44 protein-coding genes and 2 tRNA genes are annotated in these 50,626 nt (G+C 68.7%); 23 read left to right on the forward strand and 23 right to left on the reverse strand.

Features of this window, described 5'->3' with window-relative positions; translation table 11 throughout:
* Positions 1 to 586: 586 nt before the first annotated feature.
* Positions 587 to 1,165 (forward strand): sterol desaturase family protein, encoded by a 579-nt coding sequence (locus tag CJZ98_RS09840; protein ID WP_232756375.1) that lies wholly within the window; start codon positions 587 to 589, stop codon positions 1,163 to 1,165.
* A gap of 145 nt (positions 1,166 to 1,310) precedes the next feature.
* On the opposite strand, the gene CJZ98_RS09845 is transcribed toward CJZ98_RS09840, so the two are convergent.
* The 3 genes from CJZ98_RS09845 to CJZ98_RS09855 all read right to left on the reverse strand — a co-directional run bounded on the left by CJZ98_RS09845 (position 1,311) and on the right by CJZ98_RS09855 (position 3,825).
* Complete coding sequence (locus CJZ98_RS09845; protein ID WP_094590868.1) at positions 1,311 to 2,171, reverse strand: CPBP family intramembrane glutamic endopeptidase; 861 nt, start codon at positions 2,169 to 2,171, stop codon at positions 1,311 to 1,313.
* Positions 2,171 to 2,440, reverse strand: coding sequence for an ATP-dependent Clp protease adapter ClpS (gene clpS, locus CJZ98_RS09850; protein ID WP_108723293.1), 270 nt, complete (start codon positions 2,438 to 2,440; stop codon positions 2,171 to 2,173). The genes CJZ98_RS09845 and clpS overlap by 1 nt, the downstream gene beginning before the upstream one ends.
* Positions 2,441 to 2,574: 134 nt before the next feature.
* Complete coding sequence (locus CJZ98_RS09855) at positions 2,575 to 3,825, reverse strand: LL-diaminopimelate aminotransferase (RefSeq protein WP_094590870.1); 1,251 nt, start codon at positions 3,823 to 3,825, stop codon at positions 2,575 to 2,577.
* A gap of 198 nt (positions 3,826 to 4,023) precedes the next feature.
* Here CJZ98_RS09855 and CJZ98_RS09860 point away from each other — a divergent pair, with 198 nt between their 5' ends.
* The 3 genes from CJZ98_RS09860 to CJZ98_RS09870 all read left to right on the forward strand — a co-directional run bounded on the left by CJZ98_RS09860 (position 4,024) and on the right by CJZ98_RS09870 (position 9,861).
* Positions 4,024 to 6,717, forward strand: a complete 2,694-nt coding sequence (locus CJZ98_RS09860) for a TIGR03960 family B12-binding radical SAM protein (protein ID WP_232756377.1) — start codon at positions 4,024 to 4,026, stop codon at positions 6,715 to 6,717.
* Between the two features lie 463 nt (positions 6,718 to 7,180).
* Entirely contained in the window at positions 7,181 to 9,286 is a 2,106-nt protein-coding gene (locus CJZ98_RS09865; protein WP_094590874.1) for an Rne/Rng family ribonuclease, read from the forward strand.
* A gap of 2 nt (positions 9,287 to 9,288) precedes the next feature.
* Positions 9,289 to 9,861, forward strand: coding sequence for a ribonuclease HII (locus tag CJZ98_RS09870; RefSeq protein WP_390625514.1), 573 nt, complete (start codon positions 9,289 to 9,291; stop codon positions 9,859 to 9,861).
* A gap of 22 nt (positions 9,862 to 9,883) precedes the next feature.
* On the opposite strand, the gene CJZ98_RS09875 is transcribed toward CJZ98_RS09870, so the two are convergent.
* Complete coding sequence (locus tag CJZ98_RS09875; protein ID WP_094590878.1) at positions 9,884 to 10,405, reverse strand: DUF1997 domain-containing protein; 522 nt, start codon at positions 10,403 to 10,405, stop codon at positions 9,884 to 9,886.
* A 56-nt stretch (positions 10,406 to 10,461) separates the two neighbouring features.
* On the opposite strand from CJZ98_RS09875, the gene pheA reads away from it, so the two are divergent.
* Positions 10,462 to 11,310: a prephenate dehydratase gene (pheA, locus tag CJZ98_RS09880; protein WP_094590880.1), complete on the forward strand. Its 849-nt coding sequence runs from the start codon at positions 10,462 to 10,464 to the stop codon at positions 11,308 to 11,310.
* On the opposite strand, the gene CJZ98_RS09885 is transcribed toward pheA, so the two are convergent.
* From CJZ98_RS09885 to CJZ98_RS19355, 9 genes are all read right to left on the reverse strand, one after another.
* Complete coding sequence (locus CJZ98_RS09885) at positions 11,265 to 12,287, reverse strand: methyltransferase domain-containing protein (RefSeq protein WP_094590882.1); 1,023 nt, start codon at positions 12,285 to 12,287, stop codon at positions 11,265 to 11,267. The genes pheA and CJZ98_RS09885 overlap by 46 nt on opposite strands.
* 48 nt (positions 12,288 to 12,335) lie before the next feature.
* The gene (locus CJZ98_RS09890; protein WP_094590946.1) at positions 12,336 to 13,082 is read right to left on the reverse strand and encodes an LON peptidase substrate-binding domain-containing protein; all 747 of its coding nucleotides are present in this window, start codon (positions 13,080 to 13,082) and stop codon (positions 12,336 to 12,338) included.
* Positions 13,083 to 13,293: 211 nt separating this feature from the next.
* Positions 13,294 to 13,614, reverse strand: coding sequence for a 30S ribosomal protein S10 (rpsJ, locus tag CJZ98_RS09895; protein ID WP_094590884.1), 321 nt, complete (start codon positions 13,612 to 13,614; stop codon positions 13,294 to 13,296).
* Positions 13,615 to 13,745: 131 nt separating this feature from the next.
* The gene (gene tuf / locus CJZ98_RS09900; RefSeq protein WP_094590886.1) at positions 13,746 to 14,975 is read right to left on the reverse strand and encodes an elongation factor Tu; all 1,230 of its coding nucleotides are present in this window, start codon (positions 14,973 to 14,975) and stop codon (positions 13,746 to 13,748) included.
* 39 nt (positions 14,976 to 15,014) lie between these two features.
* Positions 15,015 to 17,090, reverse strand: coding sequence for an elongation factor G (gene fusA / locus CJZ98_RS09905; RefSeq protein ID WP_094590888.1), 2,076 nt, complete (start codon positions 17,088 to 17,090; stop codon positions 15,015 to 15,017).
* Between the two features lie 111 nt (positions 17,091 to 17,201).
* Positions 17,202 to 17,672: a 30S ribosomal protein S7 gene (gene rpsG / locus CJZ98_RS09910; protein WP_094590890.1), complete on the reverse strand. Its 471-nt coding sequence runs from the start codon at positions 17,670 to 17,672 to the stop codon at positions 17,202 to 17,204.
* Between the two features lie 42 nt (positions 17,673 to 17,714).
* Positions 17,715 to 18,089 (reverse strand): 30S ribosomal protein S12, encoded by a 375-nt coding sequence (rpsL, locus tag CJZ98_RS09915; RefSeq protein WP_094590892.1) that lies wholly within the window; start codon positions 18,087 to 18,089, stop codon positions 17,715 to 17,717.
* A 69-nt stretch (positions 18,090 to 18,158) separates the two neighbouring features.
* Positions 18,159 to 18,536 (reverse strand): AIR synthase, encoded by a 378-nt coding sequence (locus tag CJZ98_RS09920; protein ID WP_094590894.1) that lies wholly within the window; start codon positions 18,534 to 18,536, stop codon positions 18,159 to 18,161.
* A gap of 36 nt (positions 18,537 to 18,572) precedes the next feature.
* Positions 18,573 to 20,438 (reverse strand): phosphodiester glycosidase family protein, encoded by a 1,866-nt coding sequence (locus CJZ98_RS19355; RefSeq protein WP_094590896.1) that lies wholly within the window; start codon positions 20,436 to 20,438, stop codon positions 18,573 to 18,575.
* 184 nt (positions 20,439 to 20,622) lie between these two features.
* Between CJZ98_RS19355 and gltB the strand changes: the two genes are divergently transcribed.
* The gene (gene gltB, locus CJZ98_RS09930; protein WP_094590898.1) at positions 20,623 to 25,245 is read left to right on the forward strand and encodes a glutamate synthase large subunit; all 4,623 of its coding nucleotides are present in this window, start codon (positions 20,623 to 20,625) and stop codon (positions 25,243 to 25,245) included.
* Here the strand turns inward: gltB and lipA are convergent.
* Entirely contained in the window at positions 25,242 to 26,111 is an 870-nt protein-coding gene (gene lipA / locus CJZ98_RS09935) for a lipoyl synthase (RefSeq protein WP_094590900.1), read from the reverse strand. The two genes, gltB and lipA, sit on opposite strands and share 4 nt — an antisense overlap.
* Positions 26,112 to 26,253: 142 nt before the next feature.
* Here lipA and CJZ98_RS09940 point away from each other — a divergent pair.
* Positions 26,254 to 26,327 (forward strand) — tRNA-Pro (locus tag CJZ98_RS09940).
* Between the two features lie 39 nt (positions 26,328 to 26,366).
* Here CJZ98_RS09940 and cobJ read toward each other — a convergent pair.
* A complete protein-coding gene (gene cobJ, locus CJZ98_RS09945; protein WP_094590902.1) occupies positions 26,367 to 28,262 on the reverse strand; it encodes a precorrin-3B C(17)-methyltransferase in 1,896 nt (631 codons plus the stop codon).
* Complete coding sequence (locus tag CJZ98_RS09950; protein WP_094590904.1) at positions 28,259 to 29,974, reverse strand: hypothetical protein; 1,716 nt, start codon at positions 29,972 to 29,974, stop codon at positions 28,259 to 28,261. The genes cobJ and CJZ98_RS09950 overlap by 4 nt, the downstream gene beginning before the upstream one ends.
* A gap of 452 nt (positions 29,975 to 30,426) precedes the next feature.
* Here CJZ98_RS09950 and psaA point away from each other — a divergent pair, with 452 nt between their 5' ends.
* Together psaA and psaB are read left to right on the forward strand one after the other, a co-directional pair.
* On the forward strand, positions 30,427 to 32,730 hold the full coding sequence (gene psaA / locus CJZ98_RS09955) for a photosystem I core protein PsaA (protein ID WP_094590906.1): 2,304 nt from the start codon (positions 30,427 to 30,429) through the stop codon (positions 32,728 to 32,730).
* A 19-nt stretch (positions 32,731 to 32,749) separates the two neighbouring features.
* Complete coding sequence (gene psaB / locus CJZ98_RS09960; protein WP_094590908.1) at positions 32,750 to 34,963, forward strand: photosystem I core protein PsaB; 2,214 nt, start codon at positions 32,750 to 32,752, stop codon at positions 34,961 to 34,963.
* Between the two features lie 104 nt (positions 34,964 to 35,067).
* On the opposite strand, the gene CJZ98_RS18310 is transcribed toward psaB, so the two are convergent.
* The 5 genes from CJZ98_RS18310 to CJZ98_RS09980 form a co-directional block, all read right to left on the reverse strand.
* The gene (locus CJZ98_RS18310) at positions 35,068 to 35,235 is read right to left on the reverse strand and encodes a hypothetical protein (RefSeq protein ID WP_157910950.1); all 168 of its coding nucleotides are present in this window, start codon (positions 35,233 to 35,235) and stop codon (positions 35,068 to 35,070) included.
* A 6-nt stretch (positions 35,236 to 35,241) separates the two neighbouring features.
* Complete coding sequence (locus CJZ98_RS09965) at positions 35,242 to 35,841, reverse strand: L-threonylcarbamoyladenylate synthase (protein ID WP_094590948.1); 600 nt, start codon at positions 35,839 to 35,841, stop codon at positions 35,242 to 35,244.
* 99 nt (positions 35,842 to 35,940) lie between these two features.
* Positions 35,941 to 36,897 carry a peptide chain release factor N(5)-glutamine methyltransferase gene (gene prmC, locus CJZ98_RS09970; protein ID WP_094590910.1) on the reverse strand — a complete coding sequence of 319 codons (957 nt, stop codon included), beginning with the start codon at positions 36,895 to 36,897 and terminating at the stop codon, positions 35,941 to 35,943.
* A gap of 31 nt (positions 36,898 to 36,928) precedes the next feature.
* On the reverse strand, positions 36,929 to 38,170 hold the full coding sequence (locus CJZ98_RS09975) for a DNA-processing protein DprA (protein ID WP_094590912.1): 1,242 nt from the start codon (positions 38,168 to 38,170) through the stop codon (positions 36,929 to 36,931).
* A gap of 27 nt (positions 38,171 to 38,197) precedes the next feature.
* Positions 38,198 to 38,665, reverse strand: coding sequence for an acyl-CoA thioesterase (locus CJZ98_RS09980; RefSeq protein WP_094590914.1), 468 nt, complete (start codon positions 38,663 to 38,665; stop codon positions 38,198 to 38,200).
* Between the two features lie 70 nt (positions 38,666 to 38,735).
* Here CJZ98_RS09980 and CJZ98_RS09985 point away from each other — a divergent pair, with 70 nt between their 5' ends.
* A complete protein-coding gene (locus tag CJZ98_RS09985) occupies positions 38,736 to 39,584 on the forward strand; it encodes a universal stress protein (protein WP_094590916.1) in 849 nt (282 codons plus the stop codon).
* Between the two features lie 157 nt (positions 39,585 to 39,741).
* Here the strand turns inward: CJZ98_RS09985 and psbM are convergent, their stop codons facing one another.
* Positions 39,742 to 39,849: a photosystem II reaction center protein PsbM gene (gene psbM / locus CJZ98_RS09990; protein WP_094590918.1), complete on the reverse strand. Its 108-nt coding sequence runs from the start codon at positions 39,847 to 39,849 to the stop codon at positions 39,742 to 39,744.
* A 48-nt stretch (positions 39,850 to 39,897) separates the two neighbouring features.
* Complete coding sequence (locus CJZ98_RS09995; protein ID WP_094590920.1) at positions 39,898 to 40,398, reverse strand: 2Fe-2S iron-sulfur cluster-binding protein; 501 nt, start codon at positions 40,396 to 40,398, stop codon at positions 39,898 to 39,900.
* 318 nt (positions 40,399 to 40,716) lie between these two features.
* Between CJZ98_RS09995 and psbB the strand changes: the two genes are divergently transcribed.
* The 13 genes from psbB to CJZ98_RS10060 all read left to right on the forward strand — a co-directional run bounded on the left by psbB (position 40,717) and on the right by CJZ98_RS10060 (position 50,536).
* Complete coding sequence (psbB, locus tag CJZ98_RS10000) at positions 40,717 to 42,276, forward strand: photosystem II chlorophyll-binding protein CP47 (protein ID WP_094590922.1); 1,560 nt, start codon at positions 40,717 to 40,719, stop codon at positions 42,274 to 42,276.
* Positions 42,277 to 42,300: 24 nt separating this feature from the next.
* The gene (locus CJZ98_RS10005) at positions 42,301 to 42,396 is read left to right on the forward strand and encodes a photosystem II reaction center protein T (RefSeq protein ID WP_006042122.1); all 96 of its coding nucleotides are present in this window, start codon (positions 42,301 to 42,303) and stop codon (positions 42,394 to 42,396) included.
* A gap of 191 nt (positions 42,397 to 42,587) precedes the next feature.
* A complete protein-coding gene (gene nrdR / locus CJZ98_RS10010; RefSeq protein ID WP_094590924.1) occupies positions 42,588 to 43,085 on the forward strand; it encodes a transcriptional regulator NrdR in 498 nt (165 codons plus the stop codon).
* 141 nt (positions 43,086 to 43,226) lie between these two features.
* Positions 43,227 to 44,291, forward strand: a complete 1,065-nt coding sequence (locus CJZ98_RS10015; protein WP_094590926.1) for a 30S ribosomal protein S1 — start codon at positions 43,227 to 43,229, stop codon at positions 44,289 to 44,291.
* Between the two features lie 14 nt (positions 44,292 to 44,305).
* A complete protein-coding gene (locus CJZ98_RS10020; RefSeq protein WP_094590928.1) occupies positions 44,306 to 45,097 on the forward strand; it encodes an HAD family hydrolase in 792 nt (263 codons plus the stop codon).
* A 79-nt stretch (positions 45,098 to 45,176) separates the two neighbouring features.
* Positions 45,177 to 46,439, forward strand: coding sequence for a methionine adenosyltransferase (metK, locus tag CJZ98_RS10025; protein WP_094590930.1), 1,263 nt, complete (start codon positions 45,177 to 45,179; stop codon positions 46,437 to 46,439).
* Between the two features lie 95 nt (positions 46,440 to 46,534).
* Positions 46,535 to 47,839: an FGGY-family carbohydrate kinase gene (locus CJZ98_RS10030; protein ID WP_232756376.1), complete on the forward strand. Its 1,305-nt coding sequence runs from the start codon at positions 46,535 to 46,537 to the stop codon at positions 47,837 to 47,839.
* A gap of 217 nt (positions 47,840 to 48,056) precedes the next feature.
* Positions 48,057 to 48,338 carry a DUF2470 domain-containing protein gene (locus CJZ98_RS10035; protein WP_094590934.1) on the forward strand — a complete coding sequence of 94 codons (282 nt, stop codon included), beginning with the start codon at positions 48,057 to 48,059 and terminating at the stop codon, positions 48,336 to 48,338.
* A gap of 59 nt (positions 48,339 to 48,397) precedes the next feature.
* Positions 48,398 to 49,186 (forward strand): ComF family protein, encoded by a 789-nt coding sequence (locus CJZ98_RS10040; protein ID WP_094590936.1) that lies wholly within the window; start codon positions 48,398 to 48,400, stop codon positions 49,184 to 49,186.
* Positions 49,152 to 49,224 (forward strand) — tRNA-Phe (locus CJZ98_RS10045). Before CJZ98_RS10040 ends, CJZ98_RS10045 begins: the two co-directional genes overlap by 35 nt.
* Positions 49,225 to 49,331: 107 nt before the next feature.
* Positions 49,332 to 49,568 (forward strand): hypothetical protein, encoded by a 237-nt coding sequence (locus CJZ98_RS10050; protein WP_094590938.1) that lies wholly within the window; start codon positions 49,332 to 49,334, stop codon positions 49,566 to 49,568.
* A 35-nt stretch (positions 49,569 to 49,603) separates the two neighbouring features.
* A complete protein-coding gene (locus CJZ98_RS10055; RefSeq protein ID WP_094590940.1) occupies positions 49,604 to 50,197 on the forward strand; it encodes a chromophore lyase CpcT/CpeT in 594 nt (197 codons plus the stop codon).
* A 135-nt stretch (positions 50,198 to 50,332) separates the two neighbouring features.
* Positions 50,333 to 50,536, forward strand: a complete 204-nt coding sequence (locus CJZ98_RS10060; RefSeq protein WP_198537660.1) for a hypothetical protein — start codon at positions 50,333 to 50,335, stop codon at positions 50,534 to 50,536.
* Positions 50,537 to 50,626 lie beyond the last annotated feature (90 nt).

The raw sequence follows: 50,626 nt of genomic DNA on the forward strand, positions 1-50,626 counted from the left end.
GCCGCCAGGTGAACCAGCCCGATGATCGAGGCCACTGGTTCACGGAGGCTCAGTCACGGCCCCCTGCTGCTGACTCAAACGTGCGACATGCTCCTAGGGAGCCCCCTGAATGTGAGAGGCCGGGTGCTACTGCGGGATCAGCACCTCGCTCTCCAGCGTCAGGCTGTTGGCACGCCCAGCAACACTGGTCATGGCTACCGGGTTGATTTCCGCATCCCGGTGCCATCGCCGCGTCATCGATGGTGCGGTGGCGGATATCCGGCAATGCTGCATCGTTGCAGCCGCTCCCGTGGGCTGGTTTTACCTCTAGCCTGAATTGCCAGACCCAACGGACATCGGCATCGATTTCATCCAGCTAACAGCCCAACCTTGTCCTGACCTTGATGGAATCGGGCAGATCTGGGCATGGCACTCCTTCGGAGCCGACAGCCTTGCATGGTTTCTGATCATCCTGGCCCGCTATTTCCTCGTCGCTGGAGGGTGCTGGTGCCTCATTCGGCTCTGCCGTCCCCAGGCCACTGCACCGGCGTCGGAGCTACAGAGCCGGGGGATCCGCGACGGGATTCGCCATGACATCCGTCTGTCCGTGCTCTCGGCGGCGGTGTTCGCCCCGGCCGCCGCGGCGGTGCCGTGGCTGCAGGCCCATGGCATCACCAAGCTGTACGTCGGAGCTGACACCAACACCTGGTGGTATCTGGGTGTCAGTTATCTCGCGGTGCTGATCCTGCAGGATGCGGTGTTCTACGCCACCCATCGCCTGTTCCATCACCCGGCGCTCTACGCTGCGTTCCACCGGGGTCACCACCACTCTCACCGGCCCACCCCCTGGACCTCCTTCGCCTTTGATTCGCCAGAAGCCCTGGTGCAGGCTCTGTTTCTGGTGGGGGTTGTGATGCTGATCCCCCTGCACCTGATCACCCTGCTGGCCGTGCTCAGCACCATGACCGTGTGGGCGATCGTGAACCACCTCGATCTCGAATGGCTGCCGCGCCGCTTCCCCCACCACCTCCTGGGCCACTGGGTGATCGGGCCGGCACACCACTCCCTGCACCACCACCGACCGTCGGTACACTTCGGCCTCTACTTCACCTTCTGGGACCGTGTCTTTGGCACCCAACATGCCGGCTATTCCAGAGACTTGAGAGCGTCGGCCGCTTCGTCCTGATGGGTAGAAACCCTGCAGGTCTGAGCTGATTCCATTCGGAAACCGATCAGATGCTCGATGGCATCGGACAACTGACGATCAGCGGAAAGGCAAGGACCAGTGACCTGAGCCTCGACATCCTCAGTTCTCCGCCAGCGTCTGAGGATCAGGGTTGCGCATCCAGGGCCCGCCCCGCCGGTCCTGCTCCGGGACTCCACCAGCGCCGCCGCACCCACAGCAGCGCTCCAAGCCCCAGCCAGCCCAGCAGTCCACCGATCGGGTTTGGGCTGGTACTGCCGGCTCCAACCAGCCAGGCAGGTGTCCCTGGCGCGATCTGCAGCGGTCCGGCCAGCAGGGCGAACCAGCCGCCCACCAGGCCGCCGTGCAGGCCCACCGCCCCCCACAGCGCACCGCCATCGGCGCGGCGCTGCAGCGCCAGGACCAATCCCAGCAGCACCAGACCGCCAAGCAGGGCCAGGGCCTCCGGCCCGGGCAGCCGGGTCCAGGGGTGTACCAGGGCAAAGATCGCCGCCTGCAGGCCGATGGCCCGGCGCCGACCGGCCAGGAGTTCCAGTTCCCCCCAGAGCCAGCCGCGGAACAGCAGCTCCTCGGCGAAACCCACCCCCAGCAGCAGGGCCAGGGCATTCAGACCCTCGGCAGCGGTGAGCGTGCCGCCCCAGCGGGCCTGGCCCGTGGCCACCAGCACGCCACTCACCCCCACCAGCAACAGCACCGCCTTGAGCAGGCCGCGCCCGAAGGCCCGCACGCCGGCGGCGGGCGCCACCACGACCCCGAGGGAGCGCCAGGGGGTCGGGCTGTCCCAGGCCCGCCGCAGCCTCCAGGGCAACGTGGCCAGCAGCAGCACCAGGGCGATCGCCGCCCCCGCCAGATCCAGCTGGTCGGGCCGCCAGCTGGGGAACAGCAGGCCGAAGGGCCGCGCGCTCAGCCAGCCCAGCCCGTAGAGCAGGGGTACGTAGAGCAGGGTGCCGATCCAGTGGGGTCGGGGGCTGTCGGGGCCTGCGCCCATCAGCTCTCGGGCTCGATCGTGCTGCTGAGGCCCTTGGCCTTGAGGCTCTCGCTGTAGAACTCCGCTGGCTCGATGTCGCACACGATCACCAGACCCACGCCAGTGTTGTGGGTTTCCAGCATCACGGCGATGGCGTCCTGTTCGCTCAGGCTCGGCACCACCTGGCGCAGGGTCGTCACCACGTATTCCATGGTGTTGACCGGGTCGTTGTGCAGCAGCACCTTGTAGCGGGGCGAGGGCTTGCGCACCCGCTCCGGTGCCTTCTCCATCACGGCGGCGCCGCCGGGGTTGCCGGCGGGCGACTGGGAGGCGGCGGGCGGCGTGCCCGTGGGCAGTGTGGTCTTGGGCAGTGTGGTCATCATGGCCAGCTCAGACATGACGAAGGTCAACTGTAGGCAGCTGTTCAAGCGACGGCCGCAGCAGCGGCCAGGGCGCGTTGAATCCGCCCCATTGCCTCCAGCACGTTCTCGCGGCTGTTGAAGGCCGAGAGCCGGAAGTAGCCCTCGCCGGCGGCGCCGAAGCCGCTGCCGGGGGTGCCCACCACGTTCGCCTGGCTGAGCAGCAGGTCGAAGAAGCCCCAGGAATCCACGCTGGCTGGCGTCTTCACCCACACGTAGGGGGCCTGCTCACCGCCGTACACCGCCAGACCGGCGGCGCTGAGCTCGCGGCGGATGATTGCGGCGTTTTCCATGTAGAAGGCGACCAGGGCCTTCACCTGGGCCTGGCCCTCGGGCGAATACACGGCTTCGGCGCCGCGCTGCACGATGTAGCTCACGCCGTTGAATTTGGTGCACTGGCGGCGGTTCCACAGGCCCCACAGCTCCACCTGCTCACCATGGGCGGCGGTGCCCTTCAGGCCCCGGGGCACCACGGTGAGGGCACAGCGGGTGCCGGTGAAGCCGGCGTTCTTGGAGAACGAGCGGAACTCAATGGCGCACTCGCGGGCACCTTCGATCTCATAGATGGAGTGGGGCAGCGTGGGGTCCTGGATGAAGGCCTCGTAGGCGGCGTCGAACAGGATCAGGGCCCCATTGGCGCGGGCGTAGTCCACCCAGGCCTTGAGCTGCTCCTTGGTGGCGACGGCGCCCGTGGGGTTGTTGGGGAAGCAGAGGTAGATCAGATCCACCTTCTCCGTGGGGATCTGGGCGGTGAAGCCGTTCTCGGCGTTGATCGGCAGGTAGGTGAGGCCGCCGTACTGGCCGGCGTCATCGGCCTGGCCGGTGCGGCCCGCCATCACGTTGCTGTCCACATACACCGGGTACACCGGGTCGGTCACGGCGATGCGGTTGCCCTCGCCGAGGATGTCGAGGATGTTGGCGCTGTCGCACTTGGAGCCGTCAGATACGAAGATCTCCTCGGCGGAGATGTCGCAGCCGCGGGCCTGGAAGTCGTTCTGGGCGATCGCCTCGCGCAGCCAGAGGTAGCCCTGCTCGGGGCCGTAGCCGTGGAAGCCCTCCCGCGTGCCCATCTCATCGATGGCGGCCTTCATGGCGTTGCGGCAGGCCTCGGGCAGCGGCTCGGTCACATCACCGATGCCCAGGCGAATGATCGGAGCCGAGGGGTTGGCCTCGCTGAAGGCCTTCACCCGCCGGGCGATTTCGGGGAACAGATAGCCCGCCTTGAGCTTGAGGTAGTTGCCGTTGACCTGGGCCATGGGAAGGGGGGCTCCGCGCGCGGTTGCTGATGGCGGGATTGTCCTATGGCGGCGGGCCCGAGCCGTGGCGGCTGGCCTGCATACGATCAAGCCAACGCCTGCCCGCGTGCCGCCGTGACCGTTGCCCCGTCCGCCGATGCCGCTGCGTCGGGTGTCACCACGTCGGCCGTTGCCCCTCCCCTCCCGGCTGATGCCCCGGTGGACTTCGCGGCCCTGGTGGACCGCAGCATCGCCAAGCCGGGCCGCTACCTGGGCAATGAGCTGGGGGTGCAGCCCCGCGACTGGTCGCAGGCCTGGGGGGGCGCCGGTGTGCGCTGGGCCCTCACCTACCCCGAGATCTACGAGGTGGGCTCCAGCAACACCGGCCACATCATTCTCTATTCGATCCTCAATGCCGTTCCGGGGCAGCTGTGCGATCGCAGCTACCTGCCTGGGCCCGATCTGGCGGCGCGGCTGCGCGAGCGCGGTGATCCCCTGTTTGCGGTGGAGAGCCGCCGGCCGCTGCCAGCCTTCGACATCCTGGGCTTCTCGTTGAGCTACGAGCTGGGCGCCACCAACATCCTCGCGATGCTGGAGCTGGCGCAGATCCCGATCCGTGCCGCCGACCGCGGAGATCTCTCCCTTGGCGATCCCCTGGCGCCGCCGCTGATCTTTGCCGGTGGCCCCACCGCCACCAGCAATCCGGAGCCCTTTGCGGCCTTCTTCGATTTCGTGGTGCTGGGCGATGGCGAGGAGGTGCTGCCCGAGATCGGCCTGGTGGTGGCCGAGGCCAAGGCGGCGGGGCTCACCCGGCGCCAGCTGCTGATCGATCTGGCCCAGGTGCCGGGGGTGTACGTGCCGGCCCTCTATGGCCCCGGGCCCGATGGCGTGACCCAGGTGCCGCAATGGCCTGGGATCCCGGCCCGGGTGCTGCGCCGCACCGCCACGCCCATGCCCCACTACGCCATGGGCCTGGTGCCCCACATCGAAACGGTGCACGACCGGCTCACCGTGGAGATCCGCCGCGGTTGCACCCGCGGCTGTCGCTTCTGTCAGCCGGGGATGCTCACCCGCCCGGCCCGCGATGTGGAGCCGGAGGCGGTGATCGAGGCGATCGAAACCGGCATGGAACGCACGGGCTACTCCGATTTCTCGCTGCTCTCGCTCAGCTGCTCCGATTACCTGGCCCTGCCGGCGGTGGGGGTGGAGCTGCGCAACCGCCTGGCCGACAAGAACGTGACCCTCACCCTGCCCAGCCAGCGGGTGGACCGCTTCGACGAGAACATCGCCCACATCCTGGGGGGCACGCGCAAGGCGGGCCTCACCTTCGCGCCCGAGGCCGGCACCCAGCGCCTGCGCGACATCGTGAACAAGGGGCTCACCGATGCCGAACTGCTGCGGGGCATCCGCACCGCCATGGAGAGCGGCTACCGCAAGATCAAGCTCTATTTCATGATCGGCTTGCCGGGGGAAACCGATGCCGATGTGCTCGGCATCGCCGAGACCTGCCGCCAGCTGCAGCGTCAGTGCACCGATCTGGGCCGGCTGGAGCTGAACCTCACGATCAGCAACTTCACGCCCAAACCCCACACGCCTTTCCAGTGGCACAGCGTGAGCACGGCGGAATTCCAGCGGCGCCAGCAGTTGCTGCGCGACGCCCTGCGGCCCCTGCGCGGCATCAAGACGAACTACACCGATGTGCGCCTCTCGGCCATGGAGGACTTCGTGGGTCGCGGTGATCGGCGCCTGGCACCGGTGATCGAGGCCGCTTGGCGCTCCGGTGCCGGCCTCGATGCCTGGTTCGAGGCTGCCGACCGTACCTACGCCGCCTGGACCGATGCCATTGAGGCCGCGGGCCTGGGCGGCCGCTATCGCGCCTTGGAGCTGGGGGAGTGGAGTGCCGCCGAGGGCATGGCCCCCGATGATCTGGCGACGTTCTGTGCCCAGCCCCTGCCCTGGGATCACATTGATCCCGGCCTCGACAAGCGTTGGCTGGCCGACGATCTGCGGCGGGCCCTGGCCGCAGCCGTGGTGCCCGACTGCTCCTTTGAGGGCTGCAGCAGCTGCGGCGTGTGCGGCCCGGAGCTGGGCCACAACGTGGTGATTGCGCCGCCGCCGATCCCCGTGCAGTTGCCCCAGCGGGCGCCGGCCAGCGAGCGGGTGCAGCGCCTGCGCTTCCGCTTCGCCAAAACCGGCTCCCTGGCGCTGCTCAGCCACCTCGATCTGGTGCGGCTGCTCGAGCGGGCCGTGCGCCGCAGCGGCCTGCCGGTGAGCTTCACCGGCGGCTTCCATCCCCTGCCGCGGGTGCAGTTCGCCCTGGCCCTGCCCCTGGGGGCCGAGGCGGATGGCGAGTGGATGGATCTGGAGCTGGCGGAATGGCAGAGCCCCGCCTGGGTGCGGGAACGGCTGCAGGCGCAGCTGCCAGCGGAGTTCGCCCTGCTGGATGTCAGTGAGGTGCCTGTGGCGGGGCCGAGCCTGTCGCAGGAGCTGGCGGCGGCCCGCTGGAGCCTGGTGTTGCGGCCGCAGATCGTGGCCACGGCGGCGGCCCAGGCTGACGCTCGGCCCGCAGGTGCCCGGGCCCAGGTCGTCGCGCTGTTGAGCCCTGAGCGCTGGCAGGCGGCCGCCGAGGCCCTCGTGGCGGCTGGCGCCTGGATCTGGGAGGACACCGACAAGAAGGGCCGCCCCCGGCAGCGGGACTGTCGGCCCTACCTCCAGAGCCTGGAGCTGGAGCCGGCGCCGGTCCACGGCGCCGAGGCGGTAACCCTGCGCTACGGCGCCGTGATCGATCCGGCGGGCCGAAGCCTGCGACCGGAGCAGCTGCAGCACTGGTTCGTCCAGCAACTGGGGCTTCAGTTGGAGCTCGTCGGCCTGCGCCGCGAATCCCTGCAGCTCGAGATAGCCGCCAAGGGCTGACAGTGGCACGTGCTACGGTTCTGGCACGACGGCAGATCCATCAGCCAGTTCACAGCTGATTGGGACATCGCCGCGGCAGCTTTCACGAACCACTCTTCCTGAAAGCCGCTGCCAGCGGCGCCGTTCAGACGGGTTCCATCCAATAACGGAACTTGCAACCTTTCGCCGACCAGGCCCGTTCGAACGGCCGCGGCTGCGAGGAGTCCACACCCCGTGTGGCCCTCCCGCCCCATCCTTTGAGCCGGCGCAGCGGCGGTCCCTGTCCGACCCCCCTTGGCACCGCCGTTGTGCGGCTGTCACCCCCGTGGTTGTAGCCCTGAGCTGTTCCGACCTCCCGTGCCCCCATGTCCTTGCCGCAGCCGCAGACGGCCGTGGTGAGTCATGGCGGCCGCTGAGCGGTCCTGGGCTCGGGGGTCTCCTTCCGTTCCAGGTCCGGCTCACCTGAGCCATCCCCCCGATTTCCATGCCCCAGCAGATCGTCATCGCCGAGCAGCTGCGCATCGCCGCGGTTCTCCACGACGAACGTGTTGATGAACTGGTGGTGGCCCAGGGGCGTTACCAGATTGGTGACGTCTACCTCGGCACCGTTGAAAATGTGCTTCCTGGCATTGATGCCGCTTTTGTCAACATCGGTGAGGGGGAGAAGAACGGCTTCATCCACGTCACCGATCTGGGGCCCCTGCGCCTGAAGAAGGGCACCGTCGGCATCACCGAGCTGCTCGAGCCACGCCAGAAGGTGCTCGTGCAGGTGATGAAGGAGCCCACCGGCACGAAGGGCCCGCGCCTTACCGGCAACCTCACCCTGCCCGGCCGCTTCCTGGTGCTCCAGCCCCACGGCCAGGGCGTCAACATCTCGCGCCGCATCGCTGCCGAGGGCGAGCGCAACCGGCTGCGGGCCCTGGGCGTTCTGATCAAGCCCCCCGGTGCGGGCCTGCTGATCCGTACCGAGGCCGATGGCGTTGGCGAAGAGCTGCTGATCGACGATCTCGAGGCCTTGCTGCGCCAGTGGGAGGCGATCCAGACCGCCGCCGAGAGCGCCAACCCGCCGGTGTTGCTCAATCGCGACGAGGATTTCATCCACCGGGTGCTGCGCGACCTCTACAGCCCCGAGGTCGTTCGCGTCGTCGTCGATACGCCCGAGGCGGTGGCCCGGGCCAATGCCTTCCTCGGCGTGGATCACGCCAACGTGTTGGTGGAGGCCCATGGTGAGCCCGCCGAGATCCTTGAGCATTTCAAGGTGAACGCGGCGATCCGCGATGCCCTCAAGCCCCGGGTGGATCTGCCCTCCGGCGGCTACGTGATCATCGAGCCCACCGAGGCGCTCACGGTGATCGACGTGAACTCGGGCTCCTTCACCCGCTCCGCCAACGCCCGCGAGACGGTGCTGTGGACCAACTGCGAGGCGGCTATCGAGATTGCCCGTCAGCTCAAGCTGCGCAATATCGGCGGCGTGGTGGTGATCGACTTCATCGACATGGAGTCGCGCCGCGATCAGCTGCAGCTGCTGGAGCACTTCACCGAAGCTGTGCGCCACGATTCCTCCCGGCCCCAGATCGCCCAGCTCACCGAGTTGGGTCTGGTGGAACTGACCCGCAAGCGCCAGGGCCAGAACATCTACGAGCTGTTCGGCCGCGCTTGCCCCAGCTGCGGCGGTCTCGGCCATGTGGCCGTGCTGCCCGGCAAGGACTCGCTCCAGCCCCTCGCCAACCTCGGCGGTCTGGTGCGCTCTGCCGCCTCTGCCCGGGCCGAGGTGCCCAGCCCCTCCGGTGCCGAGGCCTCCGGTGGCCGCCGCCGCCGCGGCGGGCGCGGTGGCCGCAGCGGCGGCGAGTTGCCTGAAGCGGGCCTGGCCCAGGAGTTCGTCACGGTGCCGGTGCTCACCACCACCTCCCTGGAGGCCGCCACGGCGCCTGTCGCCGGCGAGCCCCCAAGCCGCCGGCCCGAGCCCGAGCTGGTGGCGGTGTCCATGGATGCCGACCAGGAACTGGTCTACGGCTGGCTCGGCCTCAACCCAGTCCTGCTGCTCGATGCCCCGCCCCCCAGCTGCGACAACCTGGTGGTGCGGGTGGTTCGGCCCGGCGATGACGCCGAGGCCGTGCTCGAGGAGGCGCGCCAGCAGCTGGCCGCCGCCGGTCCCCGCCGCCGCCGCCGCGGCCGCGGTGGCGCCGCTGAGCCCCCCAGCAACGGCCGTTCAGGCCATGGCGACGGTGCCGATGCGGAGGATGGCGGCGCGACCGCCGGCCATGACGCCGCGCCCGTTGCGGCGCCCATCCCGCTTCCCGTCACCGTGGAGATCACACCGCTCGAGGAATTCACCCCGATCCCGGTGCTCTCCGATGCCAGCATCGAAGTGCGCAGCACCCGCTCGCTCGATGCCCCGGCCCCGGTACGGGGCGGGCGCAGCCGTAGTCGCTCCAGTACCGCCGCCGCGGCAGCCCCCGTGGCCGTGGCGAGTCCCACGGCGGTGATCCCAGTCGTCGCTCTTCAGGCGGAGCCTGTTGTCGAACCCGTCGCCGAGCCCGAGGCCGGTGAGCCCCGTCGTCGTCGTCGTCGCTCCTCCGCCAGCGACTGAGGGTGGCCCAGGCCGGCGTCGATGAAGTGGGTCGGGGCTGCTGGTACGGCCCCGTCTTTGCCGCGGCGGTCATCCTGCCGGCTTCGGCCCACGCTCCCCTCGCCAGCGCCGGCCTCACCGACAGCAAGGCCCTTACGGCCCGGCGCCGCGCCCAGCTGGTGCCCCAGATCACCGAGGCCGCCGAGCGGTGGTCCTTGGGCCAGGCCTCGGCGGCGGAGATCGATCGCTTCGGCATCCGCCAGGCCACTGAGTGGGCCATGATTCGCGCCCTGCAGCGACTCGGGTCAGCGCCGGAGCTCGTGCTCGTGGATGGGGTGCTGCCGCTGCGTGCCTGGCGTGGCCCCCAGCGCACAGTGGTGCGCGGCGACAGCCTGCACCTGGAGATCGCCGCCGCCAGCGTGCTGGCCAAGCAGTGCCGTGATGCCCTGATCCAGCGGCTGGCGCAGCGCCATCCCGGCTATGGCCTGGAGCGCCACGCCGGCTACGGCACCGCCGTGCACCGCCAGGCCCTGCTGCGGCTGGGGCCCACGCCGTTGCACCGGCGCACGTTCCTGCGCAAGCTGCTGGGGCCCTAGCGCAGGCGGCTGCGTTCTCCCCTCAGGCCGCGGCCGGCGGCTCGCACCAGCGCTCGAAATCCCCCAGCAGCTGCTGGCCCACCCGCGTCTTGATGCCCAGCAGGATGCCCGATAGCAGCGAGCGGCCCGTGGCCTCCAGCACGCCCGTGGGGATCAGCTTCAGCAGGCTGGGCTGACTGACGCTCACCGCCAGCGCTGCCTCGCCCGCCAGGCCCTCGTCGCTGGCCTCCAGCCAGGAGTGCAGGGTCAGGCGGAAGTCGTCCACCAGACCCAGGCCCTCCAGCTCGCAGTCCACAGCCTCCAGCTCAATCCGGTTGGGATGGGAGCGGGCCACCAGCTCCACCACCGGCTGGATCTGCAGCTGGAACACCTGCAGCTTTGTGACCGTGTAGCGGTAGCGCCCCGGGCTGAGCGGTTCGAGCTGGTGGGCATCCAGCAGGGCGGCGATCACCCGCTCCTCGTCCGCCAGGTAAGCGGCAAGGCGGTCCTGCTCCTGCTCCACCGGCAGATGCAGGGCTTGGCTGGCACTGAAGGCCAGGGGCATTCCAGGGCAGCCGGCGCGGCATGATCCTATCCAGCCACCCCCAGAGCCCACCTCCCATGCGCATTGCCTTCCTTGGCCCCGCTGGCACCTATGGGGAACAGGCGGCGGGGCGGCTGGCGGCCCTGGAGGGTCAGCCCGAGGCGGAGCTCGTGCCCCAGGTGGGGATCCGCGCGGTGGTGCAGGCCCTGGCTGAGGGCCGCTGCGACGCGGCCGTGGTGCCGGTGGAAAACTCGGTGGAGGGAGGTGTGACCGCCTGCCTCGATGCCCTTTGGGAGCACCCGGAGCTGCGGGTGGCCAGGGCCCTGGTGCTGCCGATCCGCCATGCCCTGCTGGGCAGTGGCCCGATCACCGGCATCAGCGAGGTGCTCTCCCATCCCCAGGCCCTGGCCCAGTGCAGTCAGTGGCTGGGGGAGCAGCTGCCCAATGCCCTGCAGCTGCCCACCAGCTCCACCGCCGAGGCGGCCCGGATGGTGGCCGGCAGTCGCTTCCGCGGCGCCATCGCCTCGCTGGAGGCCGCCCGGGAGCATGGCCTGGAGGTGCTGGCCTATCCCGTTAACGACGTGCCGGGCAATTGCACCCGCTTCCTGCTGCTGCGCCGCGGTGAGCGGCAGCTGCAGGGGCCGCTGGCCAGCCTGGCCTTCTCGCTCCACGCCAACAGCCCCGGCGCCCTGCTGGAAGCCCTGGGCTGCTTCGCCCGCCTGGGGCTGAACATGAGCCGGATCGAATCGCGCCCCTCCAAGCGGGAGATGGGCGAATACATCTTCTTCGTGGATCTGGAGCTGTCAGAGGGCTCAGCGCCGCTGGAGCAGGCGTTGGTCGCGCTGCAGCCGCTGTGTGAGCACCTGGCGGTGTTCGGCGCCTATCCCCTGGAGTTGGCGCGCGAGGAGGCCAGCGGCGCGGGGTGATGGGCTCCGCCCGGCTTGACGGCGCGGAACACCCCGAACTGCATCATCCCGGTGGCGAAGCCCCAGTGCATCAGCAGCAGGGTGGGGGTTTCGCGCAGGCCCTGCAGAACTGCCTTGGGCCCCAGGCCCAGCACCGCCCTGGGGCGCCGCAGCCCCTCCAGGATCGAATCGACCCAGGAGGGCAGGGTCTCGCGGCTCCAGTCGCCGGTTGTCACCAGCAGGCTGTCGACCTGGGTGGTGTCCGCCTGCGCGCCACCCACGCCCCCGTGGCGGCTGAGCTCCAGGTTGCGGCGGAAGCCTGGAATACTCGCGAATTCCGGGTGGGCCCACTGCACCAGCAATTGGTGCATCACCCAGCGCTCCAGCCGGTTCAAGGGGCGCACGGCCGGGTCGCGCCGGTTCCAGTCCGCCACCGCCAGACGACCGCCGGGGCGGAGGACCCGTAGCAGCTCGTCGGCGTAGCGCTGCTTGTCGGGCATGTGGGGCCCGGCTTCGACACTCCAGACCGCATCGAAGCTTGCGTCGGCCAGCTGCAGGTCCAGGGCATCCATCACGGCGAAGCGGCAGGTCAGGCCCTCGGGGGTCAGCGCCGTGGCCCGGACGATCTGGCCGGGGCTGATGCTGATGCCCAGCACGTCGAAGCCATAGTCGCGGGCGAGGATGCGGGCGCTACCGCCGATGCCGCAGCCCACATCGAGCACCCGGCTGCCGGGGGGCAGTTGGTCGAGGCCGCTCCAGCGCACCAGCTCGTGCACGAAATCCGCCTTGGCGCGGCGGAAATCCACAGGGCGCGGCGGGCTGCCGTAGTGACCCAGGTGCACATGCTCGCCCCAGAGGCGCTCCAGCAGCTGGTCATCGGTCCAGCGGTCGTAGGCATCGGCTACCGAGGCGGTGCTGTGGAAGGCGCGGTCGCGGCGCTGCCATACCAGCAGGCCGATCGCCAGCAGGGCCAGCCCCACAAGCAGCAGCAGGGTCAAGCTCCCTGCCGGGCTGGGCAGGACTGCCAACACTCTGGGATCCACGGCTCAGCGGCTCCCGCCCAGGTCGTCGTCTGCCTCGCCGTCGCCGTCGACTTCCGCGGCGTCGCTGCGGCGCCCCAGGCCGCTGGGGTCCCCGTCTTCGGCCTCCAGGTCGCGGAAGGTGTCCTTCAGGACGGTGCGGGCCGCCAGCTGGCGGCGGGTCTGGTCCAGCAGCTCGTACTCCTGGCGCAGGCGCTCGCCTGTGTCGGTGATCTCCAACAGGGCCTGCTGGTGGTCGGCCACGGGACCGCCCAGGTGGGCGCCGATCCAGAAGGAGAGCTCCCGCGGCAGATCCGGAAGGTCGTTGGGCAGGCTGGCGGGCTTGCCGATCAGCTTGCCCGTCAGGTCCACCACGTCGTGCAGGGCCTGGCGCACTTCCAGGGAGAGGTCGCTGAGGGCTTGGTGGCTGTCGGCGTGGTCATCCTCGATCCAGCTCACCAGGCCGACGCGAAACGGCGCTTCCCTCACTACATCCAGCACCCGGAAGCGCTGCTGGCCGAGGGTCACGATGTTGCTGCGGTCGTCCTCCTGGGTCTGGCACTGCAGGATCTCGGCGCAGCAGCCCACATCGGCCATCTTGCCGGCCTGGGGATCCCAGCGCACCACCCCGAAGCGGCGATCCGTCTCCATCACGGTGCGCAGCATCATGCGATAGCGCGGCTCAAAGATGTGCAGCGGCAGCACTTCCTGGGGGAATAGCACCACATCCGGCAGGGGGAAGAGGGGCAGTTCCCTCACGGCCAGATTCGTCACAATGGCAACCAGCAGGGCGGCGGGGAAGGATAGCCAGGTGCCGCCTGGAGGCAGAACCAACAGCAGGGTCGATCCTAGGGAGCCGGCCTCTGCCATCGGGAGCGGCTGGGCTTTCGTGGGCCTGGCGGCCACAAAAAAGCCCGCCGGAAGGCGGGCGCTGAGAGTCGACTGAGCCCAGTCAGGTGGACGTTGCCCTGTGGGGCAGGGAGGCTCAGAGCTTCACTTCGATGTCGACACCGCTGGGCAGATCCAGCTTCATGAGGGCGTCGATCGTCTTGGCGGACGGGCTGTAGATGTCGATGATCCGGCGGTGAGTGCGGGTCTCGAAGTGCTCGCGGGAATCCTTGTCCACGTGGGGCGAGCGCAGCACGCAGTAAATCTTGCGCTTGGTGGGCAAGGGGATCGGGCCGATCACTGTCGCAGCGGTGTGATCGGCGGTCTCGATGATTTTTTCGCAGGACAGATCCAGCATGCGGCGGTCGAACGCCTTCAGGCGGATGCGGATCTTCTGCTGGGCAATGGAGGCGGACATGGGCAGTCAGGGTGGAAGCGAACAGGACGCAGATCCGGGCGGAACCCGAATGCCATCCCGGAAGAGCTGGATTGTCGAGGTGCGGGGAAAGGGGTGAGCCGGAAAGCTCACCCCCGGAGGCTACCTCAGCCTCACTCGATGATCTTGGACACCACGCCGGCACCGATGGTGCGGCCGCCTTCGCGGATGGCGAAGCGCATGCCCTGCTCGATGGCCACCGGGCAGATCAGCTCACCGGTCATCTTGATGCGGTCGCCGGGCATCACCATCTCCACGTTGGAGCCGTCGTCGGCGGTGAAGGCGGTGATCTGGCCGGTCACGTCAGTCGTACGGATGTAGAACTGCGGGCGGTAGCCAGCGAAGAAGGGGGTGTGGCGGCCGCCTTCTTCTTTCTTCAGCACATACACCTCGCCCTCAAACTTGGTGTGGGGCTTGATGGAGTTGGGCTTCACCAGCACCATGCCGCGCTCGATGTCTTCCTTCTGGATGCCGCGCAGCAGCAGACCCACGTTGTCGCCGGCCATGCCCTCGTCGAGCAGCTTGCGGAACATTTCCACGCCGGTGACGGTGGTCTCGCGGGTGTCCTTGATGCCGACGATCTGCACGGTTTCGCCCACCTTCACCTTTCCGCGCTCGATGCGGCCGGTGGCCACGGTGCCGCGACCGGTGATCGAGAACACGTCTTCGACGGCCATCAGGAAGGGCTTGTCGATTTCGCGCTCGGGCTCGGGGATGGACTCATCCACGGCGTCCATCAGGTCGAGGATCTTGTCAACCCACTCGTTTTCGCCGCGCACGGCCTTGTTGCCGGCCTGAATGTGCTCCAGGGCCTTGAGGGCAGAGCCGGCCACCACGGGCAGGTCATCACCGGGGAAGTCGTAGCTGCTCAGCAGCTCGCGCATTTCCAGTTCGACGAGCTCGAGGATCTCCTCGTCGTCGACCATGTCCTTCTTATTGAGGAACACGACCAGGGCGGGCACGCCCACCTGCTTGGCCAGCAGGATGTGTTCCTTGGTCTGGGCCATGGGGCCATCGGTGGCGGCCACCACCAGGATGGCGCCGTCCATCTGGGCGGCACCGGTGATCATGTTCTTCACGTAGTCCGCGTGACCGGGGCAGTCCACGTGGGCGTAGTGACGCTTGTCGGTTTCGTACTCGACGTGGGCGGTGTTGATGGTGATACCGCGCTCCTTCTCTTCAGGAGCACCGTCGATTTCGTCGTAGGCCTGGGCCTTGGCCTTGCCTTGGGACGCCAACACGTTGGTGATGGCGGCGGTGAGGGTGGTCTTGCCGTGGTCAACGTGGCCGATGGTGCCGATGTTGACGTGGGGCTTGTTCCTTTCGAACTTCTCGCGTGCCATGATGAAAAAGAATCGGGGATGGGTAAGGTTAGGGGAAGATCAGGAATTACCCTGATTCTTAGAGATGATGGCCTCGGCCACGTTGCGAGGAACTTCCTCGTAGTGGCTGAATTCCATCGAGAAGATACCCCGACCCTGGGTCATGGATCGGAGCTGGGTGGCGTAGCCGAACATCTCGGCCAAGGGCACCTTGGACTGGACCTTGGACTGTCCATTGTCGATGGACTGCCCTTCGACCTGACCGCGGCGCGAGGAGAGATCGCCGATCACGGAGCCCAGGAAGTCCTCGGGCACCTCGACTTCGACCTTCATCATCGGCTCAAGCAGCACAGGATTGCACTTCTTGACGCCGTCCTTGAAGGCCATGGAGCCGGCGATCTTGAACGCCATCTCCGACGAGTCCACATCATGGTAAGACCCGTCGACCATGGTGACCTTGACGTCGATCATCGGGAAGCCTGCAATCACGCCGGAATTGCAGGTCTCCTTCATGCCGGCTTCGGCCGGGCCGACGTACTCCTTGGGAACGACGCCGCCAACGATCTTGTTGACGAACTCGAACCCGGAACCCGGTTCGCCGGGCTCCATTTCGATCACCACGTGGCCGTACTGCCCCTTGCCACCGGTCTGGCGGGCGAACTTGCCCTCACCCTTGGCGCTGCCGCGAATGGTTTCGCGATAGGACACCTGGGGTGCGCCGATGTTGGCCTCCACCTTGAACTCGCGCAGCATGCGGTCCACCAGGATTTCCAGGTGGAGTTCGCCCATGCCGGCGATCACGGTCTGGTTGGTTTCCGGATCGGTGCGGACCCGGAAGGTGGGATCTTCCTCGGACAGGGATTGAAGGGCCTTGGAGAGCTTCTCCATGTCGCCCTTGGTCTTGGGCTCGACGGCCACCGAGATCACGGGCTCGGGGATGTAGAGCGATTCGAGGATGATCGGGTCGGAATCCACGCAGAGCGTGTCGCCGGTGGTGGTGTCCTTGAGGCCCAGCACGGCGCCCAGGTCACCGGCGCGCAGTTCGTCCACTTCCTCGCGATCGTCGGCCTTGAGGATGATCAGGCGCGAGATGCGCTCCTTCTTGTCCTTGGTGGAGTTGAGGACATAGCTGCCCTTCTGCAGCACGCCGGAGTAGATGCGCACGAAGGTGAGCTTGCCAAAGGGATCGGCCATCACCTTGAACGCCAGGGCGCTGAAGGGGGCACTGTCTTCGGCGGGACGGAGGGCCTCGGTGCCATCGGGCAGCAGGCCCTGGATCGGGGGCACATCCACCGGCGCGGGCAGGTAGTCCACCACGGCATCCAGCAGCAGCTGCACGCCCTTGTTCTTGAAGGCGGAGCCACAGAGGATCGGCACGAGGCCGTGCTTCAGCACGCCCTGGCGGATGCCCCTGCGCAGCTGCTCCTCGGTCAGTTCGCCGTTCTCGAGGAAGAACTCAAGCAGCTCCTCGTCGGTTTCGGCGACGCTTTCCATCAGGGCCGCACGCCACTCGGCGGCCTCATCGGCCATTGACGCGGGGATGTCGGTTTCCTCGATGTCCTTGCCGAGTTCGTCCTTATAGATAAAGGCCCGGTTCTTGACCAGATCAACGATGCCGCTCAGCTCGCCTTCAGCACCGATCGGCAGTTGGATCGGGGCGGCGTTGGCTTTGAGGCGGTCCTTGATCTGACCGTGCACCTTCAGGAAGTCGGCGCCGGTGCGGTCCATCTTATTGACGAACACCATGCGGGGAACGCTGTAGCGATCCGCCTGGCGCCACACTGTTTCCGATTGGGGCTGTACGCCGCCCACGGCACAGAAGACTGCAATGACGCCATCGAGCACCCGCATGGAACGCTCCACCTCAATGGTGAAGTCCACGTGGCCGGGTGTATCGATGATGTTGATACGGTGATCTTTCCAGCTGGTGGAAATCGCGGCTGCGGTGATGGTGATGCCCCGCTCCCGCTCCTGGGCCATCCAGTCGGTTACGGCCGCGCCATCGTGCACTTCGCCGATCTTGTGAACCACACCCGAATAGAACAGGATGCGTTCGGTCGTGGTGGTCTTGCCCGCGTCGATGTGGGCGGCAATACCGATATTTCTGACGCGTTCCAGGGGAAAGGCGCGGGCCACGGGGTAGGTCTCCGGAGGGTAGGTCTACAAAAATTGGGCGTCACTCTACAGGTCGACCATCGGCCGACGGCCCAGGCAGGGGCCGGGTCATGGTGATCCGGCCGACCTGACTCAGTAGCGGTAATGGGCGAAGGCCTTGTTGGCCTCGGCCATCTTGTGGGTCTCTTCGCGCTTGCGGACGGCGCTGCCGGCCTCGTTGGCGGCATCCATCAGCTCACCGGCCAGTTTCTGGGCCATGCTGCGGCCGTTGCGGGCCCGCGAGAAATTCACCAGCCAGCGCAGGGCCATGGCGGTGCCCCGCTCCTGCCGCACTTCCATGGGCACCTGGTAGGTGGCACCACCGACGCGACGGGCGCGCACTTCCACCAGAGGAGTGGCGTTCTTGACGGCCGTCTCGAACAGCTCGAGGGGATCGGATCCAGTGCGCTCGTTGATCAGCCCGAAGGCATCGGAGAGAATCCGCTGGGCGGTGGACTTCTTGCCGTGCTTCATCAGCCGGGCCACGATCATCGTGGCCAGACGGCTGTTGAACTGCGGATCGGGCAGAACCGGGCGCTTCTCGGCGGCGTTGCGGCGGGACATAGACCTGGGTAGTGGGAGTCAGGAACGGGAAACGGGGACGGATCAGCCCTTCGGGGTCTTGGCGCCGTACTTCGAGCGCGACTGACGACGGTCCTTCACGCCGGCGGTGTCGAGGGTGCCGCGGATGATGTGGTAGCGCACACCGGGCAGGTCCTTCACACGGCCGCCGCGGATCATCACCACGGAGTGCTCCTGCAGGTTGTGGCCGATGCCGGGGATGTAGGCGGTGACCTCGAAACCGGAGGTGAGACGCACACGGGCCACCTTGCGCAGGGCCGAGTTCGGCTTCTTGGGGGTGGAGGTGTACACGCGGGTGCACACGCCGCGGCGCTCGGGGCAGGCGCGCAGGGCAGGGGACTTGGTCTTGCGGGTGAGGCGCTGCCGCTCGGTACGGATCAGCTGCTGAATCGTGGGCATCGAGGGCCGGAGCGTTCGGGGGGCCGGAGAGCAGGTCGGAAGACCGACCGTTTTCGACAATCCGCCACCTTACTTTGTCGCCGGACCGGCCGCCCCCGCTGGCTCCGCTGGGCTGCCGGCCGGGCTGAAGGCAGCGCCGCAGGCGCAGGTGCGCACCTCGGCGCTGGGTCGCACCAGGAAGCCGCCGCCGCTGAGGTCGCCGCGGTAGTCGAGCTGCAGGCCGGCCAGCCGTTCGCCCTGGTCCGCTGGGGCAAAGAGGGTGATGCCGTCGGCCCGGGCGACCGGCTGGCCGGCCAGGTGGCCCGGGCGGATGCGGATCACCCAGCGCTCACAGCTGCCCTCCACCAGGTCGATGTGCATCACGCCGGGGGTGCCGGCCACCGCCGCCTGGCGGCCCAGTTCGGCGGCGGCGGCCGCGCTCAGGAGCAGGCTGTGGCCCTTGGGCATGGCGGTGGCGGCTCCTTGGACTGGGCCCCCAGTCTGTCAGGGCCCCCAGGCCGCCACGGCGCGCCGGGCGGGGCCGCCCGTGGCGGCGGCCTGGCCGGCACCACGCGGCACCAGGCCCAGGCCGTTGTGCACCGAGGCCACGACGCCGCGGCCCCGCACCGTGTGGGTGTCGCCCACCACCAGGCCGGTGGAGCTGCCTCCATCCAGGTTGAGGGCGTCCCGCAGCCCCAGCTGTTGCAGGAGGCGGGCGGTCTCCAGCAGGGTCGGGCCGGCGCTGTTGGCGCTCTGGAGGGTGACAAGCCAGAGCTGGTTGCCGTCACTGCCGATTACGGTGCGGGGCGCCCCCTGCTCCAGAAACGTCGGGCTGAAGCCCTCGGCGCCGCCATTGAGCACCAGCTGGCCGCCCTGGAGCAGCAGCGGCCCACCGCCGACCACGAAGGGCTGCTGGCCCAGGCCGTCGCTGGGTTGGCTGGCGAGACTGAGGCGCTCGCCGGGGTTCCAGGGCAGGGCGCTGCCGCCCCGGGCCACCAGCAGTTGATCGGGGCCGTCGAGGGGGATCCCCGCCGCCAGTTCGGGGCCCTCGAAGCGCTGCAGCACCACGCCGTCGCGTACGAGCACGGCACTCTCTTTGCCGCTCAGGGCCTGGTAGCTGCGGCCCCAGTCGGCGGTGTAGCGGCTCAGGCCCCGCTGCACGTAGCCGCTGTTGAGGGTGGCGAGGGGCCAGCGCTGACCCCGGCCATCGCTCACCCATTCCTGCAGGCTCAGTCGCCCGAAGCTGGGCATGTTTCCGTCCCGCCAGCCGATGGCACCGCGGTTGAGGATCGGGCCGGACAGCCAGCGGCCGTTGCTGCGCAGGGCGCCGAGGGGCAGGCGCCGCACCCTGTTGAAGTAGCCGCCGTTGATGGCGATCAGGGCCTGCTCGCCGCGGGCCAGCTGGCCCAGGCTGCTGAGGCCCTGCATGCCGTCGGGCCGGGTCAGGGGGCGCAGGTCCAGGGGGATGGCGCGCGGGTCGAGGCGCACGCTGCTGAGCACCACAGCGCCGCTGCCGCCCGGCAATACGCGCCGATCGATGCGCAGGCCCTGGCCCAGCAGCTGCTGCAGCCGTGGATCGAGGGCCGCCGGTCGCTCCGGGGTGACGGTGGCGGCGGCGCCATCGCCGAACTCCAGCACCAGCCGGTCGGGGCCGCCCAGGGTGAGCAACTTGGGGGCGGTGCCGCTGGCTGGCTGGAATCTCAGCCCCTGGACCTCCCGCCGCACCCGCAGACCCAGGGCCTGCAGCTCCCGCTCCTGCTCTAGGGTGCCGCGCAGCCCCAGCAGGATGCCGGCCTCGCCCCGCTGCACCAAGGCCGGGCCGGCCAGATCAAGCACGATGCGCCTGGCACTGCCCAGGTCCCGGAAGCGGATGCGGCCCAGGCCGGCGGCCGGCAGCTCCAGCTCCAGACGATCCCCCAGGGGCTGCACCCGCACCCCCGCCGCCGTCAGCAGGGCGAGGGCGGGCACCGCCACCTCATCCTCCAGGCTGCGCTGGGCAAGGGCCGGAATGCTGGCCCGGCGGCCGTACCACTCCAGGTTCAGCTCGCCGCTGGGGCTGGTGCTGCTGGCGACACCCAGTTGGTCCTGCAGCACCTCCAGGGGTAGCCAGAGTTCAGCGGGGTTGGCGGCGGTGGCTGGGCTCCACTGCCAGCGGGCCTGCTGGATCCGTCCGTTGATGGCGATCTGGCCGCCCTGTTGGCTGGCCTGGCCCGCGCGGGTCGCGACCAGGACGGAGTCGGCGCCTGCCCGCGGTGCGGCCTCGGCGGCGCCGGGAGCCAGGGCGAGCAGGAACGGCACGGCACCGAATCCAGCGCTCAGTCCCACTGAGAGCCCAGCGGCCAGGGGGAGATGGGCCAGCAGCGCCGCCATGGGTCCTCGGATCTGCTTGTTGGCAAACGCTAGCTGTCCCTGCAAGGCCTGGTCGCCCCTGAAGGCCCGTGCTGGCGTGCCCGGGGGCACAGATCCCTAGGATCAGAGGTTCTCAGCGCGGGGGGCGTGGGACAGGCGAGAGCCTGCGTCCGCCCCCCGCGGTCCGCCAGGTTGTCGCCGGGTCATGCCGCAGTCGTCGAAGTCGCAGTCCTCCCCCTCCGTCTGGCCGCACTGCGACAGCCCGGCTCCGGCGGCCGTGGCGGGCGAGAAGGACGCCTGCGGCGTGGGCTTCCTGGCCAACCTGCAGGGGGAGGCCAGCCACTGGGTGCTGCAGCAGGCCCTGCGCGGCCTGGACTGCATGGAGCACCGCGGCGGCTGCGGCGGCGATGGCGATTCCGGTGACGGCGCCGGCGTCCTGTGCGGCATCCCCTGGAGCTTCCTGGAAGCGGTCTGGCCCGAGGCGGCCGCCTCGGGCGACACCCCTCGCGGTCTGGGCATGGTGTTCCTGCCCGCCGACGCCGCCAGGCGTGAGCAGGCCAAGGCCTTCTGCGATGAGGCGGCCGCCGTGCTCGGCCTGCGCAGCCTGGGCTGGCGCGAGGTGCCAGTGGAGCCGTCCGTGCTCGGCCCCCTGGCCCTGGGCACGGCGCCCCACATCGCGCAGTGGTTGGTGGCTGGTGACGTGGCCGGCGATGCCCTCGAGGCCCTGCTGTTCCGCCTGCGCCGCCGCTGCGGCGACCGGGCCCGTGAAGCCTGGGGACACGGACCCAGCGACCTCTACTTCGCGTCGCTGAGCGGCCGTACCGTCGTCTACAAGGGAATGGTGCGCTCGGAGGTGCTCGCCTCCTTCTACGGAGACCTGCGCGACGAGCGCTTCGCCGTGAGCTTTGCGGTGTACCACCGCCGCTTCAGCACCAACACCCTGCCCCGCTGGCCCCTGGCCCAGCCGATGCGGCTGCTCGGCCACAACGGCGAGATCAACACCCTGCTGGGCAACCTCAACTGGGCCCGCGCCTCCGAATCCAGCCTCGATGCGGTGTGGGGTGAGGCGGCTGCCGACCTCAAGCCGGTGGTGAACGCGGCCTTCAGCGATTCGGCCAACCTCGACGCCACCCTGGAACTGCTGGTACGCAGTGGCCGGCCGATCACGGAGAGCCTGCTCACCCTGGTGCCCGAGGCCTTCCGCGACCAGCCCGAGCTGGCCGATCGGCCCGAGATCCAGGCCTTCTACGAGTACTCCGCCTGCACCCAGGAGCCCTGGGACGGCCCGGCTTTGCTGGTGTTTGCCGATGGCCGCAGCGTGGGGGCGACCCTCGATCGCAACGGCCTGCGCCCCGCCCGCTACTGCATCACCAGGGACGGCTTTGTGGTGATGGGCTCCGAGACCGGCGTGGTCGAGCTCGAGGAGAGCCGCATCATCGAAAAAGGGCGCCTCGGCCCCGGCCAGATGCTGGCGGTGGACCTGGAACAGGGCCGCCTGCTGCGCAACTGGGAGGTGAAGGCCGAGGTGGCCGCCCGCCATCCCTACGGAGCCTGGCTGGCGGAGCACCGCCGCAGCCTGGGCTCCCATCCCTGGACCCAGCAGCGGGAGCTCGGCGATCTGGAGCTGCTGCAACTGCAGACGGCCTTTGGCTTCACCGCCGAGGACTTCGACCTGGTGATCGAGGACATGGCCGGCGCCGGCAAGGAGCCCACCTACTGCATGGGCGACGACATTCCCCTGGCTGTGCTCTCGGATAAGCCTCACCTGCTCTACGACTACTTCAAGCAGCGCTTTGCCCAGGTCACCAACCCGCCGATCGATCCGCTGCGGGAAAAGCTGGTGATGAGCCTGGAGATGCACCTGGGCAAGCGGGGCTCTCCCCTCAGGCCTGAGGCCGCATCAGCGGCGGTGCTGCACCTGGCCAGCCCGATCCTCAATGAGACGGAGCTGGCGGCGCTGAGCCAGCAGGGCCTGCCCGTCACCACCCTCTCCACCCTGATGGCCGTCACCGATGGCCCTGACGGCCTGGAGGCGGCGGTGCAGCGGCTCAGGGCCGAGGCCGAGGCTGCCGTGCGCGGCGGCAGCCAGATCCTGGTGCTCTCCGATCGGCTGGGCCTCGATGGCCAGCCCGGCGGCCTGACTGCCACCACCACCTACATCTCACCCCTGCTGGCGGTGGGGGCGGTGCATCACCATCTGCTCAACCTGGGCCTGCGGCTAAAGGCGTCCTTGGTGGTGGACACGGCCCAATGCTGGAGCACCCATCACCTGGCCTGCCTGATCGGCTATGGCGCCAGCGCCGTCTGTCCCTGGCTCACCTGGGAGACCAGCCGCCACTGGCTGGCCCATCCCCGGGTGCAGAAACTGATCGAAAACGGCAAGTTGCCGGCCATCAGTCCCGATCAGGCCCAGGCCAACGTGCGCAAGGCCCTGGAGGACGGACTGCGCAAGATCCTCTCCAAGATCGGCATCTCCCTGCTGGCCAGCTACCACGGCGCCCAGATCTTCGAGGCGATCGGCCTCGGCGCCGACCTGATCCAGCTGGCATTCAATGGCACCACCAGCCGCGTGGCGGGCCTGAGCCTGGGCGAACTCGCCAGCGAGACCCTCAGCTTCCATGCCAAGGCCTTCCCCGAGCTGAACCGCACCAAGCTCGAGTTCATGGGCTTCGTGCAGTACCGCACCGGCGGCGAGTACCACCTCAACAGCCCGGAGATGGCCAAGGCCCTGCACGCGGCCGTCAAGGCGGGCCCCGGCTACGACCACTTCTCCACCTACAAGACCCTGCTGGAGAACCGGCCGGTCACGGCCCTGCGCGACCTGCTGGAGCTCAAGCCCGCGCCCGCGCCCCTGCCGATCGAGCAGGTGGAGAGCGTGGAGAGCATCTGCAGCCGCTTCTGCACCGGCGGCATGAGCCTCGGGGCCCTCTCGCGGGAGGCCCATGAGGTGCTGGCCATCGCCATGAACCGCATCGGCGGCAAGAGCAACAGCGGCGAGGGCGGCGAGGATCCGGCCCGCTTCAAGGTGCTCGACGACGTCGATGCCGAGGGCCGTTCCAGCACCCTGCCCACGATCAAGGGTCTCCGCAACGGCGACACCGCCTGCTCGGCGATCAAGCAGATCGCCTCAGGCCGTTTCGGCGTGACCCCGGAGTATCTGCGCAGCGGTCGCCAGCTGGAGATCAAGGTGGCCCAGGGGGCCAAGCCCGGCGAGGGGGGGCAGCTGCCCGGTCCGAAGGTGGACCCCTACATCGCCTGGCTGCGCAACAGCAAGGCCGGCGTGGCGCTGATCTCGCCGCCGCCCCACCACGACATCTATTCGATCGAGGATCTGGCCCAGCTGATCCACGACCTGCACCAGGTGCACCCCGCCGCCAAGGTGAGCGTGAAACTGGTGGCCGAGATCGGCATCGGCACCATCGCCGCCGGCGTGGCCAAGGCCAACGCCGATGTGATCCAGATCTCCGGCCACGACGGCGGCACCGGTGCCTCGCCCCTGAGCTCGATCAAGCACGCCGGCGGTCCCTGGGAGCTGGGCCTCACCGAGGTGCACCGGTCCCTGCTCGAGAACGGCCTGCGCGACCGGGTGCTGCTCCGCGCCGATGGCGGTCTCAAGACCGGCTGGGACGTGATCATCGCCGCCCTGCTGGGCGCCGAGGAATACGGCTTCGGCTCGGTGGCGATGATCGCTGAGGGCTGCATCATGGCCCGCGTCTGTCACACCAACAACTGCCCGGTGGGCGTGGCCACCCAGAAGGAGAACCTGCGCAAGCGCTTCCCAGGCGTGCCTGAGCACGTGGTGAACTTCTTCCTGTTCGTGGCCGAGGAGGTGCGTCAGCTGCTGAGCGTGCTCGGCGTGGTCCGCCTCGAAGACCTGATCGGCCGCACCGAACTGCTGCAGGCCCGCACCGTGCAGCTGGCCAAGACCAAGGCCCTCGATCTCTCCTGCCTGATCGATCCGATCCCGGCGGCGGCCGATCGCGCCTGGCTGCAGCACGACGCGGCGGCCCACGGCAACGGCCCGATCCTGGAAGACCAGCTCCTGGCCGATGCCGAGGTGTTGGCGGCCATCGAGGGCCACGGCCGCCTGGCCCGCACCCTGGCGATCGTGAACACCGACCGCAGCGTGGGCGCCCGCCTCTCGGGCGAGATTGCCGCGCGCCATGGCAACACCGGTTTTCAGGGCCAGCTCGATCTCACCTACGAGGGCGCCGCAGGCCAGAGCTTCGGGGCCTTCGTGCTCCAGGGCATGAACGTGCGCCTGGTGGGCGAAGCCAACGACTATGTGGGCAAGGGCCTCAACGGCGGTCGCCTCACCGTGGTGCCCCCCGCCGGCGTGCAGGATCCCGGTAGCCAGGTGATCCTGGGTAACACCTGCCTCTACGGCGCCACCGGCGGCGAGCTGTTCGCCCTGGGCCGCGCCGGTGAGCGCTTCGCCGTGCGCAACAGCGGTGCCCGCACCGTGGTGGAGGGCGCCGGTGACCACTGCTGCGAGTACATGACGGGCGGCGTTGTGGTGGTGCTGGGCTCCACGGGGCGCAACGTGGCTGCCGGCATGACCGGTGGCGTGGCCTTCCTGCTGGATGAGAGCGGCGGCCTGACGGAGCGGGTGAACCCCGAGATCGTGGCGATCGCCAATCTCACTACCCCTGAGCAGGAAGCCCTGCTGAGGCCCCTGCTGGAGGCCCATCTGCAGGCCACCGGCAGTGCCAAGGCCGCGGCGATCCTGTCCGATTGGAGCAGCTGGAAGGCCCGCTTCAAAGTGCTGGTGCCCCCCAGCGAGAAAGCGACAGTGGGCCTGGCCGAGCGGGAGGCGGTGGCGGCCTAGCGGGGGTACTGCCGCATCAGCCGCTGCACCTCGCCGGCGTGGTAGCTGCTGCGGGTGAGGGGCGTGCTCACCACCTGCAGGAAGCCCAGGGCCTCCTCGCCGTGGCGGCGGAAGTCCTCGAATTGCTCGGGGGTCACGAACCGGTCCACTGGCAGGTGCTTGGGGCCGGGAGAGAGGTACTGGCCGATGGTCACGATGTCCACCTGGTGTCGGCGCAGATCTGCCATCACCTCAAGCACCTCGGCGTCGGTTTCACCCAGACCGGTCATCAGGCCCGATTTGGTGTAAGTGCGCGGCCAGCCGCTGCGCACGCGTTGCAGAAGCTCCAGGGAGCGCCCGTAGATCCCCTGGGGCCGTGCCTTCTTGTAGAGCCGCGGCACGGTTTCGATGTTGTGGTTGAGCACCTCCGGGGCGCCCTCCATCACGGCGGCAAGCGCCTCCCAGTTGCCGCAGAAATCCGGGATCAGCAGCTCGATCGTCGTGAGCGGTGAGCGGGCCCGCACCTGCTCGATGCAGGCGACGAACTGACTGGCCCCTCCATCGTCCAGGTCGTCGCGGTTCACCGAGGTGATCACCACGTGCTTGAGCCCCAGTCGAGCCACCGCCTCACCCAGGCGCTCGGGCTCGCTGGGATCGAGCGCCCGCACGCTCTTGTCGAAGTCGATGTCGCAGTAGGGGCAGGCACGGGTGCAGCCCGGCCCCATGATCAGGAAGGTGGCCGTGCCGCCGGCGAAGCACTCGCCGATGTTGGGGCAGCTGGCCTCCTGGCAGACGGTGTTGAGCTTCAGATCCAGCAGCAGGTCGGCCACCTCGCCGATCCGTTCCCGCTGGGGAGCCTTGACACGCAGCCAGTCGGGTTTGAGCAAGGCGGCGGACCTCCCGGAGGTGTGGCGGCCACCGACTCTAGAAAGCGGCCCCGATCCCCTGGCTCTCCTGCCCCTGGTTGCCCCGCCACCAGCACGGCGGGCCCGGGGTGTGTGGGAGGGCCATCTCCTACACTCCCCCCATCGGGATGTAGCGCAGCTTGGTAGCGCACTTCGTTCGGGACGAAGGGGCCGCAGGTTCGAATCCTGTCATCCCGACTCTTCTCCTCACCTGAGCCTGCACCGGCCCGCGGCCCCTCAGGCCAGCTCGGCGCCGGGGTACCCGCGGGGCGTCACCAGGCGGCCGCCCGCCACCCGACTGCTGGCGTTGCCGATCAGCACCAGGGTGAGCATGTCCACCTGCTCCAGGGGCAGATCCCCCAGGGTGTGCAGGCTCACCTGCTCCTCCTGCCGGCCCAGCTGGCGCGCCAGCACCACCGGGGTCTGTGCCGGCCGACCGCCCTCCAGCAGCAGCTCGCGGGCTCGGCCCAGTTGCCAGTCGCGGCCGCGGGAGCGGGGGTTGTAGAGCGCCACCACGAAGTCGCCGGCGGCCGCTGCCCGCAGCCGCTGCTCGATCACCGCCCATGGGGTGAGGCGGTCGCTGAGGCTGACGGTGCAGAAGTCGTGCATCAGCGGGGCACCGGCCCTGGCCGCCGCCAGCTGCAGCGCCGAGATGCCGGGGTGCACGGTGAAGCCGGGGCGATCGCCGGCCTCCAGGGCCATCCACTGCTCGAGGGCCAGGCCAGCCATGCCGTAGATCCCGCTGTCGCCGGAGGAGATCAGCGCCACCGTGAGCCCCTGGCAGGCCATCTCCAGGGCCTCGCGGCAGCGCTCCCGCTCCTGGGTGAGCTGGCCATCGCTGCGCAGCTGATCGGGCCGCCGCAGCGGCTCCAGTAGATCCAGGTAGAGGCCATACCCCACCCAGACATGGCTCTCCGCCAGGGCGCGGCGGGCGTCGGGGGTGAGCAGCTCCAGGCTGCCGGGGCCGCTGCCGATCAGGTGCAGCTGACCGCGCTGCGGCGCCCACTGGCTAGCGGCCGCGGCGATGGCCAGGGTGGCGGCGCCCCGCTCGCCAGCCCCAGGGCGCTCGATCCGTTTTTCCAGCCGCAGCTGGGCGCCCGGGCCGGCCGCCAGCAGAGCGGCAGCCTCGGCCACGCTGGCGGTGCCCAGCTCGGCGGCCACGACGGCCGATGGATTCGGCACCGCCACGGCGTTCAGGGCTTCGGCTTCAAAGCAGCGCAGGGGCCATCCCCGCCGTTCGGCCAGCTGCAGCAGGGCCGGTTCATCGGCCTTGCGATCTGCGCTGGCCAGGCCGGCTACGGCTTCAGCGGCCAGCCCCTGTTCCGCCAGGGCTCCGTCCACCATCCGCTCCAGCAGGCTCAGGCTGGTGTTGCGTTCGCAGCCCACCCCAAGCCAGAGGCTGGGGGGGTGCCAGCGGCAGCCATCACCCCGCTCTGCGGCCACCACCAGCCGTCTAGCCACGGCCGCTTCCTGGGGGTGGTCCTGCTCAACCGACTCGGGCTCGGACAGCAGCCCCTGGGCTGCGTCGAGCTGCCGCCAGCGGCCGTTGCCCGCCTGCTGCGCCACGGCGATCGGCTCACCGCGGGCGAAGCCCTTCATCAGTGCGTCCCAGTCGCCGCTGCCGCGCCGCCATCCCCAGGCCCGGCCGAAGCTGTCGAGGGCCAGGCGACCGTCGCCGCTGCTGGCGCCCGTCAGCACGGCCTCGCCGCCCAGCACTGCGGCGATCCGCTGGCTCAGCACCTCCGCGCCGCCGGCGTGGCCCCCGATCAGGGGGATGGCATAACGGCCGGCGGGATCGAGCACCACCACGGCCGGATCGCTGGTCTTGTCCCCCAGCAGCGGAGCGATCAGTCGGGTGATGGCGCCACAGGCCCCAACCGCCACAAAGGCCTGGCTGCGTGGCCACTCACTGGCCAGCAGCTCCCCCAGGCTGCGGGCCGCCCAGTCGCACTCGTTGGCCCTCGGGGGGGTGGTTTCAGGCTGGGCGGAGATGCCCTCGCCCGGCTGGGGCGGCAGGGCGATCCGATCGATCAGGCCTGCCGCCAGCAGGCGCCGCAGCAGGGGAAGGCCGGCGCCGCCGAGGCCAAAGCCCCAGCGCAGGGTGGGGTCTTGGCCGGTCCCGGGGATGCTCATCGCTGCAGCCTCTCGCGCAGGCGGGCCAGGGGGCCGGAGCCCTTGGGCTTCACGAGGGAGCCATCGGCGTTCACCAGCTGTCGTGCGGAGCCGGCCAGGCCGGTGCTGGGCGCAATTCGCTCCTCGACGGGGCTGGGAGCCGCGGACTGGGCGGGTGGTGGTGGTGTCTGGGGGGGCGCCGCCGGGGTCGCAGGCGGCTGGGGCGCGGCCGCATCGTTGGAGGCTTGGCGCGGCTCCGGAGCCGAATCTGTCGCGCTGGGTTCCCCTGCGACTGCTTCCGAGCTGGTGAGAGCCTCTCGGGCCGGGCTGGCCTCCGCCGCCGGGGCCTGCGTTGTCTGGTTTTCGGCGTCGGGTGCCCAATCGTTGCTGGCGGCCATGGGGGGAGCAGCCGTGGCCATTGCGTCGGCCTCATCAGCCTCCGGGGCGGCAGGAGGCGAAACCTCAGGGCTCGCCGTCTGGCCATCGGGGCGTTCTGCGGCCGAGCCTGTGGGTTCGGGCCGACTTTCGAAGGCTGTTGGCGGTGCGCTCGTTGCTGGTGGGGTGTTTGCGGGCCCTGGGGCTGTGGGGGCGGAAGCCCCAGCCCCCTCGGATTCGGACCCACGCTCGGCGCCGATCTCGGGGGCGGCCTGCTGCAGTAGGCCCGCGCCGGACTGCGGAGTCTGGGGGGCCGCCGGAGTGATGCTCCCGGGTCTCGCCGCGCCGCTTCCGGCAATCCCGTCTTGGCTCTTGCCGGTTTGGCGCCCGCTGCGTTCGATCTCCTCTCCCAGGCCTTGCTGGTCGTCTTCAATTCCACCCTCGCCCGCGTCCACGGGAGCCAGGCCGCTGAGCTGATCCAGCTCCAACGGCGTCAGGCTGCCGCGCAGCCAGCCAGGCCGCGGCCCCGGTTGGATCTGAACCTCCCGCACCAGGCTGTTGAAGGGGCTGTTCAGGGGCTCGCCGCGCCCGTCCAGCAGCTCCAACTGCAGGGCATTGCTGCCGCTGGTCAGCCCCCGCAGCCAGAGCGGGGCGTGGCGGTCCACCAGGAAACTGTCGCCGTTCACGGTCACCCGCAGGCGCCAGCGACCGTCGCCCTCGCGCAGGTTCTGCAGGGGGGCATCGAACAGTAGCCAGTCGATCAGCACCGGCTCGGCCTCCGCCAGGCCGTCGGGGCTGGCCAGAACCAGTTGGGCACTGCCGGGGGCGGGCAGCTGCTGGGGGTTGGCAGCCACCCGGTGCAGCCGGACCTGACGGCTGGCGCCTGGGCTCTTCACCGCCTCACCCCAGGGTCGGGCCGCATAGACGGTGACCCGGTGGCTGCCGGGGGCCAGCTCGGGCAGGCTCAGCTCCCGGAGCTCGTCCGGGTGGCTCAGGCGCCGCACGGTTTGCCCGTCCACCTGGACCACCAGATGGGGGCCCAGGCCCAGGGGACCCGCATCCGCCAGGGGCCAGTCGCGCAGCCGCAGCCGGAGGCTCCAGGGACCGGCGGGCAGCAGGGCCCCATCGGCGGGGGCCAGGATCTCCAACTGCGGATCCCGCTCCTCCAGTCGCTCGGCCAGCTGGCGCACCAGCGGCGGCGGGGAGACCTCCTGCAGTCGGCCGGTCGGCGCGGTCCCGGCGATCGGAGCCTGCGCTGCTGGCGTCGGGGCCTGGCCGACCCGGCTGCAGCCGCTGTCCACCAGGATCAACCCCACCAGCACCAAGGCCATCAGGGCCCGAAGCAGCGCAGCCACCATGCCGGCTTCTCCTCCTATGTATGGGGTGCTTGTGGGCGCATTCTGCAGCGCGGCCCGAGCCCGGTCGGAAGACCAAAGCGAATCCCACAAAGATCTTTGCGGGTGAGATAAAAGAAGGCCTCTAATCAGCCTGTTTCCGATGATTCTCTCCCTGGCCGAGAGCGCAGTCCCTGACTGGCTCGGGCCGGGATTGAACCTTTGTAACTCCCCGCCCAGGAGGCTTAGAGATCGCCTTTATACTCACGCCAGCGGTCCCCTCTTTGGGGCCCCAAGCTCCAGTCGTGGCAAGCGGTTTCGGCTCCTGTCGCAGCCCTTGCCCCGGCTGGCGCCCATGGCCCTGGACGGTCACCCCGTCCGGTCCATGTGGCTCCACCGGTCTCGGCTCCCGGCTTTCCGGTCCGGTCCGGAGGGGTGGACCTCCACCTCGACCCCGTCCCTCGAGGAACGTCTCGATGACCATCAGCCCACCAGAGCGTGGGAAAACGGCGAAGGCCCAGGTCGACCGGGTGAACAACCCGGCCACCTTCGAACTGTTCGGCAAGCCCGGCCACTTCGATCGCAGCCTCGCCAAGGGTCCCAAAACCACCACCTGGGTTTGGAACCTCCACGCCAACGCTCACGACTTCGATAGCCACACCAGTGATCTCGAAGAGGTCAGCCGGAAGATCTTTTCGGCCCACTTCGGTCACCTGGCCGTCATCTTCATCTGGTTGAGCGGCGCCTTCTACCACGGAGCCCGCTTCTCCAACTACTCCGGCTGGCTCACCGACCCCACGCACGTCAAGCCCAGTGCGCAGGTGGTCTGGCCGATCTTCGGCCAGGAGATCCTCAATGGCGATGTGGGTGCCGGTTTCCACGGCATTCAGATCACCTCCGGTCTCTTCCACGTGTGGAGGGCCTGGGGCATCACCAACGAAACCCAACTGCTGGCCCTGGCCATCGGTGCTCTGGTGTTCGCTGGCCTGATGCTCAACGCAGGCGTCTTCCACTACCACAAAGCAGCTCCCAAGCTTGAGTGGTTCCAGAACGTTGAGTCGATGCTCAACCACCATCTGGCCGGTCTGCTTGGTCTGGGCTCCCTGTCCTGGACGGGGCACCTGATTCATGTGTCCCTGCCCACCACTGCGCTGATGGATGCCATCGACGCCGGCAAACCGCTGGTGCTCAACGGCAAGACCATCGCCACCTACGCGGACATCCCCCTGCCCCATGAGTTCCTCAACCAGGATCTCATCGCGCAATTGTTCCCAGGTTTCGGTGCCGGCATCAATGCCTTCTTCACCGGTAACTGGGCGGCCTACAGCGATTTCCTCACCTTCAAGGGTGGTCTGAATCCTGTGACCGGCAGCCTGTGGATGACCGACATCGCCCATCACCACCTGGCGATTGCGGTGCTGTTCATCGTCGCCGGCCACCAGTACCGCACCAACTGGGGCATCGGCCACAGCATCAAGGAGATTCTCGAGGGTCAGAAGGGTGATCCCCTGCTGTTCCCGGCCTCCAAGGGCCACGACGGTCTCTACGAGTTCCTCACCACCTCCTGGCATGCCCAGCTGGCGGTGAACCTGGCCCTGTTCGGCTCGCTGAGCATCATCGTGGCTCAGCACATGTATGCGATGCCTCCGTATCCCTACATCGGCATCGACTACCCGACCCAGCTGTCGATCTTCACGCACCACACTTGGATCGGTGGCTTCCTGATCGTTGGTGCCGGCGCCCACGCCGCCATCGCCCTGATCCGCGACTACGACCCTGCTAAGCACGTGGATAACGTGCTGGATCGGGTGCTGAAGGCCCGCGACGCCCTGATCAGCCACCTCAACTGGGTGTGCATCTGGCTCGGCTTCCACAGCTTCGGCCTCTACATCCACAACGACACCATGCGTGCCCTGGGCCGTCCCCAGGACATGTTCAGCGACTCCGCCATTGCCCTGAAGCCCGTCTTCGCGCAGTGGATTCAGGGTCTGCATGCCGCTGCCGCTGGCAGCACCGCTCCCAACTCCCTGGCTGGAGTGAGCGAAGTGTTCAACGGTTCCATCGTGGCCGTTGGCGGCAAGGTGGCCGCCGGTCCGATCCCCCTGGGAACGGCCGACTTCCTCGTCCACCACATCCATGCCTTCACGATCCACGTCACCGTGCTGATCCTGCTGAAGGGTGTGCTCTACGCGCGCAGCTCCCGCCTCGTCCCCGACAAGGCGAACCTGGGCTTCCGCTTCCCCTGCGACGGCCCCGGCCGTGGCGGTACCTGCCAGGTTTCGGCTTGGGACCACGTGTTCCTGGGCCTGTTCTGGATGTACAACTCCCTGTCGATCGTCATCTTCCACTTCTCCTGGAAGATGCAGAGCGATGTGTGGGGCACCGTCAACGCAGACGGTTCCGTGTCCCACATCACCAACGGCAACTTTGCCCAGAGCGCCATCACGATCAACGGCTGGCTGCGTGACTTCCTGTGGGCCCAGGCCGCACAGGTGATCAACAGCTATGGCTCTGCCAGCAGCGCCTACGGTCTGATGTTCCTGGGTGCCCACTTCGTCTGGGCGTTCAGCCTGATGTTCCTGTTCAGCGGCCGCGGCTACTGGCAGGAGCTCATCGAGTCCATCGTCTGGGCTCACAACAAGCTGAAGGTTGCTCCCGCTATTCAGCCGCGGGCGCTCTCGATCACCCAGGGCCGTGCCGTTGGTGTCGCCCACTATCTGCTGGGCGGTATCGCGACCACCTGGTCCTTCTTCCTGGCCCGCATCATTGCGGTCGGCTGACCTCACCTGACCTTTCCCAATGGCAACGAAATTTCCTTCGTTCAGCCAGGGTCTGGCACAGGACCCGACAACCCGTCGTATTTGGTACGGGATCGCCACGGCTCACGACTTCGAGAGCCATGACGGAATGACGGAGGAGAAGCTTTACCAAAAGCTCTTCTCCACCCACTTCGGTCACCTCGCGATCATCGGCCTCTGGGTTTCGGGCAACCTGTTCCACGTCGCCTGGCAGGGCAACTTTGAGCAGTGGGTCGCCGATCCTCTGCATGTCCGTCCCATCGCCCACGCGATCTGGGATCCCCACTTCGGCCAGGGTGCCATCACCGCCTTCACTCAGGCTGGTGCCACCTCCCCGGTGAACATTGCGTACTCCGGCGTGTACCACTGGTGGTACACGATCGGCATGCGCACCAACGCCGAGCTCTACCAGGGTTCGATCTTCCTGCTGATCCTTTCGGCTTGGGCCCTGTTCGCTGGCTGGCTGCACCTGCAGCCCAAGTTCCGGCCTTCCCTGGCCTGGTTCAAGAACGCTGAATCCCGTCTCAACCACCACCTGGCGGTTCTGTTCGGCTTCAGCTCCATCGCCTGGACCGGTCACCTGGTCCACGTGGCCATCCCCGAGTCCCGCGGTCAGCACGTCGGTTGGGACAACTTCCTGAACGTCCTGCCCCACCCCGCCGGTCTGGCTCCGTTCTTCACCGGCAACTGGGGTGTGTATGCCCAGAACCCTGATTCCCTGAACCAGGTGTTCGGCAGCAGCACCGGCTCCGGTACCGCGATCCTCACCTTCCTCGGTGGTTTCCACCCCCAGAGCGAAGCCCTGTGGCTCACGGACATCGCCCACCACCACCTGGCGATCGGCGTGATCTTCGTGATCGCCGGTCACATGTATCGCACCAACTTCGGGATCGGTCACTCGATCCGCGAGATCCTCGAAGCCCACAACCCCCCCAAGGGCACCCCTGGTGACCTGGGCGCTGGCCACAAGGGTCTGTACGACACCATCAACAACTCGCTCCACTTCCAACTGGGTCTGGCCCTGGCCTCCCTGGGCGTGGTGACGAGCTTGGTGGCACAGCACATGTATGCGATGCCGTCCTATGCGTTCATCGCTAAGGACTACACCACCCAGGCTGCCCTCTACACGCACCACCAGTACATCGCCATCTTCCTGATGACGGGTGCTTTTGCCCACGGTGCGATCTTCTTCATCCGCGACTACGACCCGGAAGCCAACAAGGACAACGTGTTGGCTCGGATGCTCGAGCACAAGGAAGCCATCATCAGCCACCTGAGCTGGGTGTCCTTGTTCCTCGGTTTCCACACTCTGGGTCTCTACGTTCACAACGATGTGGTCGTGGCTTTCGGTGCTCCCGAGAAGCAGATCCTTGTGGAGCCCGTCTTCGCCCAGTTCGTTCAAGCCGCTTCCGGCAAGGCGATCTATGGCTTCGACGTGCTGCTCTCCAACCCCAACAGTGCCGCCAGCCTGGCTTCGGCCAACATCGCCGGCGACCACTATTGGCTGGATGCCATCAACGGCACCACCGATCTGTTCCTGCCGATCGGCCCTGGTGACTTCCTTGTGCACCACGCCATCGCGCTGGGTCTGCACACCACCACCCTGATCCTGGTGAAGGGTGCCCTGGATGCCCGGGGTTCCAAGCTGATGCCCGACAAGAAGGACTTCGGCTACTCCTTCCCCTGCGACGGCCCCGGCCGTGGCGGTACTTGCGACATCTCGGCCTGGGACGCCTTCTATCTGGCTGTCTTCTGGGCCCTGAACACCGTGGGTTGGGTCACCTTCTACTGGCATTGGAAGCACCTCGCCATTTGGCAGGGCAACGTGGCTCAGTTCAACGAATCCAGCACCTATCTGATGGGCTGGTTCCGCGACTACCTGTGGCTCAACTCCTCTCAGCTGATCAACGGATACAACCCGTTTGGCACGAACAACCTGGCTGTCTGGTCCTGGATGTTCCTGTTCGGTCACCTGATCTGGGCCACCGGCTTCATGTTCCTGATCTCCTGGCGTGGCTACTGGCAGGAACTGATCGAGACCATCGTCTGGGCGCATCAGCGCACCCCGCTCGCCAACCTGGTGGGCTGGCGCGATAAGCCCGTCGCCCTCTCGATCGTTCAGGCCCGTGTGGTGGGTCTGGCCCACTTCACCGTCGGTTACTTCGTGACCTACGCCGCCTTCCTGATCGCCTCAACTTCCGGCAAGTTCGGCTGATGGCCTTGGCCGACCGTATGGTCGGCCTCTCCAACGCCGCCTTGCTCCCTTGAGGGACGCTTGAAACCCCTGGCTTCGGCCAGGGGTTTTTTGTTGGCCGTTGCTCAGCGCTTCGGGGCGACGCTGCCGGCGGTGATCCAGACCACTACCCCAAGCAGCAGCCAGCCGATGCTCCGGCCCTCAAACAACCCGGTGCCCAGCTTGAGCAGCGGCTCCATCAGCCAGTGGTTCAGGCCCATCACGGCCACCACCAGAAGCATCAGCCAGGGCATGGCGGCTCAGCTCCTGGGGGAGCCCAAGGGCGATGGCAGCGATACGGCGCCCTGGCGAAGCAGCTGCCAATGGCCTGCGCCGCCCCATGCCACCACGGTGCTGGCCTGACCGGAACCCGGCGGCCAGGGCGTAGGTGCCAGTAACGACACGTCTGGGAACCGCTCGTGCGCCTCGCTGGCCGTCAGGCACGGGGGTTCTCCGGATCTGTTGGCGCTGGTGGTGGCCAGTGGTCCCGTTAGCCGCAGCAGCTCCAGGGCCATTGGGCACGCCGGCACCCGCAGTCCCAGGCTGTTGCCTCCAGGGTTCAGCTGCTCCAGCAGCGGGCCCCGGGCTGGCAGAACCAGGGTGAGCCCCCCTGGCCACTGGGCCTCTGCCAGTTCGCGCCAGGCGGGCACGACCGGCAGTCCCAGCTGCTCCAGCAACTCCTCGAGGCCAGCCCCCATGAGGATCACAGGCTTGTGGCTGGGCCGGTCCTTCAGCTCCCAGAGCTGGGAGGCGGTCTCGGGCCTGGCCGCCAGGGCAGGCAGGGTATCGGTGGGGAAGAGGGCTGCCGCTCCCGCCCGTATGTGGTGGTTCAGGGTGGCGGCATCGAGCGCGGCGGGGATGCACGCCCTGGCCTCGGGGGAGTGGCTGGATCCGGCTTGGGGACGCGAGGTCACGGCTGAGTCGGCAGAGGGCGCAAGGTGGCGCTCGTGGCTGTTGGTCTAGGTGAGGGGCACTGCGGCATGGGGGCGCCGTCCGCGGGCAAAGCGCCAGCGGCCTTCCAGGTCGTGGTGGGCTTCCACATCCACCAGGCCACCGCTTCTGAGCAGGTTCCGCACGGTGTCACTCTGGTCGTGGTGGTGCTCCAGTAGCAGCCAGCCGCCGGGTGCCAGGGCCTGCGCGGCTCCCGCCGCCAGCTGGCGGATTGCGTCCAGGCCATCGCCGCCGCCATCGAGGGCCAGGGCGGGCTCGTGATGCCGCACCACCGGCTCGAGCTGCTCCCACACGGCTGTGGGGATGTACGGCGGATTGCTCACCACCAGATCCAGCCGGCCCCAGAGCTCACGCAGTGGCTCCCACCAGCTGCCTTGGCGTAGCTGCACCCGGTCGCCCACCTGGGCCCGCGCCAGGTTGGCTTCAGCCTGGACCAGGGCGTCGGGGCTCAGGTCCACGGCCAGGCCCTGGCTCTGGGGCAGGCAGCGTGCCAGGGCCACGGCGAGGCAGCCGGAGCCGGTGCCGAGGTCGGCCCAGCGGTGCGGTGTCCGGGGATCCACGCCTGCGAGCGCGAGCTCCACGAGCAGCTCGGTTTCCTGGCGCGGGATCAGCACCCCGGGAGCAACCTGCAGCTCCAAATCCCGCCACGGACAGATCCCCACCAGATATTGCAGGGGGGCGGCGCTGCGCAGGTGTTCACCCCAGAGCTGTTCCAGCTCTGCCAGATTTCGCTGCAGTCGTACGGGCCGTTGGGGGTGGAGGCGCAGGGCCTGAAGCGACTGCCATCTCACGCCGCCACCCAGATCCAACAGCCAGTCGAGGTCGCCGGCCTGGCCGCCCAAGCTCAGTTGGTGGCGACGCCAGGCCAGCAGCTCCTCCCCCGAGATCACGCGCCCGCTGGCGGTGTCCGTTGCGTTCTCACCCGGCCCCTGCGGGTTTCCGCTTTGGCGGGGGGGCTGCACCATGGATGCACCCTAGGCAGACGTGGCCGGCGCTTCAGCAGGGTCGCCACCACAGGCCGGGTTCGGCCCTGATCTGACCGGTGAGCTCCAGGCCCAGCAGCGCCCGGGTGACCTGGCTCGGCCCCTGACCCAGCCGGCTGCACAGCTGTTCCAGCGAGGCGCCTGCCCCCAGCGCCTCCAACAGGCCGATCGCTTCTGGCACCTCGGCGGCGTTCCCGTCTGGTCCATCGCTGGCCTGGCGATCCTTGGCGGGCTGCGCTAGGCGAGCGGAGGGCACCCGCCGTGCCAGTGGGCCCGGCCCCAGGGAGCGGATCAGATCGGCGGGATCCAGCAACACGGTGGCGCCGCTGGCCAGTAGGCGGTTGCTCCCCAGTGCCGACTGCTTGCCGGCATCGGCGGGCACCACCCACAGGGGCAGGCTCTCGCTCCAGGCCAGCTCGGCCGAGTGCAGGGCCCCGCTATTCACAGGGCATTCCACTACCACCAGGGCCTGGGCCAGGGCCACCTGCAGGCGATTGCGCTGGGCAAAGTGGCCGGGCCGCACCGTGGCGCCCGGCTCCTGCTCACTGACCAACATCCCGGCCCTGGCGACCTCCGCCTGCAGGACGCTGTGGTGCCGGGGGTAGACCCGCCCCAGGTGGGTGCCGAGCACGGCCACTGGCCGGCCCCCTCGCTCCAGGCATCCCTGGTGCACGGCGGCATCGATCCCCTCGGCCAGGCCGCTTACCACCGGCCAGCCGGCCTCGGCCAGGGCGGCGCCAAGGGCCCGGGCCATGGACAGCCCGTGGGGGGAGGGGCGCCGGGTGCCCACCACGGCAATGGCCTGGCGCCGCCGCAACGGCCGCCACAGGCTGCCGTTGCCCTGCCAGTGCAGCCGCAGCGGCGGGCGTTCCAGGTTCCTGGCCGCCTCTGGAAAGCCCACATCCGGCGGCACCAGGGTGCGGCGCTGGGCGAGGCGCCGGCGGGTGGGGCCATCGATCGACGATGGGATCGGCGTGTCGCCCCAGCGCTGCCGGTAGGCCTCGATGCGTTCACTGGCGGCGCTGCCCAGCGCCAGCCGGGCCTGAAGCTCCCTGCGCGGCGCTGCCCAGGCCCGCTCCAGGCTGCCGTACGCCGTCTGCAGAGCCTGAAGGCGTTGCCAGCCGATGCCGGGGCAGCCGCTCCAGAGCAGCCACCACAGCCGGAGGGCCTCCGCGGCCCGGGGATTCGCCTCCGGTTCAGGCACTTCAGACCGGTGCGCTTCCGCGCCGAAGGCCGCAAACAGCAGATCCCCCATGCGATCCCGGGCTAGTACAGGCGTACTTTAGCCCTGCTCTCGTTCCTTGGTCGCGGGGCCTCGCTGCAGTCGCTCGATGGCGGCGCCCAGGTCCTCCGGCAGGCGGCGCAGCAGGCGCCGCCGATCGGGGCCCGCCGAGAGGTCCACCAGTACCAGCTCCACGCGCGCCTCGGCCGCCACCGCGCCGCTGGGGGCGATGAAGCGGCTTCGCCATGGCAGTTTCACCCCCTGGCGAGGCAGCACCGCGCTATGGAGCCGCACCCGGTCGCCGTGCAGCAGGGCCTGGCGGTAGTCGATTGCCAGGGACACCACCGGCAGCTCCAGCCCCCGTGCCGACAGGTCGCTGTAGGCAAGGCCCGCGGCGGCCAGGGCCTCGACCCGGGCCTCCTCCAGCCAGGCCAGATAGGCCCCATGCCACATCACCCCGGCGTGGTCGGTGTGCTGCGGCAGCACCCGGCGCTCCAGGGTCCAGCCGTTGGGCAGTTGTGGCTCCATCACGGTGTGCGCTCCCGGCTGCTCAGCCCTTCGAATCGGCCATAGGCTGCCGGAGCGCGTTGCAACAGCCGTGTTCCGCAACCTTCTGATCGCCGATTCCGGCAAGGGCCACGTCGAGGAGATGGTGCGCATGCTGCGCGACATCCCCACCGTGCGCCAGGCCCGCCTCAACCTGCTGCACGTGGTGCCGGAGCAGGCCGGCGAGAACTTCGAGGAGCACTGGCAGAATGCCGCCGGCATCGTGGCCGAGGCTGTCAAGCGCCTGGGCCTTGACCCCAGCGAGATCAACACGATCATCCGCCAGGGCGACACCAAGCAGACCGTGCTGAAGGTGGCCGATGAGCTCGACAGCGACCTGATCGTGATGGGCTCTCGCGGCCTGGGTCGGCTCCAGTCGATCCTCAGCAACAGCGCCAGCCAGTACGTCTTCCAGCTCTCGACCCGGCCGATGCTGCTGGTGCGCGACGACCTCTACGTGCGCCACATCAACCGTGTGGTGGTGGCGATCGACGGCACTGGCGTCGGTGACGATGCCCTGCGTCTGGCGGCCGAACTGGTGCGGGGCATCCCCGGCGGCAGCCTGATCGGCGTCCACATCAGCCGCCAGGACATCACCCCGTCACGCGGAGGCAAGTCGCCCGCGGACGAACTGCTCGAGAAGGCGGTTCAGCGGGCCCGGGGCCTCGGCGTGGAGCTCCAGCCGGTCCATGCCACCGGCGACATCGGCCGCGGGGTCTGCGCCGCCGCCGCCGAACACAAGGCCGACCTGGTGGTGATCGCCTCCCAGGACCGGCGCCCGCTCGTGGCCAAGGCTCTGGTGGACCTGGATCGCCTGCTGGGCACCTCGGTGAGCGACTACATCCGGGTTCACGCCCCAGCGCCGGTGCTGTTGGTGCGCGAGCCGGAGGGGCGCCGCTGAAGGCGCAGGCCGTCCCGCTACCCGAATCTGGAGCGGTATGAGCAAACCCCCGGTCAGGGCCTTGGGCCTCGACCGGGGGTTTGTGTTGGGTGCACTGTGGACTCGCTCTAGGTCTGCCGAGCTGTCAGGGCGAAGGCGGACCAGGACGACCAGCCGATCAGCCGCCCTGGCGGCTGCTGGTCTGGATATAGAGCACGATCAGGAACACCGCTGGAACCAGCACGAACAACAGGCTGGCGACGAAGCCGAGGTCGTTGGTTTCCATGGCATTGGGATTGAGCCCTGCGACCGTATCACCGCCGATCGGCTCACCTCAGGCCTCTTCATCCGCCGTTGTGCTTTCGCCGCCGCCGGGCTGCTCCGGGGCCCTCGCCTCGAGATCCTGGCCCTGCGGGAGCTCATCGGCTGCGCTCTCAATCTCACTCTCCTCGATGGGCCAGGCGGTGGGGCCAGCGGGCAGGGGCTCGGCCTTGGCGGCCGCAATCCGCGCCTCGGCGTCGGCCAGGCCCGCCTGGGGCCGGGTCAGCACCAGCACGGAGTGCTGCACCAGGGTCTGACAGGCCAGGCGCCACTGCTGGGGCCGGCGCAGCAGCTTGCGCTCCTCCACGGCAGTGCGGGCGCTGAGGCTGCCGGGTGAACTCTCCCCCACCACCTCCACGAAGCAGGTGATGCACTGGCCGCAGCCACCGCAGTTGCCGAGCTTGCCCTTGAGTCCGTAGAGCTCCAGCCCCTCGCGCAGGGCCACCTCGCGCAGGTTCTCGCCGGGGTAGCACTCCACATCGCGCCCCTCGCGCACGAATCGGATCACGGGCATGGCGGAGGTGGCGAATCTCCTCCATTGTGAGTGGTCGCGTTGCGTTTTGTAACCGCTGCGCCTGCGCCGTTGGCCTCGCGCCAGCTCCCTGAGTCGCCTGGCCCGCGTCAGGCCGGCCCCGCGCCCCATCACGGCTCATTTCAGCTCCAGGCGGGGCAATCCGCTGGGCCTATGGAACCCCTTACCATCGCCAGCACGGATCGAGCCTTGACTGGGTTCCGCTCTGCGGTCCCCCCCCAGCTCATCTCGGTCGTGCTGCTGTCCGCCCCCGGGTCCACCGGTTCGGACGGCTGGTTGTTACCCCGGACCTAAACCCCCATGGGATTGCCCTGGTATCGGGTGCACACGGTCGTCATCAACGACCCGGGCCGTCTGTTGGCCGTGCACCTCATGCACACCGCTCTGGTCGCCGGCTGGGCCGGCTCCATGGCTCTCTACGAGCTGGCCATCTTCGATCCCTCCGACCCGGTGCTCAACCCCATGTGGCGCCAGGGCATGTTCGTCATGCCCTTCATGGCGCGTCTGGGCGTGACCGGCAGCTGGAGTGGCTGGAGCATCACCGGTGAAACCGGTGTTGACCCCGGCTTCTGGAGTTTCGAAGGTGTGGCAGCAGCCCACATCATTTTCAGCGGCCTGCTCTTCCTGGCCGCCATCTGGCACTGGACCTACTGGGATCTGGAAATCTGGCAGGACCCCCGCACCGGCGAGCCGGCGCTGGACCTGCCCAAGATCTTCGGCATCCACCTGCTGCTGGCGGGCCTCGGCTGCTTCGGCTTCGGCGCCTTCCACCTCACCGGCGTGTTCGGCCCCGGCATGTGGATCTCAGATCCCTATGGCCTCACCGGACACTTGGAGGCCGTGCAGCCGTCCTGGGGACCTGAGGGCTTCAACCCCTTCAATCCTGGCGGCATCGTGGCCCACCACATTGCCGCCGGCATTGTGGGGATCATCGCTGGCATCTTCCACATCACCACCCGTCCGCCGGAGCGCCTTTACAAGGCCCTGCGTATGGGCAACATCGAGACGGTGCTCGCGAGCGCCATTGCCGCTGTGTTCTTCGCCGCCTTCGTGGTGGCGGGCACCATGTGGTACGGAGCGGCGGCCACCCCGGTCGAGCTGTTCGGCCCCACTCGCTACCAGTGGGACCAGGGCTACTTCAGAACCGAGATCAACCGCCGCGTGCAGACCGCCCTCGATGGTGGTGCCAGCAAGGCGGAGGCCTACGCCGCCATCCCTGAGAAGCTCGCCTTCTACGACTACGTCGGAAACAGCCCGGCCAAGGGCGGCCTGTTCCGCGTCGGCCCGATGGTGAACGGCGACGGTCTGCCCACCGGCTGGCTGGGTCACATCAGCTTCACCGACAAGGAAGGCCGCGATCTGCAGGTCCGCCGCCTGCCCAACTTCTTCGAGAACTTCCCAGTGGTTCTGGAAGACAGCCAGGGCGTCGTCCGCGCTGACATCCCCTTCCGCCGCGCTGAGGCGAAGTACTCCTTCGAGCAGACCGGTGTGACGGCCACCGTCTACGGCGGTGCCCTCAACGGCCAGAGCTTCACTGATCCCGCCGACGTGAAGCGTCTCGCCCGCAAGGCCCAGTTGGGTGAAGCGTTCGAATTCGACCGCGAGACCTATCACTCTGACGGCACCTTCCGCAGCTCCCCCCGCGGCTGGTTCACCTTCGGCCACGCCACCTTCGCCCTGCTGTTCTTCTTCGGCCACATCTGGCACGGTGCCCGCACCCTATACCGCGACGTGTTCGCCGGTATTGACCCGGATCTGGGCGAACAGGTGGAATTCGGTCTGTTCCAGAAACTGGGCGACCGCTCCACTCGCCGCCTGCCGGAGGGCTTCGTGCCCCCCGCCGGCAGCACCCTCAGCTGACCGCCAGTTCCACCGAGGTAACCCATGGAAAGCTTCGCTTACATCCTGATCCTCACGCTGGCGATCGCCACCCTGTTCTTCGCCATCGCCTTCCGCGATCCCCCGAAGATCGGCAAGTGAATCCGGACCGGGCCCGTTTGGGCTCTTCTGCCCCCGCCTTGGCGGGGGCTTTTTTGTGGCTCCGGCCGCTGAGACTCAGGCTCCGCTGGGGGGTGCTCGCGCCAGCGGCGCCAGATCCATTGCGCCAGAACCCTTCTCATCGGGGGCTTTGGTGTCTACACTTGCGGCACGCCCATGCGGTATCCCTAGGGATGCAATGTCCCTCCTGCCAGCACACCGAGAGTCGCGTGCTCGAGTCGCGTTCCGCCGACTCGGGTCGCAGTGTGCGTCGCCGGCGTGAGTGCCTGCACTGCGACTTTCGCTTCACCACCTACGAGCGCGTCGAGACCGTGCCGATCACGGTGGTCAAACGCAATGGCAGCCGCGAGACCTTCAGCCGCGGCAAACTGCTGCATGGCCTGCTTCGCGCCTGTGAGAAGACGGGGCTCGAGCCTGCCCGGCTCGAGACCGTGGTCGATGACCTGGAGTTGCAGCTGCAGGGCCGCAGCGGCCGCGAGGTGACCAGCAGCGAGATCGGTGAACTGGTGCTGGCCCAGCTCAGCGAGATGAGCGAGGTGGCCTACGTACGCTTTGCCTCGGTGTATCGCCAGTTCCAGGGCATCAGTGATTTCGTCGCCACCCTGGAGGGCCTCAGCCGCAGGCCGGGCCAGAAGGGTCGCGCTGCCGTCAAGTTGGCGGTCGTGGGCTGAGTCGCGCTGGCATCGGGTCACGGCGCCCTAGTCAGTTCCAGCGGGACAGGGTCTGTTGGTACGATCGTGGATTCCCCACGCGCCGTCGGCGGACGGTGTGGGGAACTCCATCGCCCTGCCCCAGGCAGTCCGCCACTCTCCATGACCGTGACCCCTTCCGACCTCAACGCCAGTGAGGCCGATCTCGCCGCTGCCGACCTCGAGTTTGCCATCGACGCCGCAGCCGACCTCGACATCCCGGAAGAGGTGCCCACCGCCGATGACCCCAGCAGCCGCGCTGCGGCCCGGGACATGGACGGCGTGGGCTTCACGCTGGAGGAGTTCGCGTCGCTGCTCAGCAAGTACGACTACAACTTCAAGCCCGGAGACGTGGTGAAGGGCACCGTGTTCGCCATGGAGCCCAAGGGCGCCATGATCGACATCGGCGCCAAGACCGCCGCCTTCATGCCCATGCAGGAGGTGTCGATCAACCGGGTGGAGAGCATCTCCGACGTGCTTGAGCCCGGTGAGGTGCGCGAGTTCTTCATCCTCAGCGAGGAGAACGAGGACGGTCAGCTCACCCTCTCGATCCGTCGCATCGAGTACCAGCGGGCCTGGGAGCGGGTGCGTCAGCTGCAGAAGGAAGACGCCACCATCTACTCCGAGGTGTTTGCCACCAACCGAGGTGGTGCCCTGGTGCGGGTGGAAGGCCTGCGCGGCTTCATCCCCGGCAGCCACATCAGCACCCGCAAGCCCAAGGAAGACCTCGTCGCCGACTTCCTGCCCCTCAAGTTCCTGGAGGTGGACGAGGAGCGCAACCGCCTGGTGCTCAGCCATCGCCGCGCCCTGGTGGAGCGCAAGATGAATCGCCTCGAGGTGGGCGAAGTTGTGATCGGTACCGTCCGTGGTATCAAGCCCTACGGCGCCTTCATCGACATCGGTGGTGTCAGTGGCCTGCTGCACATCTCCGAGATCAGCCATGAGCACATCGAGACGCCCCACACGGTGCTCAATGTGAACGACCAGATGAAGGTCATGATCATCGACCTCGACGCCGAGCGCGGCCGGATCTCCCTTTCCACCAAGGCCCTCGAGCCCGAACCCGGCGACATGCTCACCGACCCCCAGAAGGTGTTTGAGAAGGCCGAGGAGATGGCTGCCCGCTACAAGCAGATGCTGCTGGAGCAGGCTGAGGAGAACGAGCCCATGGGCGTCACCCTCGACTGATCCCAGGTTCCCCCATGCCTCAGCTGCTGCTGCGCGGCACGGGGCTCGGCGAGGTGCGGGCGGTGCTGTTCGACAAGGACGGCACCCTCAGCGTCAGCGAGCCCCAGCTGATCACCCTGGCCACGGCCAGGGTTTTGTTTTGCCTGGAACGGGTGGCGGTCCCTCTGCGCCCATCCCTGCAGGATCTGCTGGAGCGGGCCTATGGCCTGCGCCAGGGTGGCGACTCCCTTTGCCCCGCCGGCACCACGGCGGTGGCCAGCCGCGACCACAATCTGATCTCCACCGCCACGGCCCTGGTGCAGGTGGGCCTGGGCTGGCCCGAGGCCCTGGCCCTCAGCGAGGAGGTGTTCGCCGAGGCTGACCGCGCCGATGCCCGCCGGGCCGCGTCTAGGGCCTCCGGGGGCGGGGCCACCAGTGCCACCACCGAGGCTCTGGTGCCGATGCTGGAGCGCCTTCAGGCCGCTGGCGTGATCTGCGCGGTGATCAGCAACGACGACATCGCCGGCATCGAGCACTTCCTGGCCAGCCACGGCCTGGGGCGCTTCTTCGCCGGGTTCTGGAGCGCCGAGCACCGGCCCCGCAAGCCCGATCCCGCCGCGGTCCATGGCCTGTGTGCCCAGCTGGGACTGGAGGCGCGCCACTGTGCCCTGATCGGCGATGCCAACAGCGACCTGCGCATGGCGGTCGCGGCCGGCATCCCCCACCAGCGGGCCCTGGGCTATACCGCCGCCTGGAGCAGTCCGCCGCCGCTGGCGGAGCCCCACCCACTGATCCACCACTGGAGCGAGCTGCAGGCGGGGGCCTGAGGACGGCCTGCATGGCCGGCTACACCGAAGCCGCCGAGCCGAGGGATAGGCTGATTCCTCTTTTTGGCGCACGGAAGGCATGGGCAGCCGCTACGTCTTCACCTCTGAGTCGGTGACCGAGGGGCATCCCGACAAGATCTGCGACCAGGTGAGCGATGCGGTGCTGGACGCCCTGCTCGCCCAGGATCCGGCCTCTCGCGTGGCCTGCGAGACCGTGGTCAACACGGGCCTCTGTCTGATCACCGGCGAGGTCACGACCAACGCCCGGGTGGACTTCAACACCCTGGTGCGCGGCGTGATCGAGCGGATCGGCTACTCGGGCGCCCGCGCCGGCGGCTTCGATGCCCGCAGCGCCGCCGTGCTGATCGCCCTCGACCAGCAATCCCCGGACATCGCCCAAGGCGTGAATGAGGCCGACGACCACGACGGCGATCCCCTCGATCTGATCGGCGCCGGAGACCAGGGGATCATGTTCGGCTTCGCGGTGGATGAGACCCCCGAGCTGATGCCGCTGCCCATCAGCCTGGCCCACCGCCTGGCCCGCCGCCTGGCCGAAGTGCGCCACAACGGCACCCTCGGCTATCTGCTGCCCGATGGCAAGACCCAGGTGAGCGTCGTCTACGAGGACGACGTGCCGGTGGCGATCGACACGATCCTGATCTCCACCCAACACACCGCCGAGATCGACGGCATCTCCGAGGAGAAGGCCCTGCGCGACCGTATCGCCGCCGACCTCTGGGTGCATGTGGTTGAGCCTGCCACCGCCGATCTGCCCCTCAAGCCCTCCAAAGACACCACCCGCTTCCTGGTGAACCCCACCGGCAAGTTCGTGGTGGGGGGCCCCCAGGGCGATGCCGGCCTGACCGGCCGCAAGATCATCGTGGATACCTACGGCGGCTATGCCCGCCACGGCGGTGGCGCCTTCTCCGGCAAGGACCCCACCAAGGTGGACCGCTCCGCGGCCTATGCCGCCCGCTACGTGGCCAAGGCCCTGGTGTCCGCCGGCCTGGCCAAGAAGGTGGAGGTGCAGCTGAGCTACGCCATCGGCGTGGCCAAGCCCGTGAGCATCCTGGTGGAGAGCTTCGGCACCGGCGCCATCAGCAACGCCGACCTCACCGCCCTGGTGCAGGAGCACTTCGACCTGCGTCCCGGGGCGATCATCGAGGCCTTCGGCCTGCGCCAGCTGCCCCAGCAGCGTGGCGGCCGCTTCTACCAGGATGTGGCGGCCTACGGCCACTTTGGCCGCACCGACCTCAACCTGCCCTGGGAGAACGTGGAGGCCATCGCCGAAACCCTCAAGCAGGCCACGGCGGGCCGCGTGGCCGCCGGCAGCGCCAGCTGAGCTCAGCGGCGCTGGCCCCCTTTTCGGCGACCCTGTCGGCACCCCTGGCTGAACCCAGCCCCCTAGCCCTCGGCATCGACCTCGGCAGCAGCGGTTTGCGGCTGGCCCTGGTCGAAGCGGGGGGGGGGCCTGTGGTGGAGCTTGCGGCGGACTATCCACTCCCGTTTGAGGATCCCGAGGGCTGGCGGCAGGGGCTGATTGCCCTTTGCGGCAAGCTGCCGACTGAGCTGCGGCGTCGGGTGGCGGCCCTGGCGCTGGATGGCACCTCCGGCACGCTGCTGCTCTGCCGGCCCGATGCCTCCCGGCCGGCCGGGAGCCTCGGTCTGGCCCTGCCGTATCACCAGGCCTGCCCTGAGCAGGCGCCGGCGGCGCTGGCCCTCAGCGGCGGCAGCGGATCGGCCGCCAGTGCCAGCGGCAGCCTGGCCCGAGCACTCCGTCTCCTGGCCGAAGCTGAGGCGGAGGGGTTGGATGGCCCCTGGCTGCTGCGCCACCAGGCCGACTGGCTGATGGGCTGGCTGCTGGCGGACTGGCGCTGGGGCGAGGAGGGCAACAACCTGCGCCTGGGCTGGGATCTGCAGCGCCAGTGCTGGAGCGGCACCATCGCCCAGCAGGCCTGGCGGGCGGCCCTGCCCCAGCTCGTGCCCAGTGGCAGCGTGCTCGGAGCCCTGGCGCCTGCGGCGGCTCACCAGCTCGGGCTGCCGCTGGCTTGCCGGGTGGTGGCTGGGAGCACCGATGCCAACGCCGGTGTGCTGGCGGCCGATCCCCGGCCCGGCGATGGCATCGCCGTGCTCGGCACCACCCTGGTGCTCAAGCAGTTCTGCGAGCGGCCGATCCAGGGGCCGGGCCTCAGCTGCCACCGGGTGGCGGGCCGCTGGCTGGTGGGCGGGGCCTCCAATGCCGGCGGCGGCGTGCTGCGCCAGTTCTTCAGTGACGCCCAGCTCGCCGAACTCAGCCGCCAGGTCGACCCACGCCGCCCCAGTGGGCTGGGCCTGCGCCCCCTGCCGCGCCCCGGTGAGCGCTTCCCGGTGGACGATCCGACCCTGGAGCCGGTGCTGGAGCCACGGCCCGTGAGCGATGCGCTCTATCTGCAGGGCCTGTTGGAGGGGCTGGCCGCTATCGAGGCCGAGGGCTGGCGGCGCCTGGCCGAGCTGGGGGCGCCGCCGCTGCAGCGGGTGCTCAGTATCGGCGGCGGCGCCCGCAATCCCCAGTGGCGGGTCCTGCGCCAGCGCCTGCTGGGGGTGCCGGTGCTGAATCGCCCCCACTGCAGCGCCGCCCTAGGCATGGCGAGCCTGGCCGCTGCCGCCCTGGCCGCTACTCCGGCCGCCACTGCTCCAACCGCTGCGGAGGCCCTGGCGCTGCCGGACCGTCAGGATGGGGTCAAGCCGCCGCCCCCGCCATGAACGACCGCCTGCGCTCCTGGATCTCGATGGCGATCTTCGTGGTGCTGGCGGGCTACGTGGGCTTCAGCGCCCTGCGGCTGGGGCTGCTGCTCTGGCAGCGCTTCGGGGCGGCTTGAACCCGCACGGGCTCGGCGCCCGGGCCTTGGCTCTAGCCGGTGCAGACGACCTCGCCTGCCGCTCCCGGTCCCAGAATTGGGGAACTCCATCCCCCCAGCCCATGGCCGCCGACCCCCTCACCCCCGCCGTGAGCGATCGGATCTGCAAGCACATGAACGAGGACCATGCCGAGGCGGTGCTGTCCTATGCCCGCCATTACGGGGGGGTGAGCAGCGCCAGCGCGGCCCGCATGCTCGCGGTGCAGCCCGAGGCGATGCACCTGGAGGTGGACGGCCAGCCGGTGCGGGTGGCCTTCGACCACACCCTCAGCGACAGCGAGGACGCCCACCGCACCCTGGTGACCATGTTGCGGGCCCTGCCCCGGCCCGAGACCCCGGCCTGAGGGGATCTCCCCGGCGCGTTCCCGGGAACCCTGGTGGCAGTTCCGTCGTTGGGCCCACCATGCTGCTGCAGCTGCTCCGGGGCGCCCTCGCCCTGATCAGCGACCTCCGCTGCCCCCTCTGCGGTGGCGCACGGGACCCGTCGCTGCGGGGTGGGGATGGCGGCGATCCGGGCTTCTGTGCTGGTTGTCGCGCCGAGCTGGCCCTGCCGGCCGGAGGCCTGCGGGCCGAGGTCGAGGGGTTGGCCCCTCCAGCGCAACCCCTCCCCTGGCGGGCGCTCGCTGTCTACGACGGCGCCTTCCGTCGGGTGTTGCTGCATCAGCGCCAGGCCCCCGCGCCTGCGGTGCTGGCCGAGCTGGCTGCGGCTCTAGTCGCGTTGCTGTTCCACGAGGGGGGCAGCCGCCAGCGGCCGCTGCTGCTGGTGCCGATTCCCAGCTGGAAGCGCCGTGCCAATCCGCTCGCCGCCCAGCTGAGCCAGGCGATGGCCCGTCACCCCAGCGTGATCCTGCTGCCCCTGCTGGAGCGCAGTCGTCCCACCGTGGGCCAGCACCACCTCGGCCGGGATCTGCGCCTGCGCAACCAGTGCGGCTCATTTCGGCTGGCCCCGGCCGGGCGGGCCGTCCTGCCGCGCTGGCGGCGCCAGCCGTTGTGGCTGCTCGACGACATCCTCACCACGGGCGCCACCGCTCAGGCCGCTGCCCAGGCCCTGGAGGCCCAGGGCCTGGAGGTCGCGGGACTGGCCTGCCTGGCCCGCACCCCGGAGCGCCGGCTGGGGAACGTCGTGCCCTACTATCCCGGAGTCGCGAAGGCGACGGGCCGGGATAGCTCAGTTGGTAGAGCAGGCGATTGAAAATCGCCGTGTCCCCAGTTCAAATCTGGGTCCTGGCATCTCCCCAATCCTCCGCTGATTCCCCAGCCCCTGCGGTCTGGGCTTCGCGCACCCCTGGATCCCGCCGATCACCGCAGGGGTTTGTTGTTCTTCCCCCCCAGCGCTGATGCCTCTGCCCTTTCTGGACAAGGACGGCCAGCTGTTCAACAACGCCGACAGCTTTGCGATGGCCTTTGATGAGGCCTGGAAGCGTCATGACCAACAGCAGCCCGGTCATGGCCTGGTCGCCTCCGAGAAGCTGGAGCGCATCCTCGAGGCCTGCGCCAACCACCCCTTCATGCAGAGCGATCCGGCCATGGCCCGCCAGGTGGCCGCCTTCCGCATGCGTCTGCTGGGCTTCTGAGCGGCCTCGGTCGGGATGCCCATAGGATCCCCGCCATGACCAGTCCCCTCGCCCGCCTGCTGCGCCAGTTGAGCGCCGGCTTCAGCAACCAGGCCCAGGCCTTTGAGAATCCACCCCTCTACGCCCACATCCTGGTGAAGTTCCGGCCCCTGCCGCAGCTGCCCCCCGGCTCGCTGCTGCTGGAGCAGTCGTACGCCATCAACCCGGCCGCCCCCTACCGCATCCGGGTGCTTCGGGCCGAACAGGGCGAGACCGGCCTGATCATCCACAACCAGGCCCTCCACGACGAGCAGCGCTTCTGGGGGGCCGTGGACGACCCGGCAAGGCGTGAGCTGATCGACGCCACGGACCTCAGGCCCCTGGAGGGGTGTGCCTACCTGGTGCGTGAGACCGCCGGCGGCTTTCTGGGGGAGGTGGAGCCCGGTTGCCGCTGTCTGGTGGAGCGCAAGGGTGCCCGCTCCTATCTGGTGAGTAGCTTCGAGCTCGATGGCCAGGGCATGCGCACCATTGACCGGGGGCATGACCCCGAGACCCACGAACAGCTCTGGGGCTCCCTGGCCGGCCCCTTCGAATTCGAGCGCACCCACGACTACAGCGAGGAGATTCCCGCCGATTGGCTGGCGGGCTGAACCGGACCTTGCCGGTCATTTCTTCGCAGAGCTTCATCGAAGCAGTGAAGCTCTGTGAGGTCTTGGGGCGGTAGGCCTATTTGCTCATCGGCTGTTTCTAAGTTCTCGGCTGGTTCGTCCTTCCCCCTGCCGTTCATGGCTCTGCCCCTGCTGGCGACCCGGCCGATCACCCAGAACGCCCGAGTCAACAACTTTCCCATCGGCAACGATGAGGCCCCCCGCACCCAAGTGGATGTGGATGAGGTGATCGAGCGTGCCTATCGCCAGATCTTTTTTCACGCCTTCAAGGTGGATCGTGAACCGATCCTGGAAATGCAGCTGCGCCATGGCGACACTTGATTACCCATAAGGCTCCGCGACCCTGAGATCCCTTTCGGTGCAAGGCATACAGCAACAGACTGCATTGGCGATCCGTTCGGTCATCGCCGC

It is taken from the genome of Vulcanococcus limneticus LL, from assembly GCF_002252705.1.
Classification (GTDB): Bacteria; Cyanobacteriota; Cyanobacteriia; order PCC-6307; family Cyanobiaceae; genus Vulcanococcus; species Vulcanococcus limneticus.

What these genes read in the sequence shown, in the direction of transcription:
- CJZ98_RS09845 (WP_094590868.1), bottom strand. Translation starts at nt 2,171, where the DNA reads ATGGGCGCAGGCCCCGACAGCCCCCGACCCCACTGGATCGGCACCCTG.
- clpS (WP_108723293.1), bottom strand. Translation starts at nt 2,440, where the DNA reads ATGGAGAAGGCACCGGAGCGGGTGCGCAAGCCCTCGCCCCGCTACAAG.
- CJZ98_RS09855 (WP_094590870.1), bottom strand. Translation starts at nt 3,825, where the DNA reads ATGGCCCAGGTCAACGGCAACTACCTCAAGCTCAAGGCGGGCTATCTG.
- CJZ98_RS09865 (WP_094590874.1), top strand. Translation starts at nt 7,181, where the DNA reads ATGCCCCAGCAGATCGTCATCGCCGAGCAGCTGCGCATCGCCGCGGTT.
- CJZ98_RS09875 (WP_094590878.1), bottom strand. Translation starts at nt 10,405, where the DNA reads ATGCCCCTGGCCTTCAGTGCCAGCCAAGCCCTGCATCTGCCGGTGGAG.
- pheA (WP_094590880.1), top strand. Translation starts at nt 10,462, where the DNA reads ATGCGCATTGCCTTCCTTGGCCCCGCTGGCACCTATGGGGAACAGGCG.
- rpsJ (WP_094590884.1), bottom strand. Translation starts at nt 13,614, where the DNA reads ATGTCCGCCTCCATTGCCCAGCAGAAGATCCGCATCCGCCTGAAGGCG.
- tuf (WP_094590886.1), bottom strand. Translation starts at nt 14,975, where the DNA reads ATGGCACGCGAGAAGTTCGAAAGGAACAAGCCCCACGTCAACATCGGC.
- rpsG (WP_094590890.1), bottom strand. Translation starts at nt 17,672, where the DNA reads ATGTCCCGCCGCAACGCCGCCGAGAAGCGCCCGGTTCTGCCCGATCCG.
- rpsL (WP_094590892.1), bottom strand. Translation starts at nt 18,089, where the DNA reads ATGCCCACGATTCAGCAGCTGATCCGTACCGAGCGGCAGCGCCTCACC.
- CJZ98_RS09920 (WP_094590894.1), bottom strand. Translation starts at nt 18,536, where the DNA reads ATGCCCAAGGGCCACAGCCTGCTCCTGAGCGCGGCCGCCGCCGCCGAA.
- CJZ98_RS19355 (WP_094590896.1), bottom strand. Translation starts at nt 20,438, where the DNA reads ATGGCGGCGCTGCTGGCCCATCTCCCCCTGGCCGCTGGGCTCTCAGTG.
- gltB (WP_094590898.1), top strand. Translation starts at nt 20,623, where the DNA reads ATGCCGCAGTCGTCGAAGTCGCAGTCCTCCCCCTCCGTCTGGCCGCAC.
- cobJ (WP_094590902.1), bottom strand. Translation starts at nt 28,262, where the DNA reads ATGAGCATCCCCGGGACCGGCCAAGACCCCACCCTGCGCTGGGGCTTT.
- CJZ98_RS09950 (WP_094590904.1), bottom strand. Translation starts at nt 29,974, where the DNA reads ATGGTGGCTGCGCTGCTTCGGGCCCTGATGGCCTTGGTGCTGGTGGGG.
- psaA (WP_094590906.1), top strand. Translation starts at nt 30,427, where the DNA reads ATGACCATCAGCCCACCAGAGCGTGGGAAAACGGCGAAGGCCCAGGTC.
- psaB (WP_094590908.1), top strand. Translation starts at nt 32,750, where the DNA reads ATGGCAACGAAATTTCCTTCGTTCAGCCAGGGTCTGGCACAGGACCCG.
- CJZ98_RS18310 (WP_157910950.1), bottom strand. Translation starts at nt 35,235, where the DNA reads ATGCCCTGGCTGATGCTTCTGGTGGTGGCCGTGATGGGCCTGAACCAC.
- prmC (WP_094590910.1), bottom strand. Translation starts at nt 36,897, where the DNA reads ATGGTGCAGCCCCCCCGCCAAAGCGGAAACCCGCAGGGGCCGGGTGAG.
- CJZ98_RS09975 (WP_094590912.1), bottom strand. Translation starts at nt 38,170, where the DNA reads ATGGGGGATCTGCTGTTTGCGGCCTTCGGCGCGGAAGCGCACCGGTCT.
- CJZ98_RS09980 (WP_094590914.1), bottom strand. Translation starts at nt 38,665, where the DNA reads ATGGAGCCACAACTGCCCAACGGCTGGACCCTGGAGCGCCGGGTGCTG.
- psbM (WP_094590918.1), bottom strand. Translation starts at nt 39,849, where the DNA reads ATGGAAACCAACGACCTCGGCTTCGTCGCCAGCCTGTTGTTCGTGCTG.
- CJZ98_RS09995 (WP_094590920.1), bottom strand. Translation starts at nt 40,398, where the DNA reads ATGCCCGTGATCCGATTCGTGCGCGAGGGGCGCGATGTGGAGTGCTAC.
- psbB (WP_094590922.1), top strand. Translation starts at nt 40,717, where the DNA reads ATGGGATTGCCCTGGTATCGGGTGCACACGGTCGTCATCAACGACCCG.
- CJZ98_RS10005 (WP_006042122.1), top strand. Translation starts at nt 42,301, where the DNA reads ATGGAAAGCTTCGCTTACATCCTGATCCTCACGCTGGCGATCGCCACC.
- nrdR (WP_094590924.1), top strand. Translation starts at nt 42,588, where the DNA reads ATGCAATGTCCCTCCTGCCAGCACACCGAGAGTCGCGTGCTCGAGTCG.
- CJZ98_RS10015 (WP_094590926.1), top strand. Translation starts at nt 43,227, where the DNA reads ATGACCGTGACCCCTTCCGACCTCAACGCCAGTGAGGCCGATCTCGCC.
- CJZ98_RS10020 (WP_094590928.1), top strand. Translation starts at nt 44,306, where the DNA reads ATGCCTCAGCTGCTGCTGCGCGGCACGGGGCTCGGCGAGGTGCGGGCG.
- metK (WP_094590930.1), top strand. Translation starts at nt 45,177, where the DNA reads ATGGGCAGCCGCTACGTCTTCACCTCTGAGTCGGTGACCGAGGGGCAT.
- CJZ98_RS10035 (WP_094590934.1), top strand. Translation starts at nt 48,057, where the DNA reads ATGGCCGCCGACCCCCTCACCCCCGCCGTGAGCGATCGGATCTGCAAG.
- CJZ98_RS10040 (WP_094590936.1), top strand. Translation starts at nt 48,398, where the DNA reads ATGCTGCTGCAGCTGCTCCGGGGCGCCCTCGCCCTGATCAGCGACCTC.
- CJZ98_RS10050 (WP_094590938.1), top strand. Translation starts at nt 49,332, where the DNA reads ATGCCTCTGCCCTTTCTGGACAAGGACGGCCAGCTGTTCAACAACGCC.
- CJZ98_RS10055 (WP_094590940.1), top strand. Translation starts at nt 49,604, where the DNA reads ATGACCAGTCCCCTCGCCCGCCTGCTGCGCCAGTTGAGCGCCGGCTTC.
- CJZ98_RS10060 (WP_198537660.1), top strand. Translation starts at nt 50,333, where the DNA reads ATGGCTCTGCCCCTGCTGGCGACCCGGCCGATCACCCAGAACGCCCGA.